The sequence below is a fragment of the Isoptericola halotolerans genome, assembly GCF_003003075.1.
Lineage (GTDB): Bacteria > Actinomycetota > Actinomycetes > Actinomycetales > Cellulomonadaceae > Isoptericola > Isoptericola halotolerans_A.
This window is the reverse complement of sequence record NZ_PVTX01000010.1, coordinates 1-57671: the sequence shown is the minus strand read 5'-3', so window position 1 is coordinate 57671 and position 57671 is coordinate 1. Positions and strand designations below refer to the sequence as shown.

The window sequence follows — 57671 nt, the reverse complement described above, 5'->3', positions numbered from 1 at the left end:
GTGCCCACGACCAGGTCTCCGACCACGACCTCACGGATCGGTTTCTGCCGGCCATCGGCCAGGAGCACCGGCGTCTCCGGACCGAGGCAGTAGCGGCAGGCATGGCTGCACCCCCGGTACGGGTTGACCGTCCAGCCGAACGGCATGCGGGACGCCGCCGGCACCTTGGACAACGCGCTCTTGGCCAGCACCTCGTGGAAGGTGATCCCGGCGAAGTCGGGTGTGCGCACGCTGCGGACCAGGCCCGCGCGCGCCAGGCCGGTCCGGTCGAGCCCGGGCAGAGCGCCGTCGTCGGCGGTGATCGATTGCGCGTCCCATCTCACGCCGCCATTCGAACACGTGTTCCATCCAGCGTCAACGGCCGGTACCTCTTGAGGTCACCACGGAAGACCATGTCGCCGGGCACGCGGAGCAGCATCTGGGGACTCACCTTCCACCGCGGCACTCCCAGGTCGCAGACGCCTGCCGAACGCAGGACGTGGTAGACGAACTCCGAGCAGACGAACCTCGTGCTGCTCTCGGAGCCTCGCCCGACCAGCCCGGCGTGGTTGTACGAGTACGCGCCGCTGTCGAGCACGAACCGCGCGACCTGCGCGCCGACCACGTCGCGCTGCTGCGCGGTCACCGGGACCTCGATCACCGCGCCGGGCAGCACCGGCATGCGCCGGTACAGCTCGTCGTCGATCCGCTCGCGCTTGAAGCAGCCGACGAAGGGATTGCCGGCGCGACGGCGCCCGAAGCTGAACATGTGCTCCAGGTCCGGGTCCAGGGCGAGCGCCGCATGCGTGAACTCGGCACCGGTGGCCCACCGGATCGCGCGGGACAGGACGGTGGTGCTGCATGACAGGACGACGTAGACGTTCACGCGAGGGACCCTATGCCGCACACCGTCGCATCATGCCTGGTCAGCACCAGAATCAGGGAGATCTCAGGGGCGGTCTCAGGGTCTCGGCGGCAGCGCTCCGGGCATCCACCGATCAGTTCCGGCCCGCAGGACGGTCCACCCTCACGAGCCGGCCCGCGGCCGGCGGCCCGGAACCCGCCTCACCCAGGAGACCACCATGCCCACCGTCCACCACGCGTTCAGCGGCTTCTCCGTCGACGACCTCGACACGGCCGAGGCCTTCTACCGCGACGCCCTCGGCCTCACCGTCCGGCGCACGCCGATGGGGCTGGAGCTCGACGTCACGGGAGGTTCCGCCGTCTTCGTCTACCCCAAGGGCGACGCCCACGAGCCCGCCTCGTTCACGATCCTCAACCTCGTCGTGCCCGACGTCGGCGCGGCGGTCGCGGAGCTCGCGGGGCGTGGTGTGGAGCCCCTGCGCTACCCGGACTTTCCGCACGACGAGGACGGCGTCGTCCGCAGCACCGACCCCGCGGACGGCCCCACGATCGCGTGGTTCACCGACCCGGCCCGCAACGTGCTGTCGCTCATCGAGGAGTGAGCCGTTCGGTCACCCGGCGGCGGGCACGACACGCGGCCACAGGTCGTCCGCCGGGGGCTGCCACGTCGCCGGGTCGGCCTCGACCTGGTCGCCGGAGCGGATGTCCTTGACCTGGTGCTGCGCACCGGGGAACCACACGAACGGGATGCCGCGGCGGTCGGCGTACTTGATCTGCTTGCCGAACTTGGCCGCCGACGGCGCCACGTCCGTCGGGATGCCGCGCTCGCGCAGCGCGGCGGCCACCGCGTCGGAGGACGCGCGCGACTCCTCGTCCGAGACCGCGACCAGGACCGCCGTCGGCACGCCGCGCGTGGCCGTCAGCAGCCCGGCGGACAGCAACCTCGAGACGAGTCGCGAGACACCGATCGACAGACCCACGCCTGGGTACGTGTTCTTGCCGTCGGAGGCCAGGGTGTCGTACCGGCCGCCCGAGCAGATCGAGCCGAGCTCCTCGTGGCCGACCAGGAGCGTCTCGTAGACCGAACCGGTGTAGTAGTCGAGGCCACGGGCGATCTTCAGGTCCGCGACGACGACGCCCGGCGCACGCGTCGACGCCGCCTCGATCAGCGCCGACAGCTCGCCCAGACCGGTCTCCAGGAGCTCGGTGCGCGCACCGTGCTGGTCCGCGAGGGCGTGCACGCGGTCGATCACCCCGACGTCCGTGCCGCTGATGGCCGCGAGGTCCAGGCACGCCCCGGCCTGCTGCGGGCTGGCACCCTGCTCCGCGACGAGGAGCTCGGCCACCCGCTCGGGCCCGATCTTGTCCAGCTTGTCGATCTGACGCAGGACGCCCTCGACGTCCTCGATGCCGAGACCGCGGTAGAAGCCCTCGGCCACCTTGCGGTTGTTGACCAGCACGCGCACCGCGGGCACCCCGACGTCGCGCAGGGCGCCGAGCGCCTCGGCCATGACCAACGGCAGCTCGACCTCGTAGTGGTACGGCAGCTCGCCCGCTCCCACCACGTCGATGTCCGCCTGGGCGAACTCGCGGAACCGGCCGTCCTGCGGGCGCTCGCCACGCCAGACCTTCTGGATCTGGAACCGCTTGAACGGGAAGGCGAGGCGACCGGCGTTCTCCAGCACGTACCGGGCGAACGGGACCGTGAGGTCGAAGTGCAGCCCGAGCTGCTTCTCGGCCGACCGCGAGCCGGTGTCCTCGGCCTGCAGCCGGTCGAGCACGTAGACCTCCTTGGAGGTCTCTCCCTTGCGCAGGAGCTGGTCCAACGGCTCCACCGCGCGCGTCTCGATACCGGCGAACCCGTGCAGCTCGAACGTGCGGCGCAGCACGTCGAGCACGTGCTGCTCCACGACGCGACCGTCGGGGAGCCATTCGGGGAAGCCGGAGAGGGGCGTGATGCGAGCCATGCGCCGATCTTCCCAGATCCGGGCGCCGGCCGCGGACACCGCCCGCCCGTCGTCTCAGCCGCCGAGGAACGGGTTGGTCGCGAGCTCCTGACGCACCGTCGTCGTCGGCCCGTGGCCCGGCACGACGCCCAGCTCCGGCTCGAGGGCCCCGACCACGTCGCGCAGCGTGGCGAGCATCGCGTCGACGTCCGCCCCGGGAAGGTCGGTGCGCCCGACGCCTCCGGCGAAGAGCACGTCACCGCTGAGCACCACGCCCGGACCCGTCGCTCCCGGGACGAGGTAGAGGGTCGACCCCTCGGTGTGCCCGGGCGCGTGCACCGCGCGCAGCCGCACGTCGCCGGCCACCAGGTCGGCGACGGGCCCTTCGAAATCCTCGACCGCGGAGGGCGCACGGTAGTCACGGGGCGTGCGGCCGAAGTCCGTCAGGGCCTGGACCAGCGCGTCGCTGACGGCCGTCGCCGGGGCGTCGAGCTGCCCGCCGAGGCCGATCGTCCCGAACGGGTCGCTCACCCGGTAGACGTCGGCCGCGTGGAGCCTGAGCGGGACGCCGTACGTGCCGCAGACGTCGGCTGCGTCCCAGGTGTGGTCCACGTGGCCGTGCGTGGCGAGCACCGCCCGCGGGACGAGGCCGTGCGTGTCCACGACCTGGGCCACCCCGGCGGCGGTACCGGCGCCCGCGTCGACCACGACGCAGTCACGCCGGCCGTCGGGGCGCTCCACGTCGGCGACCACCACACAGCAGTTGGTCCCGAAGACAGGGGCGACGACCACGTGCACGTCCATGGCGGTACCGTAGCCGCCCTGCGTACGGCCGCGCGCAGGAGCCCGGGGCTCCCCGTCGGCCCCGCGTCGGCCCCGCGTCGGCCCCGCGCAACGGTGCTCGGGCGGTTGACCAGCGCCGCGAGCCCTAGACTGTCGCACGCGCACAGTTCCGCGTGCGCGCACGGATCGAGAGGGGACGAGCCACGGTGGCGCCCAGCAAGCGCGAGCGCGAGTACGCCCGGAAGCGTCAGGCGAAGTGGGAGGAACGGCAGCGCGAGAAGCGAGAGCGCCGTCGTCGGATCGGCGTGATCGTCGCGATCCTCGCCGTCTTCGCCCTGGTCGCCGGCGGGGCGGTCGTCGCGGGGATGTCCGGTTCGCAGGCCGGCGACACCGCAGCCGACGCCCCGACGGGCACCGCGTGCCCGGCCGTCTCGACCGACGCGCGCGACGGCGGCACGCTGCCCGACCCGGCTGCCGCCGAGGGCCGCACCTGGGAGGTCTCGCTCGACCTGTGCGTCGACGGGACCACGGAGACCGTCGCGCTCGAGCTCGACGGCGAGCGCGCCCCCCAGGCGGTCGCGAGCTTCGTGTCGCTGGCCGAGCAGGGATACTTCGACGCCACCGCGTGCCACCGCCTGGTCACCCAGGGGATCCACGTGCTGCAGTGCGGCGACCCGACGGCCAGCGGCACCGGCGGGCCGGGCTACTCCTACGGTCCGGTCGAGAACGCCCCCGCCGACGACGTCTACCCGGCGGGCACGCTGGCGATGGCACGCCGCGGCGGCGACGCGGAGTCCATGGGCTCACAGTTCTTCCTCGTCTACGAGGATTCCACCATCCCGTCCGACGCCGCCGGCGGGTACACGGTGTTCGGCACCGTGACGTCCGGCCTGGACGTTGTCCAGGCAGTCGCTGACGCGGGCACGACCGACGGAGCCGCGGACGGCTCCCCGACGAGCCCCGTCATCATCGAAGGAGTTGAGACCCAGTGAGCGAGAGCACCCCCGGCTCGAACGGACCCGACCACGTCGAGGATCCTGCCGAGCAGGCGCAGGCCGAGACTCCTCCCAGCGAAGCCCCGGCGGGCGACGACGAGGCCAGCGCGGCCCCCGCTCCGCAGCCCGCACCGCCCAAGCCCGGCGCGCCCAAGCCGTCTGCGCTGCGCCGCCCCAAGCCGTCCGCCGTCCCGGCCGCGGCACCCACCACACCGGTCGCCCCCGTGGCGCCCGTCGTCCACGACGCCGCCGAGGAGGCGGCCGCCGGGAACTTCGGCCGGGTCGACGACGACGGCACCGTGTACGTGCGCGAGGCGGCGGGCGAGCGCAGCGTCGGCCAGTACCCCGGGGTCGCCGCCGACGAGGCGTTGAGCCTCTACGTGCGCCGGTACCTCGACCTCGTGGCCAAGGTCGCGCTGTTCGACACCCGCCTCGACAGCGCCGACCTGTCCGTGCGCGAGATCGACCAGACCTTGTCGAAGCTCGCCGAGGAGACGGCCGAACCAGCCGCCGTCGGCGACCTGGACGCGCTGCGGGACCGCGTGGCAGGGCTGCGGGACCGTGCCGCCGAACGCCGCAAGCAGCTCGATGCCGAACGCGCGGCGGCCAAGGACCGCGCGGTCGAGGCCAGGACCGCCATCGTCGAGGCCGCCGAGAAGATCGCGGGCACCGACCCGGCCAAGATGCAGTGGCGTCCCGCGGGCGAGGAGCTGCGCGGGCTGCTGGACCAGTGGAAGGACGCGCAGCGGCACGGTCCGCGCATCGACCGGCCCACGGAGGAGGCGCTGTGGAAGCGGTTCAGCCACGCGCGCACCGCCTTCGACCGCGAGCGCCGGCACTTCTTCGCCGAGCTCGAGCAGCGCAACACCGCCGCGAAGGCCACGAAGGAGCGCCTGGCGGCCGAGGCGGAGGCGCTGCAGCACTCGACCGACTGGGGGGCGACGGCAGGCGCCTACCGCGACCTCATGACGCAGTGGAAGGCGGCCGGACGCGCCAACCGCAAGGACGACGACGCCCTCTGGGCCAGGTTCCGCGCGGCGCAGGACACCTTCTTCGGCGCCCGGGACGAGGCGAACGCCGCCATCGACGCCGAGTACGGCGAGAACCTGAAGGTCAAGGAGCAGCTGCTGGTCGAGGCGGAGGCGCTCCTGCCGGTCACCGACCTGGCGTCCGCCAAGGCCGCCCTGCGCGACATCCAGGACCGTTGGGAGGATGCCGGGAAGGTGCCGCGCGGCGACATCCAGCGGGTGGAGGGCCGGCTGCGTGCCGTCGAGAGCGCCGTGCGGGAGGCCGACGACGCGCGCTGGAAGCGGACCAACCCCGAGACGCAGGCGCGCGCCGAGGGTGCGGCGGCCCAGCTCGAGGACGCGATCGCCGGTCTCGAGGCCGAGCTCGCCGCAGCCCGGGAGTCGGGCGACCGACGTGCCGCCGAGGAGCTCGAGACGGCGATCGCGGCACGTCGCTCCTGGCTCGAGCAGGTCGTCCAGGCGGCCGAGGACTCGCGGGGCTGACGGCTCCACACCGTGGTGGACGCCGTCGTCCACAGCGGTGCGCTCCGGCACGGCAGACGGGGGACGCGGTGCGCTACGTTCGCACCGCGTCCCCCGCCGTCGTCGTTCCTGGGAGGTCCTCGTGGCCACGCTCACCCCTCGCGCAGGCCGCCCGCTGCGCGCGCTGCTCACACCCGTCCGTGCGACGCGCGACGTCCTGCGGCCGGACGACGTCGGGGGCACCGTCGCGTGGCAGACCCTCGTGCGTGACGGGTTGCTGCGTGTCGTGCGCGGTGACGCGGCCTGTCCGGCCGACGTCTCGGTCGACCCGGCGACACGGGCAGGGTTGCTGGCGGACGAGGTCCCGACCGGTGCCGTCGTGACCGGGCGGACCGCCGCCTGGGTCCACGCCGGGTACGACGACGCCCAGAGCCTCGACCTCGTCTACCCGGCCGGACGTCACCAGCCGGACCGTCCCCTCGGCGCCCGGCTGTGGCAGGGCCCGTTGCTGCACGGCGACACGATCCACCTGGCGAGGGTGCCCGTGACGGCACCGGACCGCACGGTGGTGGAGCTGGTGCTGCACGACCCCGACCCGGTCCCGGCCGTGCTGGCGCTCGTGCGTCATGCGGGAGCCGAGCCGTCCGCGGCCCGCCGCTCGCTGGAGCGCCGCACCCGCGCCGTCGGCCGACCCCGCGCACGCGAGCACCTGGACGCGGTCGAGGCCGCCCTCGCCCGGGCAGATGCTGAGGTCGGGGCTGAGGCAGCGCTCCCCGACGGCCCGGCGTAGCGTGACCCCATGGCCTCCTCGAACGCCGTCGAGCTCGACGCCGGCGGACGCTCCGTCCGCATCTCCAGCCCGGACCGTGTCGTCTTCGCCGAGGCAGGACTGACCAAGCTGGACGTCGCCGAGTACTTCCTCAGCGTCGGTGACGGGATCCTGGGTGCGCTGCTGCACCGGCCCACCACGCTCGAGCGGTGGCCGAAGGGATACTTCGAGGGCGCCGTCATGGCGACCCGGTCGGACAGCCACGGCGACGCCTTCTACCAGAAGCGCGTCCCGAAGGGCGCACCGCCCTGGCTGGAGACCGCTCGCATCGCGTTCCCCAGCGGACGCACCGCCGACGAGGTGGCCCCGCACGAGCTGGCCGTCGTGGTGTGGGCCGCACAGATGGGAACACTCACCTTCCACCCGTGGCCCGTGCGGCGGGACGACGTCGAGGCCGTCGACCAGCTGCGCATCGACCTCGACCCGCAGACCGGAACCACCTTCGACGACGCCGCCGCCGTGGCGCCGCACCTGCGTGAGCTCCTCGACGAGCTCGGCCTCGTCGGCTACCCGAAGACGTCCGGGGGCCGTGGCATCCACGTGTTCGTGCCCCTCGCCCCCGAGTGGTCGTTCGTCCAGGCCCGTCGCGCGACCATCGCGATCGGGCGAGAGCTGGAACGGCGCCTGCCCGACCAGGTCACCACGCGGTGGTGGAAGGAGGAGCGCGGCCAGAAGATCTTCGTCGACTACAACCAGATGGCCCGCGACCGGACGATCGCCTCCGCCTACTCGATCCGCCCCAACCCCCGGGCCACCGTCTCGACGCCGCTCGAGTGGGACGAGGTCGGCGAGGTCCACCCCGACGACTTCACCGTCGCGACGGTCCCCGCGCGGCTCGCCGAGCGTGGCGACCTGTTCGCCTCGCTGCGCGCCGATCGGGACCCGACGCTCGACTGCTCGCTCGACGCCGCCCTGGCGCTCGCGCGGCGGGACGAGGAGGAGCACGGGCTCGGCGACCTGCCCTACCCGCCCGAGTACCCGAAGATGCCCGGCGAGCCCAAGCGGGTGCAGCCGAGCCGCGCCAAGGACCGGCAGCGCACGGCCGAGTGACCGCGCCGTCCGCGGCCGCAGAGACCCGCGTGCTCAGGCACCGGGGCGCCCGTACGACAGGTACACCGCTCCGTTGCTGAAGGTCCGGCTCTCCCTCAGCTCCAGCGTGGCCCGCATATCCTGCGGCAACGCCCGCCGGCCCTCGCCGACCACCCGGGGCAGGACGAAGAGGTCGATCTCGTCGACGCGACCGGCCCGGAGCGCTCCGGCAGCGGTCGTCGGACCGGAGATCTCCACGACGCCGTCGGTCTGCGCCACGATCTCGTCCAACCGGTCCAGGGTCAGCCGCCGCTCGACAGTGGTGCGCGGTGCGTCCACCGGGCCGAGCCCGTCCGAACAGACGATCTTGTCCGCCCGCGCCCACAACGCGGCGAACTCGTCCTCGACCTGCCGGCCGGGCGGCCAGTCCTCCCACACCCGCAGCATCTCGTACATGCGCCGGCCCGTCACGAAGACGCTGACGTCACGCACGCGACCGTTGATGAACTGGTGCCTGTCATCGCTGGGCGCCGTCCACCCGATCTCTCCGTCCCCGTCGTTGACGAAGCCGTCGAGCGAGCAGGAGATCATCCCGAATCTCAGTGTTCCCATGCTCTAGCGACCGCCTCGGCCCCCGAGACTCATCGCGCCGTGGTACCCGGAGCACCCGGCAGCAGACCGGCCAGGTCGTAGCCCACCGGTTCGGCGAGCTGGTCGTACGTGCAGCTGGCGGGGTCGCGGTCGGGCCGCCAGCGCTTGAACTGTGCGGTGTGGCGGAACCGGGTGCCCTCCATGTGGTCGTAGCCGACCTCCAGGACACGCTCGACCCGCAGCGGGGTGAAGGACAGGTCCTTGCCCGCGCTCCACCGCGACTGCGCGCCCGGCCGTCGCCGTCCCGCGCCGCCTTCCGAGACGGCAGGGTCCTGCCAGTCCGCCCACGGGTGCTCCGCAGCCTCCGGCGACCCCGGCTCGACGCGCAACGGCGCGAGCTCGTCGTACAGCGCGGCACGGCGAGCGGCCGAGAAGGACGCTGCCACCCCCACGAACTGCAGCGTGGGGCCGTGCCCGCCACCGTCGGGGTGGTCCCCGTACAGCCCGAGGAGCAGCGAGCCCACGAGCGGCCGCCCCGGCGTCGACGTCTTGTGCTCACGCAGCCCGGCCAGCACGACGTCCGCGGTCCGGGCGTGCTTGATCTTGAGCCAACCACGCTTGTTCGGCTCGTACGCGCCGTCGTCCCGCTTGGCGACGACACCGTCCAGCCCGGCGCCCTCGAACGTCTCCAGCCATCCTCGAGCGGTCTCGGCGTCCGTCGTCCGAGGCGTGGCATGCACCTGCGGGCCGCCCAGCCCCAGCGCGTCCAGCCGCGCGAGGCGCTCTGACAGCGGCGACGTCGACAGGTCCTCGTCGCCCACGGCGAGCAGGTCGAACACCACCATGCTCGCGGGCACCGACTCGGCGAGCAGACGCACCCGCGACTCCGCCGGATGGATGCGCTGGCTGAGCGTGTCGAAGTCCAGCCGAGCGACGCCGTCATGACCGCCGGGAGGGCGAGCCACGACGATCTCTCCGTCGACGACGCAGCGCGGCGGCAGCTCGGCGCGCACGGCCTCGACGACCTCGGGGAAGTAGCGGTCCATGGGCTTCGCCCCGCGCGAGTCGATGCGGACCTCGTCGCCGTCGCGGTAGACGATGGCGCGGAAGCCGTCCCACTTGGGTTCGTACACCCAGCGGGCGCCGTCGTCGGGCTGATCGGGAACCGTCGCGACCGAGCGAGCGAGCATGGGCCGGATCGGTGCGTCCAGGGGAAGGTCCATGAGGGCGAACCTACGCCGTGGGCGCGTCGGGTGCGCGGGGTTCAGGCGTCGGCCGGAGCCTCCGGGGCGTCCGACCCGACGTCGGCGGCCTTGGTGCCGGTGATGCGGTAGACGTCGAAGACGCCGTCGATCTTGCGCGCCGCGGCCAGGACCTGCTGCAGGTGGGCGGGCTCCGCCATCTCGAAGACGAAACGCGAGATGGCGATCCGGTCCGTCGACGTCGACACGGTGGCCGACAGGATGTTGACGTGGTGGTCCGACAGCACCCGTGTCACGTCGGACAGGAGCCGGGACCGGTCGAGCGCCTCGACCTGGATCTGGACGAGGAACATCGTGTTCGCACCGGTGGTCCACGCGACGTCGACGAGCCGCTCGGGCTGGGAGCGCAGCTGGAGGACGTTGGCGCAGTCCGCACGGTGGACGCTGACGCCGGCTCCCCGCGTCACGAAGCCGACGATCTCGTCGCCGGGCACCGGCGTGCAGCACTTGGCGAGCTTGACCCAGATGTCGTCGACGCCCTTCACGGCGACCCCGGGGTCACCGGTCGAGCGGGACCGCCGGGTCGGCTGGCCGGGCCGGGCGACCTCGGCGGTGTCCTCCGCCGTGCCGTCCTCGCCGCCGAGCGACTTCACCAGCGACTCGACGACGTGCTGCGCGGAGACGTTGTTCTCCCCGACCGCCGCGTAGAGCGCCGTGACGTCCGCGTACCGCAGCTCGTTCGCCAGTCCCACCAGGGTTTCGTGGGTCAGCAGCCGCTGGATCGGCAGGTTCTGCTTGCGCATCGCCTTGGTGATCGCGTCCTTGCCGCGCTCGACCGCTTCCTCGCGACGCTCCTTGGTGAACCACTGGCGGATCTTGTTCCGGGCACGGCCCGACTTCACGAAGGCGAGCCAGTCCTGCGACGGACCGGCCGTGTCGGCCTTCGAGGTGAGGACCTCGACCACGTCGCCGTTCTGCAGCGGCGAGTCGAGCGGGACGAGCCGCCCGTTGACCCGGGCACCCATCGTGCGGTGCCCCACCTCGGTGTGCACGGAGTACGCGAAGTCGACCGGGGTCGCACCCGCGGGAAGGGCCATGACCTCGCCCTTCGGGGTGAAGACGTACACCTCGGCGGCACCGATCTCGTACCGCAGCGAGTCGAGGAACTCGCCCGGGTCCGCCGTCTCCCGCTGCCAGTCGACGAGCTGGCGCAGCCAGGCCATGTCGTTCGCCCGCGGGTCCTTGGTCCCGCCCTTGGCGGCACGGGCGGACTCCTTGTACTTCCAGTGCGCGGCGACGCCGTACTCGGCGCGTCGGTGCATGTCGTGCGTGCGGATCTGGATCTCGACCGGCTTGCCGCCCGGCCCCACCACCGTGGTGTGCAGCGACTGGTACATGTTGAACTTCGGCATCGCGATGTAGTCCTTGAACCGGCCGGGGACCGGGTTCCATCGCGCGTGCAGGGCTCCCAGAGCCGCGTAGCAGTCGCGGACCGAGTCCACCAGGACGCGGGTGCCGACCAGGTCGTAGATCTCCGCGAAGTCGTGCCCTCGCACGATCATCTTCTGGTAGATCGAGTAGTAGTGCTTGGGGCGGCCCGTGACCGTCGCCCGGATCTTGGCACCGCGCAGGTCCGCGGAGATCTGCTCGCGCACCACCCCGAGGTACTCCTCGCGGGCCGGGGCACGCTCGGCCACCAGGTGCACGATCTCGTCGTACACCTTCGGGTAGAGGGTCTGGAAGGACAGGTCCTCCAGCTCCCACTTGATGGTGTTCATCCCGAGGCGGTGCGCCAGGGGCGCATAGATCTCGAGGGTCTCGCGAGCCTTGCGCGACGCCGACGACCCGGACACGTACTTCCAGGTGCGGGCGTTGTGCAGGCGGTCCGCGAGCTTGATCACCAGCACCCGGATGTCCTTGGCCATCGCGACGACCATCTTGCGCACGGTCTCGGCCTGCGCGGCGTCGCCGTAGGTCACCTTGTCGAGCTTGGTGACGCCGTCGACCAGCATCGCGATCTCGCTGCCGAAGTCCCGCGTGAGGTCCTCGAGCGAGTACTCGGTGTCCTCGACCGTGTCGTGCAGCAGCGCGGCCGCGAGCGTCGCACCGTCGAAGCCGAGCTCGGCGAGGATCGTCGACACCGCGACGGGGTGCGTGATGTACGGGTCGCCGGACTTGCGCTGCTGGCCCCGGTGAGCACGTTCGGCGGTCGCGTAGGCGCGTTCGAGGACGCCGAGGTCGCTCTTGGGGTGGTTGGTGCGGACCGCCTGCAGCAGCGGTTCCAGTGCCGGCGTGTTCGCGGGGGCGCCCCGCACACCGAGGCGGACCAACCGGTTGCGTACGCGGCTCCCGCCGGACGGCCGGGGCGCGTCCGTGCTGCGTCGGACCTGCGTCTCGTCGCTCACGGGCACCTCCTTCGACCAGCGTCGTGCGGGCGACGTCCGGGACGGCAAGTCTACGACCCTGCCCGGAGCAGGGTGTCGACCGTCCTTCCGGCGAGCCTGTCGCGTCCGCCCAGTCCGGCGAGCTCGAGCAGGAACGCCAGACCGGCGACCACTCCCCCGCAGCGTTCCACCAGCGCCGCCGCAGCGCGCGCCGTGCCGCCCGTCGCGAGGACGTCGTCCACCAGGAGAACACGTGCGCCGGGCCGGAGTGTTCCCGACCGGAGCTCGATGGACGCGGAGCCGTACTCGAGCTCGTAGTCGACCCGCTCGACCGGCGGTGGCAGCTTGCCGGCCTTGCGCAGCGGGAGGAACCCCACGCCCAGCCGGGTCGCGAGCGGCGCCCCGAGCAGGAAGCCGCGCGCCTCCATGCCGGCCACGACGTCGACGCCGTCGTGCGAGGCGACGACAGCGGCGAAGGCCTCGATCACGTCGGCCAGCGCCGGCCCGTCCGCGAGCAGCGGGGTGATGTCCCGGAAGACCACGGGCGGGTGCGGGTAGTCCGGCACGTCATGGATCAGCGCACGGACCTCGGCAGCCCTGGCCGGGCCCAGCCCGGCCAGGGCGACCAGCGAGATGTCGTCGGTCAACGTGGTCCCGTCACCGCTTGCGCCGCGGCTGTGCCGCGTTGCCCTGGTGGTGGCCCGGTATGAGCTGCGACCGACCGGCGGCCGCGGCCGCGAGCTCAGCCTCCTGGCCGCCGCCGGCGGCCAGCGCCCGGCGCTCCGCGAGCACGCGTTCGGTGTGCTCGCGGTACTTGGGCTCACGCTCGCGCAGCGCCACGTCGAGCGGCGTCGCCAGGAAGATCGACGACGCGGCGCCCACGGCGATGCCGACGAACAGCGAGAGCGAGAGGTCGCGCAGCGTCCCGGCGCCCAGCCAGAGCGCACCCAGGAAGAGGATGCCGGCGACGGGGAGCAGAGCGACCACCGAGGTGTTGATCGACCGGACGAGCGTCTGGTTCACCGCCAGGTTGGCACGCTCGGCGTAGGTGTTGCGCGACTGGTCGAGGACGCCGGTGGTGTTCTCGCGCACCTTGTCGAACACGACCATCTTGTCGTACAGCGAGAAGCCGAGGATGGTCAGGAAGCCGATGATCGTGGACGGCGTGACCTCCCAGCCGACCAGGGCGTAGACCCCGGCGGAGATCAGGAGGTCGGACAGCATCGCGAGGATGCCGGCGACGGACATCCGCCAGGCCCGGAAGTAGACCGCCATGAAGGCGGCCGCGAGCAGGACGAAGACGACGACGCCCCACAGCGCACGCTCGGAGACCGCCTCGCCCCACGTCGGGCCGACGAACGACTGGTCGACGTCGGCCGTGTCGACCTCGTAGGCCTGCGCGAGGGCCTCGGTGATGGCGGCCGCCTCGGCGTCCTCCACGATCTCGGTCTGGACACGTACCGCGCTGCCGCCCACGACGGCGACGCGCGGCTCGTCCTCGGGCAGGACCTCGTGCACCGCGTCGATGGCCAGGGACTGCTCGGTCGAGCTCACCTCGTTCACCGTGAACTCGGTGCCGCCGCGGAAGTCGATCCCGAGCACGAGCGGCTTGACGACGAGGATCACGATCGACGCGAGCCCGAGGACCGCGACGATCGAGAACCAGATCTTGCGCTGGGCGATGATCGGGTAGGAACGACGACCCGTGTACAGGTCGTTGCCCCACTGGGCGAAGGTCATGCTGCCGGCCATCAGCGGTTCTCCTCGTTCTCGCCGGAGCCGGCGTCGTCGGTGCGTGGCGAGCCTGGGGCGTCGTCCGGTGGCCCGTCACCGGGTCCGGCGGCGGCCCGGCGCTCGGCGGCGCGGCGCTCCGCGATCGTCAGACGACGCCCGGAGGCGTCGGTCGTGGGCGCGACACCGGCGCGGGCGCCGGCCAGGGCCGGTTCCGGTGCCGGCTCGTCGGCTGCCGGAGCACCGGCAGGCGCGGGCGTCGACACCTTCCCGGCACCGACGTATCGCGGACCGGTGGCCCGGAGCCGCTCCGGGGAGAGACCCGACCAGGCGTGGCCGTCCCGGAAGAACGGCACCTTGGTCAGCAGCTGCAGCATCGGGTGGGTGAACCAGAAGACCACGGCGATGTCGATGATCGTCGTCAGGCCCAGCGTGAAGGCGAAGCCCTGGACGCCGCCGACCGCCAGGAAGTAGAGCACGATCGCCGAGATCAGGGTGACCGACTTGGCCGCGAGGACGGTGCGCTTCGCGCGGCGCCAGCCGCGTTCGACGGCCATCGGCATCGATCGTCCGTCCCGCACCTCGTCACGGATGCGCTCGAAGTACACGATGAACGAGTCCGCCGTGAAGCCGATCGCGACGATGAGGCCGGCGACGCCGGCCAGCGACAGCCGGTAGCCCATCCCCCAGGACAGCAGCGCGATCGACAGGTACGTGATGACACCGGCCACGAGCAGCGAGCCCACGGTCACCAGGCCGAGCGTGCGGTACTGGAAGAGCGAGTACACGACGACCAGCGCCATGCCGACCAGACCGGCGAGCAGGCCGTTGCGCAGCTGCTCCGACCCCAGGGTGGCCGAGATGGTCTCCTGGCTCTGCACCTCGTAGTTGATGGGCAAGGAGCCGAAGCTCAGCTGGTTGGCCAGCGTGGCCGCCGAGTCCCGCGTGAAGTTGCCGGAGATCTGCGGACGCCCGTCGGAGATGATGACCCCGGGGTCCAGCGACGGCGCGGAGATGACCAGGCCGTCCAGGACGATGCCGAACTGGTTGCGCGGCGGCTCGAGGCCCTGGAGGCGCTCCGTCGTCTCGCGGAACTGCTCGGTCCCCTCGGCGTCCATCTCGATGAAGACGCCCCACTCGTTGGTGACGGAGCCGTTGGGGCCGGGCACCAGGCCGGAGCTGGCCGTGGTGACGTGCGTCCCGTCGACCTCCATCGGCCCCAGGATGTACTTCAGCATGCTGCCGTCGTTGGCGCACGTGACCAGCACGAGGTCGGGGTCGTCACCGCCCCCGCCCACAAGGTTGTTCGGGTCGGTGCAGTCCAGGGCGTCGAACTTCTCCTGCACCGCAGGGGTGATCTGCGCGAGGTCCGAGGGGTCCGTCGGCTCGACCTCGGCCGCCTCCTCGGCGATCCGGGCGTCGACGTCGCCGGAGTCCTCGGTGGCCTCTTCCTCGGAGCCCTCCTCCGCGGACTCGTCCGCGGGGGCCTCTTCAGCCGGCAGACCCATCTCGTAGGTCAGCACCGGACGGAACCGCATCTGCGCGGGTTGCGACACCAGGTCGATCGTGGCCTGGTCCACCTCGCCGGGGATCCCGACGACGATGTTCTCGCCACCCTGGTTCGCGATCTCGGCCTCGGCGACACCCGAGGAGTCGATCCGCTGGCGGATGACGTTGATCGACTCGTTGATCGACTCGTCCGTGATCTCCGAGCCGTCGGTCGAGACCGGCGTCAGGATGATCTGGGTGCCGCCCTGCAGGTCGAGGGCAAGGCCCGGGGCCAGGCTGGCGCCCCCGGGGTTCTCGTCGGTCTTGGGCTCGAGGTAGACCCCGGCGAGCAACGCCGCGAACGGCACCACCATGGACAGGATCGCGAAGACCACGAGCGTGCGTACGGGACGCGATCGCTGCGTGCTGGAGTTGGCCACTTGGTTCTCTTCCCGTGTGCGCGCGGCCGCCGTGGCCGACGCGTGATGGCGCCGACCGGGCGAGCCCGGCCGGCGCAGAGGTCACTTGTCCTCGGTCTCGCCGTTCTCCCGGCGCTTGTTCTCCAGGTGCTCCCGCTGCGCGGTGTCCAACCCGGAGAGGTCGTCGGGAACCTCGACGTGACCGTCTGCGGAGGCGATGCTACCCGCATCGTCCGAGGTGCCCGTGGTGTCGGTCTCCTCGGCGTCCTCCGCCTCGACGGCGGTGTCCGTGCGCTTGGCGACGGCGGCACGGAGCCACCGCGTCCGGGTGCCCGGCGTGGTCTCGATCGTGACGGTGTCGGACTCGTCGTCGATCTCGACGACGGTGCCCACCATCCCGGAACCCGTCATGACCTCCTGACCGGGTGCGAGCGCAGCACGGAACTCTGCCTGCTGCTTCTGCTGCTTGCGCGTGCGGGAGCTCATGAAGAACATGAGCGCCGCCAGCACGACGAAGAGGATGATGATCGAGAAGTCCACGTGGAGTCAGTCCTTCGGCGGTGGTCGGGTGTTCTGCTCAGTCTAGGGCCGCGGGTCGCGGCCCTCGGCCTCGTCGAACAACGTGCGCGCCGCCTGGGAGGTTCCCGGCTCCACCGCCGCAGCCCCTGCCGCCCACGTCCCGGGTGGCGCCTCGAGGCCCAGGTGGTCCCACGCCTCGGCCGTCGCGACCCGTCCGCGAGGCGTGCGGGCGACCAGCCCCTCGCGCACCAGGTACGGCTCGGCGACGGTCTCCACCGTCTCCGGCTCTTCACCGACCATCATGGCCAGCGTCGTCAGGCCGACGGGTCCACCGCCGAACCGCCGGCACAGCGCGTCGAGGACGGCGCGGTCCAGACGGTCCAGACCGATGGGGTCGACCTCGTAGACCTGGAGCGCGGAGCGGGCCGCGTGCAGGTCGAGCACGCCGTCGCCGCGCACCTGCGCCCAGTCGCGCACACGCCGGAGCAGCCGGTTGGCGATGCGGGGCGTGCCCCGGGACCGCCCGGCGATCTCGTGCGCCGCCTCGTGGCGGACCTCGACCCCGAGCAGTCCCGCCGACCGCAGGATCACGCGCTCCAGGTCGGCAGCGGCGTAGAAGTCGAGATGACCCGTGAAGCCGAACCTGTCGCGCAGGGGCGCGGGCAGCAGCCCGGACCGTGTGGTGGCACCGACCACGGTGAACGGGGGCAGGGCCAGCGGGATGGCGCTCGCGCCTGCTCCCTTGCCGACGACGACGTCGACGCGGAAGTCCTCCATCGCGACGTACAGCAGCTCCTCGGCGGGCCGGGCGAGGCGGTGGATCTCGTCGATGAAGAGCACCTCGCCCTCCTCCAGGGAGGACAGCACCGCCGCGAGGTCGCCGGCGTGCTGGATCGCCGGTCCGCTGGTGACCCGCAGCGAGGTGCCGAGCTCGGCGGCGATGATCATCGCCAGCGTCGTCTTCCCGAGCCCGGGCGGGCCGGAGAGCAGCACGTGGTCGGGTGCCGCGTCCCGGGCGATCGAGGCGTGCAGGACGAGGGAGAGCTGGTCGCGGACCACCTGCTGACCGACGAACTCCTCGAGCTTCTTGGGCCGCAGAGCCGCCTCGGCCGCACGCTCGACCTCGTCGGCGCCGGAGCCCACCAGGCGCCCGCCGAGCTCCGCCGGGTCGATGGCGCCCTCAGCCACGTGGCCCCAGACGTCGCAGCGCCGCGCGCAGGGTGGCCGGCACCTCGGTCTCGGTGACCGTCTCGGTCCCCGCCTCCGCCAGCACCTTGGCCACCGCGTCCTCCGCGACCTTGACCGACCACCCGAGGCCGGCCAGGGCGTCGACGACCTGACCGCGGCCGTCCGCGACCGCTGCCGCCGACGGACCCGCGACGCCGTCGGCCCCCGGCGCACCGAGCTTGCCGGTGAGCTCCAGGACGATGCGCTGGGCGCTCTTGGCGCCGATCCCCGGCACCCGGCGCAGTGCCGCCGTGTCCTCGCCGGCGATGGCGCGGCGCAGGGCGTCGGGCGTCAGCACGGCCAGCATGGCGAGGGCGATGCGCGGGCCGACCCCCGAGACGGACTGGGCGGTCTCGAAGACCTCGCGCTCGTCGGCCTCGGCGAACCCGTAGACGGTCATCGAGTCCTCGCGGACCACGAGCGTGGTGTGCAGCTGGGCGGGCTCCCCGGGCCGGAGCCCGGCGAGGGTCGCCGGGGTGGCGTGGACCAGATAGCCCACTCCGTTCACGTCGAGCACCGCACGGTCGAGCGTCACCTGCGTGACCGTGCCGGCCAGGGATGCGATCACCGGGCCCCCTCCTTTCCTCGAACACCCGTACGGTACCGCGCCGGCTTCTGCGCGCTGCGTTCCGCGGCCGCCCAGGCGCGTTGCGCCGGCGTGACCTCGTGGCGGTCGCCGCCCTGGAGGGCACCGGCCGGGCGCCAGAGATGGGTGATCGCCAGCGCGAGCGCGTCCGCCGCGTCGGCCGGCTGGGGCAGGCTCTGCAGCCGCAGGATGTTCGCGACCATGCGCTGGACCTGCTCCTTGCCCGCCCGGCCCGACCCGGTGACCGCGGCCTTGACCTCGCTCGGGGTGTGCAGCGCGACGGGGACGCCACGCCGCGCGGCCGCCACCATCGCCAGGCCGGCGACCTGCGCGGTACCCATCACCGTGCCGCGGTTGTTCTGCGCGAAGACGCGCTCCACCGCCACCACGTCGGGCACGTGGTCGTCCAGCCAGGTGTCCAGGCCGCGCGCGATCTCGAGCAGCCGCAGGTCCGTGCTCGTCTCCGGGGCGGTGCGCAGCACGCCCACGCCGACGAGGTCGGCCCGGCGGCCGGGGCGGGAGTCCACCACCCCGACGCCGCAACGGGTCAGACCCGGATCCACTCCCAGCACTCGCACGGCGTCACTGTCTCACGCAGCACCGACAACCCCCGGGAGCGAAACGTGCCGACGGCCTCAGTCGTCCGCGTCGAGGGCCGCCATGACCTCGTCGGAGGCGTCGAAGTTCGCGTAGACGTTCTGGACGTCGTCGCTGTCCTCGAGGGCGTCGATCAGGCGCATGATCTTGCGGGCGCCCTCCACGTCGACCTCGACCTGCATCGAGGGGTGCCAGACGGTGTCTGCGGAGTCGTACTCCATGCCCGCCTCGACGATCGCCGTCCGCACGTCGACGAGGTCGGTGGCCTCGCTCAGCACCTCGATGTGCTCCCCGAGGTCGGTCACCTCCTCGGCACCCGCGTCCAGCGCGGCGAGCATCACGTCGTCCTCGGTGACGCCGTCGGCCTTGGGGACGACGACGAGGCCCTTGCGGGAGAACAGGTACGACACCGACCCGGGGTCGGCGAGGTTGCCGCCGTTGCGGGAGAACGCGGTCCGGACCTCGGCCGCCGCCCGGTTCTTGTTGTCGGTGAGGCACTCGACGAGCACGGCGATGCCGTTGTTGCCGTAGCCCTCGTACATGATCGTCTGGTAGTCGACGGCGTCGGCGCCCTCGCCCGAGCCGCGCTTGAGCGCGCGGTCGATGTTGTCGTTCGGGACCGAGGACTTCTTCGCCTTCTGGACGGCGTCGAACAGCGTCGGGTTGCCCGCCATGTCGCCGCCGCCGGTGCGGGCCGCGACCTCGATGTTCTTGATCAGCTTCGCGAAGAGCTTGCCCCGCTTGGCGTCGATCGCCGCCTTCTTGTGCTTGGTCGTGGCCCACTTCGAGTGACCTGACATGCCTCTACCTGACTCCCTGCGTCTCCGATGGCTCTTTCACTAGCGTCGAACGGTGGCGGGGAACCTGCTCCGCTCGCCCGCGACCATGCTGACGAACAGCCCGTGCACGCGCGTGTCCCCCGTGATCTCCGGGTGGAACGCGGTGGCGAGCAGCGGCCCCTGCCGTGCCGCAACGATCCTACCGGCGGCCGCGACGGCACGGCCCTGAGTATCCACGGCCGGGATACGCGACAGCACCTCGACGTCGCGCCCGGCCTCCTCGATCCAGGGAGCGCGGATGAACGCGGTGCGCACCGCCCCGTCGGAGACGCCCACGACGTCGAGGTCGGTCTCGAACGAGTCGACCTGCCGGCCGAACGCGTTGCGCCGCACGACGACGTCCATCCCGCCGATGGTCTGCTGGTCGGCCGTGCCGTCGAGGATCCGGTCCGCGAGCAGGATCATCCCGGCGCACGAGCCGTACACCGGAAGCCCTTCCTTGATCCGTGCCTGCAGCGGGTCCCGCAGCTCGAAGATGCGCAGGAGCTTGTCGATGGTCGTCGACTCCCCGCCGGGGAGCACGAGCCCGTCGACGAGGGCCAGCTCGTCCGGTCGCCGCACGGTCACGGCGCGGGCGCCGACGGAGGCCAGGGCTGTCAGGTGCGCACCGACGTCGCCCTGGAGGGCCAGGACGCCGATGGTCGGAGTATTCACAGCCATCCATCCTACGACGGGCCGCGGGGTCGGACGCCGCGCGGTCGGCCACCGTGGGTTCACGCCGGTGGCTGACCTCGCGCGGGTGCTGTGCGCCATGTCACCGCCCCCGGGCTTGAGTCCGCCGCGACGACAGGGTTTGGACTGCTCAGGCAAGCACCCAGCACCCGATCGCGGCAGAAGAGGACGAAGACAGCGTGCGTACCAACCATGAAGACCAGAAGGTCGTGGGCCACGGGCCTCACCAGGCGTCAGTTCCACCCGGGGTCGAGTACCACCGGGTGCTGGCAGGAGAGCGCCGTCGCATCGGCCGCGGCATCCTTGCCATCGCACTTCTCGTCGGCGGCATGTTCGCCTTCATCTCCGCCCTCTACTACCTCGGCAGCTGGGTCGACGGGCTCCTCTCGTCGGGCGGGCCGGCCGACGACGGTCGGTTCCTCACCCCGGTGGCGCACACCGCCAGCCTGATCGCTACCGCACTGCTCGTGCCGTGGAGCATGGTCCTCCAACGCTGGCTCTACGGAGTGCGTGGCGCATCGCTGACCTCGGTGGCTTCTCGCTTCCGCTTCGGCCTCTTCGGGAAGGCGCTGCTGGCCATCGGCCCCGCACTGCTGATCGCCTTGGCGATCGCGGAGCACATGACGCCCTACCGGACCACCGAGTGGCTGCAGAGCGACGCGATCTGGCTGCTCGTCGTGAGCCTCGTGCTGGTGCCGCTGCAGGCCGCCGGCGAGGAGTACGGCCTGCGCGGCCTGGTCTTCCGCGTCGCGGCGAGCTGGGGGCGCGGTCGGACGACGTCGCTGATCCTGGGAATCGGCGTGTCGTCCCTGATCTTCTCCCTGATCCACACCACGGGGAATCCGATGTGGAACGCGTTCTACGTCATCTTCTCCGTGACCACGGCGTTCATCACCTGGCGCACCGGTGGGCTCGAGATCGCGATCGTGCTGCACGCCATCGTGAACACGCTGACGTTCGTCTTCTGGATCGCACTGAACGCCGACCTCGCGGAGCGGCTCGACCGTTCCGCGCCTGTGAGCCCCGGCCTGGTGATCCTGAACAGCCTCGTGTTCGTCGGCGCGGCGGTGGTGGTATGGCTGCGCACCCGGCGCTCGGGGCCGATCACGACGCCGTCGGGCCCGCTCGGATCGTCCGGCCACGGACGGTGGGGGTAGCGGCACGGACAGGCCGTACGGACAGCGTCGTCCTGGGCCGCCGAGAAGGCCTCGAGCGCCAGCGTCAACCGCAGAGGGAGACGACCGCGACCGTGTAGCTGCGCGTGTTCGAGGGCACTGAGCTCCACGTCACCTGGCCGAAGTTGCGCTGTGTGACGACCCACGCTGTACCCCCGGAAAGTGCCGAGGTGAACCGGCGGGTGGTCACCGTCAGCGTCTCGGACTGCGATCCGTTGGTGCCGTAGCGCAGCACGTACGAGGTCGCGCCCGGCACGGACGTCCAGTTGAAGCGCACCGAGAGCACACCCAGAGCGCCGCAGCTCAGCGAGGTGGCCGGGACCGTCCCCGCTCCCACCGCGCCGCTGACCACGGTGCCCTCGTCCGTCCACGAGGTGCCCGGCAAGGACGCCGCCAGGGTGGTCGTCACACCGCCGGACTGCCCCTGCGTGCCCGTCGGCGCGGTCGCCGACAGCCCGACGGCCAGGCAGAGCGTCGCGGTCCCGCCGGCGGCGATCGTCGTCGTCGACCCGTTGCCACCCGTGCAGCCCGCGCCGCTGTCGGTGCCGCCGAACGTCGCGGTGGTGGTGAACACCGCACCCAGCGTGCCGGTGCGCGACATCGCGGCGGTCACCGTCGTCGCGCGGCTGCCGGCGTTGCGGACGGTGACGACCTCGGAGTCGCCGCCGCCGGGGAACGCGCCGGTCAGGCTGAGCGCGGGCAGCGTGACCGTGCCGCCCGGGCCGGGGAGTCCGCCGCCGAGCCCGACGACCTGGACGTCCACGGAGGCGGCGGACAGCGCGGGAGGCGCCTCCGCCGCGGCCGTCGCCTGCCACCAGGCCCAGGCCGCTCCGCCGCCCGTCAGCGCGAGGGCGACGGCGACCAGTCCCGCCAGCAGGACCGCGTGGGCCGGCTGCGTCCGCTCAGCCATCGTCGGACCCCCGGTGACGCCCGGCGGCGCGCGCCGCAATCCCTGCGGCCACCGCGACCAGCGCGAGCGCGAGGACGGGGCCGGCGTCCGCGCCGGTGCGGGGCAGCAGATCCAGCGGTGTCCCGGGCCGGCTCTCGTGCGCCACGCTGTCCCCCGCGAGGACGACGTCGACGTCGAGCCGGACGCTCTCCCCCTGCGTGTCGTTGCCCGCGCCGGGCTCGAGGGCGATCTCCAGCTCGACCGGCAGCTCGTCGTCCTGGCCGACGACGACCGGTGCGGACCCGTCGGCGTTCCACGTGTTCTGGCCGGCGCGCACCCGGACGTCGAACGCCTCGGCGAGCGCGGGATGCCCTCGGACGGACGTGGTCACGGTGCCGCGGGCCGGACCGGCACCGTCGTGGCGCACCAGCAACGAGGCGCGCCGGACGTCACCCGGAACCCAGAGGCGGTCGGGATCGAGCAGCGGCGTCCTCAGCTCCTGCGCCCAGGACTCTCCGTCGACGCTGAGCCACACCTCCGCGGTGTCGTCGGGCGCACCGACGGACGGCCCGGCCGCGGCGCCGGCGCCCAGCAGGGCAGCAGCGAGGCCCGCCCCGGCCACCAGCGTCGTCGTGCGACCTCGCGTCATGCCGGTGCCTCCGTCCTGCGTGCCCGCAGCTCGCGGACGACGAGCACAGCGGCATAGGCCAGGAGGCCGACCGCCACGACCGTCCCCACCGCCTGCCGCTGCTGGCCGGAGGCCAGGCTCGACACGTGGCCGATCCACGGGACGGCGTACCAGACCGTGCCGCGGACCTGGACCTCGCGCACGGGGCGCGGGTCGGCCACGGCGTTCGCGTCCCCGCGCGTGACGAAGGTCCGGTCGCCGCCGGCCGTGGTGCCCAGCCCGACGACCCGGTGCGTCACCACCGCGGGCTCCCCCGAGCGCAGCTGGTACGTCATGACGTCGCCGGTCGACACCGTCGCGGGGTCGACCGGCCGCACGACCACGAGCGTCCCGACACCGAGGGCGGGTTCCATCGACGAGGTCATCACCGTGTACGGCGTGGCGCCGGCGAGACGGGGCACGAGGACGCCGAGCACCAGCGCGGCGCCCGCCACCACCACGACGGCGGCGGCGAGGCCGCGTCCGGCGAGACGGAGAGCGGCGCGCACTGCCGGTCAGGGAACGTCGTGCGCCTGGGTGACCTGGACGGTGATGTCCTCGAGGGCGGCCACCAGGCCCTGGGTGTCGTTGCCGGCAGTGGTGTCGAACACCGCGTCCACCGAGACGACCAGCTCGTCCGTCGCGGCGACCGGCACCGGTTCGACCAGCGGCAGCGTGAGCGCGGTGCCGCCCAGCGTCGCCTCGGCGAGCGACACGTCGAGCGCGGCGGTCAGGGCGTTCGCCTCGGCCCACGCCGGGTCGCTCACCGTGATCTCGCCGAGGGCCAGGTGGTCGCCCGTGCCCCCGACCGCCAGGGTGCACGTGGTGCTGAGCGTGTCGCCCGGCACGATGCCCTCGGTGACGGGTGTGCCGTCGTCGAGCAGCCACTCGCCGCACGTGCCGTCCGACATCGTGAGCGTCCCGGCGGTCATGTCCGTCCCGGTCGCGGTGCCGTCAGCCGTCCAGTACGCGAGCGTCTGCGCCCCGCCGAGCAGGAGCAGTGCCCCGCCGCCCGTGGCCAACGCTGCCTTCGTCAAACGCTTCATCCTCGGTGCCCCCCGGTCCGTGGGTGTACCGACGACGTCGTCGGTACGTTCAGCCTCTGTCGGTTGCCACGGTAGACGATGTCCGCGGACCACGCAGGGTCAGCCGACCTCGTCGTCGTGCTCGGTGCCCAGGTGCCGGACGACGCCGTCCCACCCGGCCCCGAGCGCCTCCACCACGTCGGGCAGGGCGGTGGGAAAGACCTCGACGCGTTGCTCGCGCAGCTCGGCGACGCTCATCCAGCGCATCTCGTCGAGCACGTCGCGCTCCTGCGCGGTCCAGCCGGCGTCGCTCGGCTCGTGGTCCGAGACGCGGGCCACGAAGAACACCTCGTCCTGGTGGCAGGTCTCGGCGAAGAAGTGGAAGATGCCCGCCCGCGTCATCACGGGGCCCTCCAGATCGTCCTCGGTGAGCTCGAGGCCGGCCTCCTCACGCGCCTCGCGCACCGCGGCGGCCGCCTCCGACTCGCCCGGCTCGATCCCCCCGCCGACGGTGAACCACCAGCTGCGGTCGGGCTGGTCGGCGTCGTGCCCCCGCACGAGCAGCGCGCGGCCCGCCTCGTCCAGGACGATGACGCGGGCCGCGCGACGGTGCCGCCGGCCGTCGTCCCCGAGGACCCAGTCGGGACCCAGCGAGGACGACGTCGACGGTTCCGCGGAGGTCACCAGCCGCGCTCGGCGAGCCTGACCGGCTCAGGCTCCTCCTCGACGTTGATGCCCACCATGGCCTCGCCGAGACCGCGGGAGACCTTGGCGATCACGTCGGGGTCGTCGTGGAACGTGGTGGCCTGCACGATCGCCTTGGCGCGCGCGGCCGGGTCGCCCGACTTGAAGATCCCGGAGCCGACGAAGACGCCCTCGGCACCGAGCTGCATCATCATCGCGGCGTCGGCCGGCGTGGCGATGCCGCCCGCGGTGAAGAGCACGACGGGGAGCTTGCCCGTGCGGGCCACCTCGGCCACGAGCTCGTACGGCGCCTGCAGCTCCTTGGCGGCGACGAACAGCTCGTCCTCCGGCAGCGACGCGAGGCGACGGACCTGCTGGCGGATCTGGCGCATGTGCGTGGTGGCGTTGGAGACGTCACCGGTGCCGGCCTCGCCCTTGGAACGGATCATCGCCGCACCCTCGGTGATGCGGCGCAGCGCCTCGCCCAGGTTGGTCGCCCCGCAGACGAAGGGCACGGTGAAGGCCCACTTGTCGATGTGGTGGGTGTAGTCGGCCGGGGTGAGCACCTCGGACTCGTCGACGTAGTCGACGCCGAGGGACTGCAGCACCTGCGCCTCGACGAAGTGGCCGATGCGGGCCTTCGCCATGACGGGGATCGACACCGAGTCCACGATGCCGGCGATCATGTCCGGGTCGCTCATCCGAGCGACGCCGCCCTGGGCGCGGATGTCGGCGGGCACCCGCTCGAGCGCCATGACCGCGACCGCTCCGGCGTCCTCGGCGACCTTGGCCTGCTCCGGGGTCACGACGTCCATGATGACGCCGCCCTGGAGCATCTCGGCCATGCCTCGCTTGACGCGGGCGGTGCCCACCTCGCCGACGCCCGTCGTGCCGGCCGGGGTTCCGGTGGTCTCGGTCAACGCAACCTCACAGAGTTCTTGCGAGCACGTCCCGGCGCCGTGCCGGGGCGTGCCGGCGTGGTCCACGCCGTACCGCCCATCCTACGGGCGCCTCAGGAGAGGTCGATGCCGTCCGGCATCTGGTCGTCGAGCTCCACGGTCTGGGGCCACGGCGCCCGCCCGGCCAGCCGCAGCCAGCGCACCCGGCGCGGCCTGCGCGCCCGCTGCGCCTGGGCGACGGCCTCGTTGTGGAAGCGTCGGGCGAGCTGCGCGCGGTACCACGCGGCTCCCAGGTCGCCGACCAGCTCCGCGCCGGGCGCGGAGGCCCTCAGGCCCGCGACGGTCTCGGGGTCGTCGAGCACCGAGCGCAGCGTCACGGACAGCTCGGACTCGGCGCCCTCCCGGTCGGCCGGAAGCCCTGTCAGAGCGAACGCCTCGGACGACGACGGCTCGTCCGGGCGGGCAGGGGCCGTCCGCTCGGCCGTCTCGGTCACCGCGAAGGACGCGTCCGCGACCAGCACCGAGCTCGCGGGATCCAGCAGCCCGGACGCCGCGAGGTCCAGGGACGTGCGCACACGGCGGTCGAGCTGCGCCTGCAGCGCGAGCCGCGAGGCCACGACCTTGTGGTGCAGCCGGTCCAGGCGCGAGGCGGAGACCCAGACGAACCACAGCGCCAGGCCGAGGACGACGACGGCGAGCAGCGCCGCCTCGGACCAGCTCATCGTTCACCTGCCAGGCCCGCACGAGGCCGCCGGCCCAGCAACCAGGTCGAGCGCCCGGCCAGGAGGTCCTGGCGCACCGTCCCCTCGCCGAGAGCTTCGGTGGCGGCGACCGACATCTCGTAGACCGCCAGCACCTGGTCCGTCACCGTGGCCCAGTCGAACCGCCGGACGAACGCCGTGGCGCGATCCCGGCGCGCGCGCGTGTCCGCCGGGTCGGCGAGGGCGGCCACCACGGCCTCCGCGAGGGCCGCGGGGTCCCCGGTCCGGAACAGCCGGCCGGCGGTGCCGTCGTCGAGCACCCGCCGGAACGCCCCGAGGTCGCTGGCCACGACGCCGGTCCCGGCGCTCATCGCCTCGACGAGCACGATCCCGAAGCTCTCGCCACCGGTCTGCGGGGCGACGTAGAGGTCCGCGGACCGCAGCAGCGCGGCCTTGTCCGCGTCGCTGACGCCACCGAGCCACTCGAAGGCCGCGCCGTGCTCACCGAGCACCGCCTCCGCCGCGGCGCGTCCGGCGTCGCCCTTGCCCGCGACGAGGAACCGTGTCCCGGGCTGGGCGGCGAGGATCGCCGGTGCGGCCTCCGCGAGCACCTGGAGACCCTTGCGCGGCTCGTCGAGGCGGCCGAGGAACGCCACGGTGGGCGCCTCCGGCGTCCCGCGCCACCGTTCCGCGCCGGGCGCGCCCGCGAAGCGGTCGACGTACACGCCGTTGGGGATGACGACCGCGTCCCCGCCCAGGTGCTCCACCAGCGTGCGCCGCGCGTCCTCCGACACCGCGATGCGGGCGGAGATCTTCTCCAGCGACTGCCGCAGCAGCGGGTGGGCCACCTGCAGCGCCCGCGAGCGCACCTGCGACGTGTGGAAGGTCGCGACGACGGGACCTTCGGCGACCCACAGGGCCAGCATCGACAGCGACGGGGTCATCGGTTCGTGCAGGTGCAGCACGTCGAACCGGCCGGCGTCGATCCAGCGACGCACGCGCGCGGCGGCACGCGGGCCGAACGCGAGGCGGGCGACCGACCCGTTGTAGCGGACCGGGACGGCCCGCCCTGCCGGCGTGACGACGTCGGGCACCTCGGTGTCGTCGTCCGCCGGCGCCAGGACGGAGACCTCGTGCCCCGCGTCACGCAACGCCTCGGCGAGGTCACGCACGTGGAACTGCACCCCGCCCGGGGCGTCGAAGGAGTAGGGGCACACGATGCCCACCCGCAGCGGTCGCATCATGCCTCCCCCGCGGCGGCCCGCGTGCGGGCGTACCGCTGCGGGTCGAGGTCGTCGACGAACACCTTCTGCAGCATGTGCCAGTCCGCCGTGTGCTCCGTGATGAACGCGCCGAGCACGTCGACCCAGCCCTGCGTGAGCTGCTGGACCTGCTCGCGCCGGTTCCCGCCGTCGGGCGGCTCGACGGGCGCGTGGAAGCGGATGACGATCCCCCACGGGGTCCCGGCACGACGACGGCGCTCGCCGTGCAGCCGTTCGTGGCGGATCCCGACGGGGACCAGCGGGACGCGGGCGGACACGGCGAGCGCGGCGGGGCCGGCGGCCACGCGGGCCCGGTGCCCGCACAGGTCGACCTCGAGCCCGTTGGCGGTCAGGTCGCGGTCGGCGAGCAGGGGCACGAGGCGGGGACCGTCCTGGGCGCCGCGCACGAGGTCGCGGAAGACGCCGTCGTCGCCGAGCGCCAGCACGTCGATGCCGATGGACCGGCGGAAGGCCACGAACTCCTCGAAGAGCGCCTTGGGGCGCAGCCGTTCGGCCACGGTGAGCACGGGTGCGACGTTCGCCGACGCCCACGCGCCGGCGAGGTCCCAGTTGCCCAGGTGCGCCAACGCCAGGGCGACCGCCCCGCCCTGGCCGGTCACCGGCTCCAGGTGCTCGTACCCCTCCACCCGGACCCGGGCGTCGAGCTGGGCGCGGGTGGCGCCCTGGAGGGTGAAGGCCTCGCGGAAGTAACGCAGGTACCGGCGCATGCCCTCACGGGACAGCCGCCGCACGGCCCGGCGGTCCAGGTCGGGCCGGACGCGGGCGTAGTTCGCCTCCATCCGGCGCACCCCCTCGCCGTGGCGCAGCCACGTGACGTCGGCGGCCAGACCGAACACGGCCCGCAGCAGCGGCTCCGGCACCCGCGGGGCGTGGCGCCAGGCGAACGTGTAGGCGGCGGCGGGGTCGACCATCACGCCCCCTCGGTGGTGTGCAGCAGCTGGCTCCGAACCGTCAGGACCCGTTGGGCGACCGTCACGAGGCTGGCGAGCGCGAGGAGCCCGAGGACGACCACCAGGACGGCCACCGGCAGGCCCACCTGCACGAACGCGGTGGGCACCAGCGCCACGACGAGCCGGTCGGAGCGCTCGGCGATGCCCACGGCCGCCGTCGCGCCGACGGACTCGGCCCGGGCACGGGCGTAGGGCACGACGGATCCCAGGACCAGGCAGGCGAGGGCGGCCACCGTCCCCGCACCGGCCCAGGGCTCCTGGGGGTGCAGCGCGAACCACAGCGTGATGCCTGCGAACACCGCGCCGTCGGAGACCCGGTCGAGGGTCGAGTCGAGGAAGGCGCCCCAGGGGCCGCTGCGCCCGCTCGCGCGCGCCATGACCCCGTCGAGCGAGTCGGTCAGGACGAAGAGCCCGATCAGGAGCGCACCGAGGGTCAGGTGCCCCGTGGGCAGCAGCGTCAGCGCCAGGACCGTGACGATCACGGTGCCCGCGATCGTCACCGCGTCCGGTGAGACCCCGCGGCGGATCAGCAGGTTCGCCAGAGGGGTGAACCAGCGCTGCATCGTGGCCCGCAGGCGGCCGAACATGGGAGCTCCTCGTCTCGTCGTGCGTGCCGGCAGACCGGCGACGCCAGGCTAGCGCCCGGCGCTGTCAGCGGGTGGGCCACGCCGCGGCGAGCCGCGCACGGGTGTCCGCGAGCAGCTCGGGCAACGCCTTGGTCCGCCCGACGACGGGCAGGAAGTTCGCGTCGCCGAGCCAGCGCGGGACCACGTGCTGGTGCAGGTGTGCGGCGATGCCGGCGCCCGCGACCTCGCCCTGGTTCATGCCCAGGTTGAACCCGGCCGGGGCGTACACCGCGCGCAGGACGCGCATCGCGGTCTGCGTCATCGCCGCGAGCTCGTGCGTCTCGGACGCCGTCAGGTCGGTGTAGTCCGAGACGTGCCGGTAGGGCAGCACCATCAGGTGGCCACCGTTGTACGGGTACAGGTTGAGCAGCGCGAAGCAGTCCGCACCGCGGGCGACGACGAGACCCTGCTCGTCGTCGCCCGCGGGGATACGGCAGAACGGACACTCGTCCGGGGTGCTGTCGGCGGGCTTGTCCTGCCCGCCGATGTAGACCATCCGGTGCGGCGTCCAGAGGCGCGCGATGTCGTCCTCCGGCGGGCCGAACCGGTCCGCCGGCTCGAGCCGAGGTTCGCCGGCGTCGCTCACGCTCACACCTGCTCGCGGTCGCGGACCGCCGCCACGATCCGCTCGACGGCGTCGGCCACGGGCACGCCGTTCTCCTGCGTGCCGTCGCGGAACCGGAACGAGACGGCGCCCGCCTCGGCGTCCTCCCCGCCCGCGATGAGCACGAACGGCACCTTCTCCTTGGCCGCGTTGCGGATCTTCTTGCCGAACCGGTCGTCGGAGGTGTCCAGCTCGGCGCGCACGCCCTGCGCGCGGAGCTGCGCGACGACGTCGCCCAGGTAGTCGTCGAAGGCGTCGGCGACGGGCACGCCGAGCACCTGGACCGGAGCGAGCCATGCCGGGAACGCGCCCGCGTAGTGCTCGAGCAGCACCGCGAAGAACCTCTCGATGGACCCGAACAACGCCCGGTGGATCATGACCGGACGCCGGCGGGTGCCGTCCGCGGCCGTGTACTGCAGGTCGAACTTCTCCGGCAGGTTGAAGTCGAGCTGGATGGTCGACATCTGCCAGGTCCGACCGATCGCGTCCCGCGCCTGGACGGAGATCTTGGGGCCGTAGAACGCGGCGCCGCCCGGGTCCGGCACGAGCTCGAGCCCCGAGGCGGTGGCGACCTCCTCGAGCGTCCGGGTGGCCTCGTCCCAGCTGTCGTCGTCGCCGACCGACTTCTCGGGGTCGCGGGTCGACAGCTCGAGGTAGAAGTCGTCCAGGCCGTAGTCGCGCAGCAGGTCGAGCACGAACGTCAGCAGGGAGGTGAGCTCGTCCCGCATCTGCTCGCGGGTGCAGTAGATGTGCGCGTCGTCCTGGGTGAAGCCGCGGGCCCGGGTGAGGCCGTGCACGACGCCGGACTTCTCGTACCGGTACACCGTCCCGAACTCGAACAGCCGCAGCGGCAGCTCGCGGTACGAGCGGCCCCGCGCGTCGAAGATCAGGTTGTGCATCGGGCAGTTCATGGGCTTGAGGTAGTAGTCCTGGCCAGGCTTGCGCACGGTGCCGTCGTCGTCGAGCTCCGCGTCGAGGTGCATCGGCGGGTACATGCCGTCGGCGTACCAGTCGAGGTGCCCGGAGGTCTCGAACAGCTTCGACTTGGTGATGTGCGGGCTGTTGACGAACGAGTACCCGGACTCGATGTGCCGCTTGCGCGAGTACTCCTCCATCTCCATGCGGACCATCGCGCCCTTGGGGTGGAACACCGCCAGCCCGGACCCGATCTCGTCGGGGAAGCTGAACAGGTCCAGCTCGCTGCCGAGGCGCCGGTGGTCGCGCCGCTCGGCCTCGGCGAGCCGCTCGAGGTGCGCCTTGAGCTCGTCCTTGCTGGGCCACGCGGTGCCGTAGATGCGCTGCAGCTGCGGGTTCTTCTCGCTGCCGCGCCAGTAGGCCGCCGCGGAGCGCATGAGCTGCACGCCGTTGCCGATGAGCTTCGTCGACGGCAGGTGCGGGCCCCGGCACAGGTCCGACCAGACGACCGTCTCGCTCTCACGCCCGGCGCCACGGACGTTGTCGTAGATCGTCAGCTCGCCGGCGCCGACCTCCACCGAGACGCCCGCGTCGTCGCCGCCGGCGCTCGCCGCGCTGCCCTTGAGCCCGATGAGCTCCAGCTTGTACGGCTCGGCGGCGAGCTCCGCACGGGCCTCGTCCTCGGTGACGACCCGCCGCCGGAACGTCTGGCCCTCCTTGATGATGCGCGCCATCGCCTTGTCGAGCTTCTTCAGGTCGTCGGGCGTGAACGGCTCGACGACGTCGAAGTCGTAGTAGAAGCCGTCGGTGATCGGGGGGCCGATGCCCAGCTTCGCGTCGGGGTTCACCTGCTGCACGGCCTGGGCCAGCACGTGCGCGGCGCTGTGGCGCAGCACGGCGAGGCCGTCGGGCGAGTCGATCGTCACGGGTTCGGCCACGGCTCCCGGCGCCAGCTCGCGCGACAGGTCGAGCAGCTCACCGTCGACGCGCATCACGACGACGTCGCGGCGGTCGGCGAAGAGCTCGGTGCCCGTCGTCGGCTCCGTCACCGTCACCGCGGTGGTCCCCTCGGCGGGTGCGGGCGATGACAGCGGCGCGGCGGCGTCGGACACGACAGTGCTCCTCAGGTTCGTTCGTGGTTCAGCGGACGCTCAGCGCCGCCGAGGGCGCCGCCATGACGGCGACGCCCCCCGATCGTACCGACCCGGACGCTCGGCCCGTCCCTCGGCAGCAGCGGCGCGCGCTCGCGGCGGGGAGCCCCGCCACCGCAGGATGGGTGGATGAGCTGTGCGCCCGACGACGACGGATACCCGGCCACCGCGCACGCGGCCGACACCCTCGAGGCGCTCGACCGTCGCGTGGTGGACTGCCGTGCGTGCCCCCGGCTGGTCGCCTGGCGCGAGCAGGTCGCGGCCGAGCGGCGCGCCGCGTTCCGGGACCAGACCTACTGGGCGCGCCCGGTGCCGGGGTTCGGCGACGGCACTGCTGCGGTCGCCGTCGTCGGGCTGGCGCCCGCAGCCCATGGCGCCAACCGCACGGGTCGCATGTTCACCGGGGACCCCAGCGGCGACTTCCTGTTCGCCGCGCTGCACCGGACCGGGTTCGCGAACCAGCCCCGGGCGACCGGGCGCGACGACGGCATGCGGCTCGACGGGCTCCGCCTCGTGGCCCCCGTACGGTGCGCACCCCCGCAGAACCGGCCGACGCCGGACGAACGTCGCCGGTGCGCCCCGTTCCTGGCCCGCGAGCTCGAGCTGCTCTCGCCGACGCTGCGGGTCGCCGTGGCTCTCGGCGCGCTCGGCTGGGACGCCCTGCTCGCGTCCCTCGGCGAGCAGGGCTGGGCGGTGCCGAGGCCCCGTCCTCCGTTCGGCCACGGCAAGGAGCTCACGCTGCGCCGATCCGAGGGGTCCGGGCCGGCGCCGACACCGACACCGCCGGCCACGGCGCTCACAGCGCTCACGGTGCTGGGCTGCTACCACGTCTCGCCCCACAACACCTACACCGGGCGACTCACCCCCGCCATGCTCGACGAGGTGCTCGAACGGGCGGCCGTCGTCGCGGGTCGGAGGGCTAGGGTGCTGCCGTGACCACCGGACCCCGTCGTGTCGAACCGCCCCTGCGCGGCGACGAGATCACCACGCTGCGCACGTTCCTGGACTACCACCGCGACACGCTGCGCTGGAAGACGGCCGGGCTCACGGCCACGCAGCTCCGCACGCCGCTGCCGCCGTCCACGATGACCCTGGGCGGGCTGCTCAAGCACCTGGCGTACGTCGAGTCGAACTGGTTCCAGGTCGTCCTGGCCGGGCGCGACGCGCTGCCGCCGTTCGACACCGTCGACTGGAGCGACGACCCGGACTGGGACTGGCACTCCGCGCACGCCGACTCCCCCGACGCGCTGCGGGCCCTCCTCGACGCGGCGGTCTCCGCCTCGGACGAGGTGCTCGAGGCAGCCCTCGCCGCGGGCGGTCTCGACGCGCTCTCCGTCCGCGAGAGCCGGCACGGCGACGGCCGGTTCTCCGTACGCTGGATCCTCACCCACATGATCGAGGAGTACGCCCGCCACAACGGCCACGCGGACCTGCTCCGCGAGGCCCTGGACGGCGAGACCGGCGAGTGAGGGTCCCGGCCGCACGGACCGGCCAGGTCACGCGCCCCGGCGCTCCTTGACGATCACCTGCTCGAAGACGAACGCCACGACCACCGCGATGAGCACGACGGGCGCCATGGCCGCGGCGTTCGGCCCGAGCAGCAGGATCACCAGCACCGCCGAGGAGACGGGGAACGGCAGGATCGACGCCGTGGCCGCCGCCATCCCGGCCGCCACCGCCGGCACGACGCCGTAGCCGGGCAGGCCGGACACCAGCACACCGGCGGCCGCACCGAGCAGCAGCGCCGGGAAGATCAGGCCTCCTCGCAGGGCGCCGAGCGAGACCCCGTAGGCGATCGACTTGAAGAGCAGCAGCGCCACCAGGGCGGCCAGCGACCACGCGTGCGCGTCGGCCACCAGCGGTTCGAGCAGCGCCTGCCCGGAGAGCGCGACCTCCTCGGGCGACCGCCCGGTCAGCAGCGAGTAGGCGACCGTGCAGAGCCCGACGACGACCGCCGCCGCGAGAGCCGTTCCTGCCGGGCGTCGCTCGGCGACGCGGGCGACCCACCGCCCGACGTGGTGCACCTGACGTACGCCGACGGCGATGACCACGGCCAACGGGACCGTCCAGAGCACGTCGCCGAGGTCCGGTCGCTGCGGCCCGTCGATCTCGGGCAAGGACAACGAGGAGATGCTCAGTCCCGTCCACGACCCCATGCCGGTGAACACCAGCGCCCCCACGCCGGAGGCGAGGAGGCACGGGAGGATCACCCGGGCCAGCTTCGGACCCGCCAGCCCCACCGCCTCCAGGACGAAGATGGCGGCGACCAACGGGCTGCCGAAGATCGCGGCCAGCGCTGCCGAGGCACCGGCGACCGTCAGGAGCGCCTGGGCCGTCGGGTCGGCGGCTCGCGCGATCGGGCGGACCAGGAGCAGCGCCACGGCGGACCCGAGGGCGAGCAGCGGGGCCTCCGGACCGAGGACCACCCCGAGCGGCAGCCCGCCGAGGGCGGCCAGCAGGATTCCCGGGACGTGCGATGCCGGCACCGCGCCGAGCCCCAGCCCGTCGACGGGCACATGACCGCCGCGGCCCGGCAGCCAGCGGATCGCCACCCCGACGAGCACCCCCGCCAGGAGCAGCCAGGGCAACGCCCACCACCACGGCGGGGTGTCGAGACCGACGGCTTCGGGCAACGACTCCCAGACCGCGTGCTCGAGCGCGTGCAGCAGCGCCAGGAAGCCGAACGCGACCAGGGAGACCGGGATGCCGATCGCCGCGGCGAGCAGCAGCAGGCCGACGTAGCCGCGCGTGCGGACGGCGTCCTCGGGCCCCTCGGTGCGGTCCGGCTGCGTCTCCTCGCCGGCGTGCGCGGACACGGCCGGCTCAGCCGAGGATCTTGGCCTTGGCCGCCGCGAACTCCGCGTCGGTCAGCAGCCCTGCGGACCGCATCTCCCCCAGCTGCTGGAGCTGCGAGAGCGTGTCGCCGCCCGGCGCCGGGGCGGCAGGGATCTGCTGCGCCTGCTGGGCCGCGAGCGCCTGCTGCTGCGCCAGCATCTGTTCCATCTGCTGCTGCTGGGCGTACTGGGCCTGCTGGGCGTCGTAGGCCTGTGCGCTGGCTCGCTGGTCGGCCCGGGCGTTGGCGCGGTTGTTCATCGCCCGGCTGGTGGCAGAAGCCGTCCCCGTGATGACGGCGGTGCGAGCCATCGTCCCGATCAGTCCGGGGCGTCCGATCCTTCTGGGCATCTGTCAGTCCTCCTCGGCGATGACGGCGGCCAGCTCTTCGATGGCGGCGGGCGGGACCGTCGTCATGTCGATCAGGGATCCGCCGGCCTCCCGCAGCGCCGACGTGAGCCCCGTGGCCCAGGTGTGCTCGAAGACGAGCATGCCGACCGCCGCGCCGGGCGTCAGGTCGTCCGCGATCGCCTCGACGTCGTCCTCGGCGAGCAGCCCGCTCGGCTCCCCGACGAGCTCCGCGAGCTCGCTCGCGGCGTCCGCGGCCTCGAGCCACTCGACGGAACCGTCCTCGTTCTTGCGGATCGCGAGCATGTCCAGGACGTTGATCGTGCCGGCCTCGGAGAGCCGGACGAGCTCGGCGACGATCTCACCCTTGAACTCGCTGTGCGGGAACTCCACCAGGAGGAGCTCAACCGGTGCGGTGACTTTCATGTCCTGCCTCTCGCTCGGCGGGTCGGGTGGCGGCGAACGTGCTGGTCACCCGCGACGATCATCGATCCCCGACGTCGGGACCGCAACAGGAGACGACCCCGGCGGCACGCCCTCGCGGGGGTCGTGTGAGGTGACTGTGAAGGCGGCCGCGTCGAGCGGCGCACCGGCGTCGGCCGCTCGCAGAATGGGCGCGTGCGTACGAACGAAACCCCGATCTTCGATTCCCTGGCCCGCGAGTTCGAGACGCAGCGGCCCCTGATCCACGTCGCCTCCGCGCTGGGCGCCGACCCGTGGGGCGACCCGCTCTCACGCACCCATGCCACCGAGGTCTCGTGGTCCGAACGGCGGGGATCGCTCCCCCGCCGGGCACGTGCGGAGGGCTCGCCCGCCTGAGGCGTCGGGCGACACGGACGACGCCGCTAAGAGATTTCTTCGCGGAGCTGCATCCACGAGCGCCCCCTGGTGCGAATCCCTGGTGACCGACACATGCAGTCCTCGTCCCTCACGGACGAGGCGCGACACCAGGAGGACTCATGCGCACCACCCGACTCACGGCGACGTTCGGCGTCACCGCGCTCGTCGCTGCCGGAACCGCCTTCGCCCTGCCCGCGACCGCCGCGGAGGGCGACGCGATGCTCTCCGTCCTGCACGGCGTGCCGGACACCACCGTGGACGTCTACGTCAACGGAGAGCTCACGCTCGACGACTTCGAGCCGGGTGACCTTGCCGGGCCGCTGGAGCTCGCGCCGGACACCTACACGGTGGCCATCACGGCCGCCGACGCTGAGGACGACTCCGACCCGGTCATCGGTCCCATCGACCTCCCGCTCGAGGGCGGCATGAACTACACGGCCGCCGCGCACCTCGACGCGGAGGGCTCGCCGACGGCGACGCTGTTCACCAACGACACCTCGGAGATCGCCGCGGGCGAGGGTCGGCTGACCGTCCGTCACGTGGCCGCCGCGCCCGCCGTCGACGTCCTCGCCGGCGACGAGCCGGTGATCGAGGGCCTGGAGAACCCGGACGAGTCCGTCCTCGACCTGCCGGCCGGGACGGTGTCCGCCGCGGTCGCCGCCGCCGGGACCACCGACCCGGTGATCGGGCCGGCCGACGTCGACGTCGCCGAGGGCACCAACACGATCGTCTACGCGTGGGGCTCGCTCGACGACGACTCGCTGGACCTGGCCGTCCAGACGGTCGACGGGATGCACTCCAGCCCCGCCGGCGTGGACGCGGGTGTCACGGGTGCTGCCGCCACCGAGCCCCACGGCTGGTTCAGCCCCCTGGTGGCGGGCACGCTGATGGCGCTGATCGCCGGCCTCGCCATCGCCGTCGGCGCGAAGAACGCGGTCCGAGTGGGCCGCGAGCGCCGGTGACGACCGGACGTCGCGGTGCGGCGGGCCGGGCCTCGCGCCCGGTCCGCCGCACGGCGACGGCCGCACTGGTCGCCGCCGCGGCCGTCGCCGCCGGTGCCGCCCTGACGGCTGCCGGCGACGACGGCAGCACCGTCGGAGCGCAGATCCCCCGGACGACGCCGGTGGCCCAGCCCTCCGCAGAACCTGCCCGTGACCGCGACACGTCGGCGACCCCGGGACCCACGGCCTCGGCACAGGCACTCCCGGACGTGCCCGTCGTCGACGCAGGGCCAGACGCGGGCGCCCCGGCCCCCGTGCCGGACCGGCTCCAGGTCCGGGGCCTGTTGGACGTCCCGGTCCGACCGGTCGGCGTGGACCCCGACGGTTCCATGGAGCTGCCCCGTTCGGGGGACGTGGCGGGGTGGTACCGGTTCGGCCCCGCGCCGGCGGACGGCGCCGGGACCGTGGTGCTCGCCTCGCACGTCGACACGATCGACGGCGTCGGCGCCTTCGCCGGACTGACGTCCGTGGAGGTCGGTGACGTCGTCGTGGTGACCGACGAGGCCGGCGAGCGCCACGAGTACACCGTGAGCACGATCGAACGCTTCTCGAAGGAGGTGGTGCCGCTGGAGTCGATCTTCGACCGTGCCGGTGAGCGCCGGCTCGCTCTCGTCACCTGTGGCGGGCGGTGGGACGCCGAGGCCGGGCACTACGAGGACAATCTGGTGGTCACCGCTGCGGCGTGATGACGCCGGGCGCCCCACAGGCTAGGTTGTCCGCATCGGGCATCGCCGACCGGTGGCCCACGCACGACCACGGAGGATCTGTGACGACTGGGGCCGAGGGTCCTGCACCCCCGACCACTGACGAGGACGTGGCCGCCGCTTTCGCGGCAGGCACAGAGGCCGGTCTCGCCGCCGCCTACCGGCGATGGTCGCCGCTCGTCCACACCGTCGCCCTGCGATCGCTCGGTGAGCCGTCGGACGCGGAGGACGTCACGCAGCAGGTGTTCGTGGCGGCCTGGCGCTCGCGGGACAGCTACGACGAGACGCGGGCCAAGCTGTCCACGTGGCTGCTCGGCATCACGCGGCACAAGGTCGCCGACGTCCATGCGTCCCGCGAGCGGATCCGCAAGCAGCAGCAAGCCGCCGAGGCGTTCGCTCCGAACCATGAGGGAGAGGAGGATCCGGTGGGTCCCGCGGTCGTGGACCGTGCGGTCGTCGCCGACGAGCTCGCCAGGCTCGGCGACCCGGCCGCGACGATCCTGCGGCTGGCCTTCTACCGGGACCTGACGCACACGCAGATCGCCGAGGAGCTCTCGCTACCCCTCGGTACGGTCAAGAGTCACATCCGGCGCAGCCTGACCAGGCTGCGGACACGATGGGAGGTGGAAGGTGCAACACGTTGACCCGGAGGTTCTCGCTCTGCTCGCGCTCGGCGAGCACGGCGCCGCGTCCGACGACGAGCACAGCCACCTCGCCGCGTGCGCTGTCTGCCGTGCCGAGGAGGCCTCGCTCGCACAGGTCGTCGAGGTGGCCCGGGCGGACGACAGGGGCCTGGTGGCACCCCCGCCCGAGGTCTGGGAGAGGGTGCGCGCGGAGGTCGGCCGGGCAGAGCCCGAGCCGGCACCCGTCGTCGACCTCGCCTCCCGCCGTCGTCGTCCGTCGGTGCTCTGGGGTGCCGTCGCAGCCAGCGTCGCGCTCGTGGCCGGGGCCGGGGTCGGCGTGCTCTGGGAGAGGTCGCAGGTGCCTGAGCCGCCCACGGAGATCGCGCCCGTCGCGGTCGCCGAGGCGGAGCTGGAGCCGCTGCCGGACTGGCCGGCGTCCGCAGGTCGTGCGGTCGTCACCGAGAGCACCGGTGGCGAGCTCGAGATCGTCGTGGACGTGGGCGGCGCCGAGGCCGGCGACGGCTACCGCGAGGTCTGGCTGATCGCCGACGACCTGAGCGGGATGGTCAGCCTCGGCGTGCTCGAGGGCACGTCCGGGACCTTCCCGGTGCCGGCCGGCCTGGACCTCGCCACCTACTCCCTCGTCGACGTCTCCGAGGAGCCGTTCGACGGCGACCCCACCCACTCCGGCGACTCCATCGTCCGAGGTGGGCTCACGGAAGCCTGAGCAGGACCCGCGGAATCTCAGGCCGTCCCACGACGTTGAGAAGAAAAGCACAAAGTCCGTGCCCGGCGCGGACCCTCGCGGTTCCCGGGCACCCATCCGAGGGGGCCTCATGCCACGCATCAGGATGCCCAAGCGCATCGAGTTCGAGAACGACGCCGGTCAGATCGTCCGCTACGTGCGGCGCGGTGACGGCGGGTACGTCTCGCCGCAGGCGTCCGTCGCACCGGACGTCGTCGTCGGCCGGGGGACGTACGTCGAGAGCGGCGCACGGGTCGACGCCGGCGTGCGCCTCGGCGAGGTGACGTGGGTCGACCACGACGCGGTCGTCGGGCAGGGTGCCCGGATCGGCAGCAGCGTGCACCTCAGTCCCGGCTCGTTCGTCGGGGCCGGCGCACGGGTCGCCGACCACGTCCACCTCGGCCGCGGCGCGCGCGTCGAGCCCTCGGCGACCGTCGAGGCCGAGGCCTCGGTGCCGGACGGGGAGATCGTCCGGCACCGCTACGCCCAGGCCGCCTGACCGCGCCGGGACCACCCCCGCTCACTCCGAGCGGCGGCGCCACCGGACCAGTGCGTAGCCCGCTCCCAGCAGCAGCAGGGCCAGCAGCGACGCGCCGGCGAGGTCGGCGCCGGTCCGGGGCAGGAAGCCCGGCCCCGGCGTCGGCGGCACCGGGGCCGCGTCGTACGTGTTGACGACGTCCACGCCCACGTTCGACGTGCCGGCCACGGGGACCTCGAACGCCTCGGACGTCGGCACCCCGGCGGCCGGGTCCGTGGTCGTCGATCCGTCGGGCGCCTCGATCGTCACCGACCGCGCGTCGCCCGCCTCGGTCTCCGCGAGGGTGCAGGTGGCCCCCTGCGGCAGGTCCGCGTAGACGGCCGTCCAGTCCCCGGCGGCGCTCAGCTCACGGTCCGCTCCCCCGGGGACGCCGATCGCGACCTGCTCGCCGTCCACGTCGCGGGTGCAGGCCAGCGTCACCGTGAGCACGTCCTCGACGTGCTCGTCGGCTCCGTCGCCGGCCAGCGTCTTGTCGACCACCACCTGCCCGACGTCGAAGGTGTTGCGGACCTCGAAGGCGGCGGACCCGTCAGCGTCGACCACGACGGGGCCGTCGGCGCCGTCCGCGGCCGTCACCGTCGAGGACGTGGCACCGCCCGTCACCGACTCGGTCACGTCGCACTCCGCACCGAGGGGCAGGCCCGCGAACACGGCCGGCTCCTCCGGCGTGAGAGCGCGTGTCGGCCCGTCCGGGATCTCGATCTCGTCACCGAGGAACGTGCAGGTCGCGGTCGCCTCGAACGGACCGTCGCCCCACAGCCCGGCGCCCGCGCCGTCGGTGACCTTGGTCACCACGAGCTCACCGGCGTCGTAGGTGTTCGTGACCGTGGCGACGGTCGGTTCCACCAGCAACGACGTCTCGTCGACCGTCACCGTCTCGGGATCGATCGCCACCGACGTCGCGCCCGCCGTCATGCTCTCCGTGAAGGTGCACTCGGTGCCGTCGGGCAGGCCGAAGTACACCGCTGGGAACCCCGGGCCGAACATCCGCGAGGGACCGCCCGGGATCGGCACCGGTGCCCCCTCGAAGGAGCACTCGGCCGTGACCTGGTAGGGCATCTCGTCGAACGGGATCGCCGCGAAGTCGAAGTCCGCGAGCTCCTCGAGCGTGGTGGGCAGCTCCGGCAGGTCCGGCATCGGCGGGGCGAACTGCGCCGCGTCACCGTCGACCACCTTCTCGACCAGCACCGGGCTCACCAGGAAGGTGTTCGTCACCGTGATGCCGACCGGCTCATCGCCGCCGGTCACCACGAGCTCGCCGGGCTCGCCATCGTCCACCGTCGTGGAGATCTCCACCCCGGTGGCGCCGAAGTCCTCGGTCTCCGTGACGACGCACTCGGCGCCGACGGGCAGCCCGTCGTAGACGACCGGCGCGCCCGGCTGCAGCTCGCGTGCCGCCCCGCCCGGGATGTCGATCGACGCCCCGTTGAACGTGCAGGCCAGCGAGACCTCGAAGGGTCCGGGCCCGTAGAGCGCGCCGATCCCGGCGAGCTCCTTGTCGACCTGGACCGACCCCAGGTCGAACGTGTTGGTCACTGTGACGCCGACCGGGTCGTCGGCGAGGCTGCCGACCGTCACGGACTCCGGCGCGATCGACGTCTCGGTGGCACCGCCGTCGTCGGTCTCCGTGACCGAGCACTCGGCACCCACCGGCAGGTCGGCGAACGTGACCGACGAGCCGGGCGTGAGGGTCCGCGTGGCGCCGCCCGGGATCTCGATCTCGGCACCGTTGAACGTGCACGCCAGCTCGACCTCGAACGGTCCGGCGCCCCAGGCCTCGGCACCGTCGCCGTCGGTCACCTTGTCGACCACGACCTCACCGAGGTCGAAGGTGTTCGTGACCGTGATCCCGACCGTGGTGTCGCCGGCCGCCGGGACGATCGCCTGTCCCGCCTCGCCGCCCTCGACGGCGGAGGAGATCGTCACGTCGGTGGCGCTGCCGTCGTCGGTCTCGGTGACCGTGCAGACCGCACCGACGGGCAGACCCTCGTAGACGACCGGGGTGCCCGGGGTGATCGTCCGGTCGGCGCCGCCCGGCACCTCGATCTCCTCACCGAGGAACGTGCAGGTCGTCGCGACCTCGAACGGCCCGGTGCCGTAGAGCTCGGCACCGTCGCCGTCGACCACCTTGTCGACGGCGATCTGCCCGACGTCGTAGGTGTTCGTCACGGTGGCGGGGATCGGCGTCAGCGGATCCTCGGTGTCGGTGATCACGACCGTCTCCGGGTCGAACGCCACCGAGGTGGCGCCGCCGGTGTCGGTCTCGGTGATCGTGCACTCGGCACCGGTGGGCAGGCCGAAGTACAGCGCCGGGAACCCGGGACCGAAGCGCCGTGCGTCCCCACCGGGGATCGGCACGTCCTGCCCCTCGAACGTGCACGCGAGGGAGGCCTCGTACGGGAACTCGTCGAACGGCACCGTCGCGAGGTAGGCCTCCAGCTCGACGAGGTACTCGGCCAGCTCCTCCGGTGTCGGGTCAGCGGGAGGGGTGGGAGCGTCCGGGATATCCGGCATCGGCGGTGCGAACTCCGCGCCCTCGCCGTCGACGACCTTCGTGACCGCGAGCGGCGCGGTGTCGAAGGTGTTCGTGACGACGACCTCCACGGCGGTGGGCTCGCCGCCCTCGGCGGGCGGGACGACGACGTCGACGGCGCTGCCGTCCACCGGCGTCCCGCCGTCGACGGTCATGGTCGTCGACGAGGCGCCGAAGTCGTCCGTCTCCGTCACGGTGCACTCCGAGCCGACAGGCAGGCCTTCGTACAGCACGGGGTCACCGGGGACGAGCACCCGCGTCGCGCCGCCCGGCACGTCGACCGGGTCGCCCTCGAACGTGCAGGCGATCTCGACCTCGAACGGTCCGGGCCCGTAGAGGGCCCCGAGACCGGCGAGGTCCTTGTCGACCTGCACCGTGCCGAGGTCGAACGTGTTGGTCGCGGTCACCTCGGTGGTCTCCCCCGCCACCACGGTGACCGGGTTCGGCGTGAGGTCGGACGACGTCGCGCCACCGTCGTCGGTCTCGGTGATCTCGCAGACGGCGCCGGCCGGCAGGTTCTCGATCGTGGCCTCGAGCGGGTCGTCCCCGCCCAGGGTGATCGAGTCGTCGTAGACGGTGCGCGGGTCGGCTCCCCCGTCCCCGTCGTCGTCGTAGGTGCACAGCACGGTGAACTCGAACGGTCCGCCCCCGAAGCCCTCCGCGCCGCTGCCGTCGACGACCTTGAGCAGGTCGATCGCACCGACGTCGTAGGTGTTGGTCAGCGTGACCTCGTTGGTGCCCTCGCCCAGGACGTCGGGCAGGAGCGTCAGGTCGGCCGTGGGGCCGTCGGTGACGACGGGGTCGACCGTCGGGTGGCCGACGGTGACGGTCACCGACGACGCGTTGCCCGTCCCGGTCTCGGTGACGGTGCACTCGGAGTTGACCGGGAGGCCCGTGAACGTCACGGTCTCGCCGTCCTCGATGGTGACCACCATGGGGTCGGCAGGCCCGTAGCCGTCGGCGTACACCGCCTCACCGAGGAAGGTGCACTCGACCGTCGCCTCGAACGGACCGAACGGCACGGGGGTACCGTCCTGGTCGACCGCGTCGGTGACGACCTCCTTGGAGATCTCGATGCTCGACAGGCTGTACACGTTGGTCGCCGTGATGGATGCGGGTTCGCTCCCGGTGTCCGCCGTCTCGGTGTCGATGGTCACGGTCGCCGGAGTCACGATCAGCTCGGACTGACCGTCGCCGCCGTCCTCGGTCAGCGTGCACTCAGCGCCGTACGGCAAGTCCGGGACCACCGTCGGCGTTCCGGGCGTCACGGTGATGGTGATCGGTTCGAGCTCCTCCTCGACCCAGGACCCCACGGCCGACGTGCACTGCACGGTCAGCTCGAACGAGTCCGGCGCGTACTCCGCGCCCTCGCCGGCCACGATCTTGTTCACCTCGAGCGGGCCGGTCGCCGTGGCGACGCCGACCTTGGTGCCCTCGGTCGGCAGCAGGTTGGTCTGGGTGCCGTTCGGCGTGAGGGCCACCCCGGAAGCGGCCGCCGAGTTCCAGGCGATCGACCGGTCGCCGGCCTCCGGCGCCTCCGGCGGCGTGGTGGACGTGGCCTCGAGCGCGATGAACTGACCCGGCTGGAAGAACTCGTCCTCGGGAAAGGTGATGACGTTCTTGATCGCTGTGATGTCCTGCAGGACGCTGTTGGCCAGGTCCGTGGTCAGCGGTGCCCAGCCGGTCTCCGGGTCCTGCGGGCAGATCGGCTCGTCGAGCGGGTCGTTGATGTCGTCCATGCAGTAGTCGTCGACGGTCGTGTAGAAGTACTCGACGGTGCTCCCGGCCGGGGCGTTCACGACCCGTGGGAGCGGGTCGTCGGTGAAGTACGGGCCCCAGGCCGAGTCGCGCGGCGAGTCGGCGAAGGAACCTGTGTCCCCGATCGCCGGGAACCGGTCGTAGATGACGACCTTGTCCAGGGGCAGGTTGCCCACGTTGTCCACCCGGACGCGCCACGTCTGGCTCTCGCCCGGCGGGATGATCGGCGTGCACGGGTAGGCGTAGAAGCCGAACGAGTTCGGCTCGCAGTCCTCGGGCTCGACGTCGCCGGGCTGGTCCGGGTCGACGATCAGGCCCAGCGGGTACTCGTCGTTCGTCGCCTTGACCAGCTTGGACTGGCTGAGTGCTGCCGACGGGATGGTCGTGACGTCGGCGTCCGCCTCGCAGGCGCCCGTCTCGTCGTCGAGGCGTGTGACGCACTCGTCCCACGGGCGGTCCCCCGTGACGCCGGCGGTGTTCTCCAGCACGGTCCCGGCGTCCAACGTGACGCGGAACTGCACCTGGACGGTGATCGTGTACGTCTGGCCGACCTCGAGCACAGTGCCCTCGGGGAACGTGAACCCCAGCGAAGCGATGTCGCCGGACTGGTCCACCGTCACCTCGCCGGGATCGGTCGGCATGGGTGTGCCGTTGGCGGGGTCAGGTGCGGCGCCGTCCAGCGTGTAGGAGAACGGCTGCTCGACGTCGGCGAGCCGGAGCTGGGGTCCGTCGTCGTCCGCCGGCATCGGGTCGTCGATGATCACCGGATCGATGATCGGCCGGTCACCCGTGTTCGTCACCGTGATGTTCATGGGCACGACGGCGTCCGGCGGCTCGGTCCCGCCGGTGACGACGCCGTCGAAGTCCTTGACGATCTCCACGGCGTTGGTGGCGTGCTCGTAGAGCATCGACGCCTCGGCGTCGTCGTCCGCGCTGACGGGCACCGTCTCCCCCGTGTCCGGGTCGATCACGAGGTCGGCACCGGTGGTGCTCCCCTGGACCGTGTTGCTGGCCACGCCCGGCGCCTCCTCGCCCGGCGCCGGAGGATTGGCCTCGAGATCCGGCAGCACCTCGCCGCCGGAGCGCAGGTCGTCCCGGCGCAGGATCTGGATCGGCACCGGCTGGGTCGGGGTGGCGGGGTTCTCCCAGACGGACCCGTCGGTGCGGGTGAAGGTGAACCGCAGGCCCTGCACGTCCTCCGGTGCCACGCCCGCGGGCAGGTCGAAGGTTCCGGAGACGTCGTCGTCGACGACCCAGTCGCCCCCGGCACGCGTCACCGGGTCCGGCGAGCCCGGGTTGCCGGAGAACACCCCGCCGACGAACGCGTCGACCTGGACCTGCTGGATCGGGGTGACCAGCGCTGCGCTCGGGTCGAAACCGACGAAGTCGTACTGGTTCCAGAACTGGGGGTCGTCGTCGACGAGCACCATCTCGACGCTGCGCGACGGCCCGAGCGGCTGCCCGGTGAGCGTCATGACCACCGGTTCCTCGGACTGGTTCGCGCCGTGGAACGGCTCGACCACGGTGTCCGGGTCGAACGACTTGCCGACCTCGAGATCGATGGACGCCGTCTGCAGCGTCATGTCCGCGTCGTCGTAGGCCTGCCGGACGTCGTCGTCGGTGCCGCCCGGGTCGTTGATCGTCGCGACCGCACCGTCCGGCACGGGGTTCTGCGTGACGATCGTCCCCTGCTCGTCGAGCAGCGTCTCACCGGAGTACCGGTCCGTCTCCCGGAGCCGCAACGTGAGGTCCATCGACCCCGTGGCACCCGGCTCGACGAGCCCGTCGTAGGAGACCTCGATGCCGACCACGTCGACGAGGTCGGTCGCGCCGAGCTCCTCGGCGCCGGCCTCGTCGAACTGCGCGGTGGTCCCGTCGTCGTACGTCAGCGTCACGGTGGTGGACGTCGCCCCGTCCGGCGGAACGAGATCGATGCCGGTCAGGTCGAACACGTCGAAGGGCGCCGTGCCCTCGGCCGTCTGCACCGCGCCGGAGTCGGGCGCTCCGGGCTCGACCAGGCGGAGCTGGTCCACCTTGGCGTTCGAGGCGTTGGTGCCCGTGATCGTCACGGTGGTCGACGGGTAGAACTGGGTCGGGGTGCCGGGCGGCGGCACGGAGATCGGCCCGCCGGTCCAGTCCTTGGCGACGGTCACGTTGAGGGGCTGGTCGATGATGAGCACGTCGTCGTCGTCGGTGTCCGTGTACTCGTCACCGTCGAACGTCGCCGTGCCGCGGGCGGTGTCGTTCACCAGGCCCGGGTCGGTCGTGTTGTAGATCGTGCCGTTCGTGGAGCCGAGCGCCGGCGAACCGTCGGAGCGCTTGTCGTCCCGCACGTCGAAGGTCAGGTCCAGATGGCGGCCGTCGGCCTGCGTGGACCGGGCGACGCCGTCGCCCGCGGCCGGCGCGGTCGGGTCGGCGGGCGTGGCGCTGCGCGAGGGCGACTCGGTGTAGACCACGCGCGCCGAGACGGTCGACTCCTGCTCGGCGGCCGTGAGGGCCACGGCCGGCATACCGCCGTCGCACGGAGTGCTGACCGTGCAGGTGGAGTTGGTGGCCTGCACCCAGGCCGTCCCGTCGTACAGCTCGACGCCGACGATGGCGTCGTACTGGATCAGCGGGTCGACCGACCCGTCGATCGCTTCGATCCGTACGAGGTCGAAGGCGTCGTAGAAGGAGTCGGCGATCGCCGTCGTCTCCGGGTCGGCGATGTCGGAGATGACCATCGGGTCCACACCGGAGAACCCGTTGGTCGACCAGGTGATCTGCGCGGTCACCTGGTCGTCGGAGCGGGCCAGCACGCTCACCGGCTGCTCACCGAGGAAGTCCTTAGCGATGAAGTCCAGGTTGCCCGGTCCCGGGTCCACCGGGAACGGGTCGACGGTGTCGCAACCCACGGCCGGATCCGTGGGTGCCACCGTGCCGGACGACCCGCTGGAGGAGCCGCAGTTCTCGATCGGGTCGTCACGGTCCGCCGGGCCGGTGTACTCCGCGACGAAGTTGGGCTGGAAGCTGGTGCCGGGCGGGAAGCCGTCGCCCGTGGAGTCGTAGACGAACTGCACGCCCTGGGCGTCGGCCGGCAGGTCGCAGCTCACCGTGTCGGGTCCCGTGTAGGGACCGCAGTCGGGTGCCGGGACCCACTCCGAGCCGTTCCAGTAGTTGATGGTCAGCGTGGAGTCGGCCGGCACGTCCGTGGACCGGACGGCCGTCGGGACGAAGTTGTCGGAGAAGTCGTCCGGGTTCGCGGGATCGATCGGGTCCTGGACGACGATCTGATCGGCGTTCGTGGTCGAACCCTCCGGGCCGAAGGGCAGGAGCTGCGTCGGGAGCTGGACGATGACCGCCTGGCCGGGGACGGCAGGGAAGGTCGACGGCGAGATGAGCTTGTCCGTCTCGGTCGCCAGCCGGTCGGTCAGCGTGACCAGGTCGGCCGACGCCGTGTCCTCGGCGTTCGGGATGTCCGCGGCGATCTCGTTGGGGTGCGTGACGTCCTCGACGTCCTGGTCGGGGTCGGTGTCCACGGTGAACGGGATGGTGGCCTGCCCACCGGTGACGATGTCTCCGGTGTAGGTGACGGAGAACCCGACGACCTCGCACCCGTCGGGCGGGTCGGGCAGAGTGTCGGGGGCCGTCGCGTCGATCGCGTCGGTCGTGGTGCCGTCCGCACACGTGAACGTCACGGACGCGGCGTCGGCGTCAGCAGGCCAGGCCACCCCGGCGCCGGCACCGTCCGTGCCCCACCCGGTGAAGGTGATCGGGTCGTCGCCCTCGAACGGGCTGGGGGTACCCGGCGCCGGCTCGGTGATGGTCATGGTGTCGACCGGGGTGCCGGTGTTGGTCCCGCCGATCGTGACGGTCGTCGGGTCACCGGCGCTCACCGTCGCCGGGTCGAAGCTCTTGGACGCCTCCACGCTGTTGTTCGGCGGTGTGATCACGTAGTCGTCCGCGGCCGTCGTCGGATCCGACTCGCCCTCAGGGTGGGTCACGTAGGACGACGTGTCGTTGGTGACCGTGGTCGTGTCGGTGAGCTCGGTGACCGCTTCGCTCTGCTGGACGGCGATCGGGACGGTCGCGGTCGCGTCCTGTGCGATCTCACCGGAGAAGACGACGGTGAAGCCCTCGACGACGCAGCCGGCGGGCGGGTCGGGCAGCGTGTCCGTGGTGGTGGTGCTCTCCGTCGGGCTCGTCCCGTCGGCACAGGTGAACGTCACGTCCGCGGACGTCGCCCCGGCAGGCCACGAGACGTCGCCCCAACCGGTGAACTCCAGGTACGTGAAGGGGTTCGGTTCGGCGGCGGGGTCCACCGGGTCCTGGATGACCAGGGTCTCGACCGTGTCGTTCGAGGCGTTGGAGCCGCCGATCGTCATCGTCGCGGCCGTCCCGGGCGCGGCGAGCGCACCCTCGGGTTCGATCTCCTTGGTGGTGACCGAGTCGAGGACCAGCGGGACGACGATGTCGATGTCGTCGGTGGCCTGCGCCTCGTCCGCGTTGTCCGAGACGACCGATGCGGTGTTCGTGAGGCTCGTCGTCCCGTAGGGGATGTCCGCGTCGACCTCCGCCGTGACGAGGATCTGCACCTGCCCGCCGTTGGGCACGCTGTCCGCGGTGTAGGTGACCGTGTTGTTCTCGGTGTCGGGGTCGAGGGCGGGGTTCGTCGCTCCGCCCCCGCTCTGGATGGAGGCGCTGACCAGGTTCACGCCGTCTGGCAGTGGATCCGTCAGGGTCGTCGGGACGCACGGGTCGGCGTTCGGGTCGGAGCACGAGACCGACACGACCCACTGCACCTGTTCGCCCGGCTCGTACGGCCCGGTCGACAGCTCCTGCTTCTGGATACCCCATGTCGCCGCCGCCGCCGTCGTCGCCGGCACCGCCACCATGGGCAGCGCCAGCGCGAACACGCCCAGTACCGACCACCCCCGGCGGCCCCTCGTGCGTCGCCGTCCCGCCCTCGTCCGCGTCGTCGTGCTGCGACCGTCACCCATCAAGGCCTCCACCCTGGAGCGAGCCGCAGGCCCGCCATGTGCGCACTGTCACAGCGACACTCCCAAAGTTTCACGACATCCGCGCGACCAGGTCGGGCATTCCGGACGTGGCCCCCAAAGCGGTTCGCGCACCATGCTCCGTCGCTCACCGGTGCGGAACGGCTCGCCCCCTTGCCGGGCAGGCGCGCACACGGCAGTCTGGTGTGACGCACCTCACGACGACGTGGGGTGGCGCGCCGAGGAGGTGCCCGATGACGTCCACCGAGCTTGCCGATCTCCGCCGTGCGATCGAGCAGCTGCGCCACACCGTCGTGGAGCTGCACCACGCCTTCGGTGACGTGCCCGCGGTGCGCCGGCTACGGAACGACCTGGAACGGCTCGAGATCGATGCCGGCGAGCTGCTCTCGGCGCCGCCGAGCCGGGCCGACTCCCTCGCCGAGCACGTCGTCGTCCCCGACACCCCGCTGGACGAGTCGATGTGGAGCGGTGCCGACGACGAAGGGGTCGGCGGCTACCACGGCGACCGGCCGTGACGGCGACCGCACGAGGGGTCGACGCGCCCGGGCGCGCCGGGATCGATGCGCGGACGCTGCGCACCGACCGGTGGTGGCTCCCCCCGGCGGCCACCACCGTCGGTCTGCTCGCCTTCGTCGTGTACGGCGGCGTGCGGGCGTTCCAGCAGCAGTACTTCTTCGCCGACGAGCGATACCTCACACCGTTCTACTCGCCGTGCGTGTCGCTGGGGTGCGCCGCGGAGCCCGGGGCGGCGCACTTCGGGATGTTCCTGCCGGACCACCCGCTCATCCCCTACGCCGCGCTGAGCCTGCCGTTCCTGCTGCTGTTCCGCCTGACCTGCTACTACTACCGCAAGGCGTACTACCGGTCGTTCTGGCTCTCCCCCGCCGCGTGCGCGGTCCCCGAACCCCACGCGCAGTACACGGGCGAGACCCGCTTCCCGCTCATCATGCAGAACGCCCACCGGTACTTCTTCTACCTCGCGGCCGTGATCGCGCTCATCAACACCTACGACGCGCTCCTCGCGTTCCGGCACCCCACGGACGGGTTCGTCGTCGGCGTCGGCAACCTCGTGCTGCTCGTGAACGTGGCGCTCCTGTGGGGCTACACGCTCTCGTGCCACTCGTGCCGGCACGTCATGGGTGGCCGGCTGACGCACTTCTCGAAGCACCCCGTGCGGTACCGCCTCTGGACCTGGGTGTCCCGCCTCAACACGCGGCACATGTTCTTCGCCTGGATCACGCTCGGCACGCTGGTGGCCACCGACCTGTACGTGATGCTCGTGGCGCGCGGGACGATCACCGACCTGCGGATCGTCGGGTAGGAAGCACCCGGAGAGGAGACGTTCGTTGACCGAGACCGAGCGCCACGACTACGACGTCCTCGTCATCGGTGCCGGCGGCGCCGGCCTGCGCGCCGCGATCGAGGCGCGCGAACGCGGGATGCGTACCGCCGTCGTCTGCAAGTCCCTCTTCGGCAAGGCGCACACCGTGATGGCGGAGGGTGGGTGCGCCGCCGCGATGGGCAACGTCAACGCGAACGACTCGTGGCAGGTCCACTACCGCGACACGATGCGCGGCGGGAAGTTCCTCAACAGCTGGCGGATGGCGGAGCTGCACGCCAAGGAGGCACCCGACCGCGTCTGGGAGCTCGAGACCTACGGCGCCCTGTTCGACCGCACGGCGGACGGACGGATCCACCAGCGCAACTTCGGCGGCCACACCTACCCCCGGCTCGCGCACGTCGGCGACAGGACCGGCCTCGAGCTCATCCGCAGCCTCCAGCAGCGCATCGTCGCACTGCAGCAGGAGGACCACGCCGCCACCGGCGACTACGAGGCGCGTCTGCGCGTCTTCGCCGAGTGCACGGTCACCGAGCTCCTGACCGACGACGACGGCGCGATCGCCGGGGCGTTCGGCTACTGGCGGGAGTCGGGACGGTTCGTCGAGATCGCGGCGCCCGCCGTCGTCCTCGCCACCGGCGGGATCGGTAAGTCGTTCCAGGTGACGTCGAACTCGTGGGAGTACACCGGCGACGGGCACGCGCTGGCGCTGCGTGCCGGGGCACGCCTCGTCGACATGGAGTTCGTCCAGTTCCACCCGACGGGCATGGTCTGGCCGCCCAGCGTCAAGGGCATCCTCGTGACCGAGGGGGTGCGGGGCGACGGCGGCGTGCTGAAGAACTCCGACGGCGAGCGGTTCATGTTCCGCTACGTCCCCGACGTGTTCACCGGACAGTACGCCGAGACCGAGGAGGAGGCCGACCGCTGGTACGACGACCAGGAGAACAACCGCCGCACCCCGGACCTCCTGCCCCGCGACGAGGTCGCCCGCGCGATCAACACGGAGGTCAAGGAGGGGCGCGGCTCCCCGCACGGCGGCGTCTACCTCGACATCGCCAGCCGCATGCCGGCCGAGGAGATCAAGCGCCGCCTGCCCTCGATGTACCACCAGTTCAAGGAGCTGGCCGACGTCGACATCACGGCCGAACCCATGGAGGTGGGGCCGACCTGCCACTACGTGATGGGCGGCATCGAGGTGGACCCGGACACCGGCCGGTCCAGCGTCCCCGGGCTGTTCGCGGCCGGCGAGTGCGCCAGCGGGATGCACGGATCCAACCGGCTCGGCGGCAACTCGTTGTCCGACCTGCTGGTCTTCGGGCGCCGCGCCGGCCTCGGCGCGGCCCAGCACGTCGCGGGCCTCGAGCGCCGTCCGGTCGTGCGCGAGGAGGCCGTCCGGCGAGCCGCAGCGACGGCGGTCGCGCCGTTCGAGCCCTCGTCCGGCGGCACGAGCGAGAACCCGTACACGCTGCAGACGGACCTGCAGCAGATGATGAACGACCTCGTCGGCATCATCCGCACGCACGCCGAGATGATGGAGGCGCTGGACCGCCTCGACGCGCTGCGCGATCGCGTGCGCGACGTCGTCGTCGAGGGGCACCGCCAGTACAACCCGGGTTGGCACCTCGCCCTGGACCTGCGCAACATGCTCCTGGTCGGCGAGGCCGTGGCGACGTCGGCGCTGCTGCGCACCGAGAGCCGTGGCGGCCACACCCGCGACGACTACCCCGACCTCGACGCCACGTGGCGCCGCCGCGTGCTGGTGACCCACCTCCGCGACGACGACGACGGCGGAGCGAGCGATCCCGTGGTCCCCCGCGTCGTCGTCGAACCCGCCGAGCGCGCGCCGATGCGCGACGACCTGCTGGCGCTCTTCGAGCTCGCGGAGCTGGAGAAGTACTACACGCCGGACGAGCTGGCGGCGCACCCCGGGCGCGACAGGGGCGCGGCATGAGCGCGAGGAGCACAGCATGACGTACACGGGCCGGTTCCGGGTCTGGCGCGGCGACGCCGACGGCGGCTCGCTCCACGACCACGAGGTCGAGGTCAACGAGGGCGAGGTGGTCCTCGACATCCTGCACCGCCTGCAGGCGACGCAGACGCCGGACCTCGCCGTGCGCTGGAACTGTAAGGCGGGCAAGTGCGGGTCGTGCTCCGCGGAGATCGACGGGCGGCCTCGGCTGCTCTGCATGACGCGGATGTCCGTGTTCGCGCCGGACCACGTCGTGACGGTGACTCCCCTGCGGACCTTCCCCGTGGTCCGCGACCTCGTGACGGACGTGTCGTTCAACTACGCCAAGGCACGCGAGGTCACGGCGTTCACCCCACCGGCCGGGCTGGCGCCCGGCGAGTACCGCATGCAGCAGGTCGACGTCGAGCGCTCCCAGGAGTTCCGCAAGTGCATCGAGTGCTTCCTGTGCCAGGACACGTGCCACGTGGTCCGTGACCACGAGGAGAACAAGGAATCGTTCGCCGGGCCCCGGTACCTGCTGCGCGTCGCCGAGCTGGAGATGCACCCGCTCGACGTCGCGGACCGGGTGGACGCCGCCCAGGACGAGCACGGACTCGGCCGGTGCAACATCACCAAGTGCTGCACCGAGGTGTGCCCCGAGGGCATCAAGATCACCGACAACGCCCTGATCCCGATGAAGGAGCGCGTCGCGGACCGCCGGTACGACCCCCTCGCGTGGCTGGGGCGGACGATCTCGCGCCGTCGCTGAGGACTGCCCGATGCACGCGAAGAGGCCCTCGACCGGCGTCTCCGCCGGTCAAGGGCCTCTGCTCGGTGTGGGCGATACGGGGTTCGACCCGTGACGTCTTCGGTGTGATGGCACGTTGTCGCCCGGTCGACCCGTGGTCAGGAGTGCCGAGCGAGGAACCGGCGCATCAGGGGCGCCACCTGGTCGAGCGCGCTCTCGAGCAGGAAGTGTCCGCCGTCGAGCAGGTGGATCTCCGGGTCGTGGGCGTGTTGGCGGAACGCTTCGGCGCCCGCGGGGCCGAAGATCTCGTCGTTCTTGCCCCAGACGGCGAGCACCGGCACACGGGAGTCCCGCAGGTACTCGTGGAGGTCCGGGTAGAGCCGGACGTTGGTGACGTAGTCCCGGAAGAGCGCGAGCTGGGCCTGGTCGTTGCCGGGCCGTGCGACGAGTGCGGCGTCGTGCCGCCAGGTGTCCGGGCTCACGACGGCCGGATCGGGAACGCCGTGGGTGTACTGCCACCGGATCGCATCCTCGCCGAGCGCCGGGCGCAGCGCGGCCTCGGTCTCTGCGTGGGGATCGGCGGCGTACGCCCACACGCTCGCCCAGAACTCGTCGACGAAGCCCTCTTCGTAGGCGTTGCCGTTCTGGCTGACGATGGCCCAGACCCGGTCGGGATCCTCGAGCGCAAGGCGCCACCCGATCGGTGCCCCGTAGTCCTGGACGTAGATCGCGTACCGGTCGACGCCGAGCGCCTCGAGGAGCTTCGAGGTGTGCGCGGCCAGAGCGTCGAAGGTGTACCGGAACTCGTCCGCCGCCGGAGCGTCGGAGAGACCGAACCCGATGTGGTCCGGCGCGATCACGTGGAAGTCGTCGGCCAGCTCGGGGATGAGGTGGCGGAACATGAACGAGCTGGTGGGGTAGCCGTGCAGCAGCACGACGGTGGGAGCGTCGGGGTCGCCTGCCTCACGGTAGAAGACGTTCAGACCCTCGACCTCCACGAAGCGGTGGTAGGTGTTCACCACGCTGCCCTCCTGTCTAAAATGGTTTCGGTGGTTAGGTCAGTAGATCACGGAGCACCTAACCTGTCAACGAACATATGGGAGTTAGACACGATGGCTACCGACGACCACGGCGGCGCACTGCTCGCGCTGCTGAACTCCACGCCCGTCGAGGGTGGCGCCCCGACGGACCTCCTGTCCGACCCGGCCCACGCAGCAGACCTCGCGCGCCGCTTCGGCGGAGAGGGAACGACGAGCGAGGTGCGCGAGCTGGTCCGCGCCCGGGACGGTCTGCAGGTCGCCGCCCGCACCGGCACGGTCGGGGCCGAGCTGGACCAGATCCTTCGAGACGTCGAACAGGAGCCGTTGCCCCTCACCCCTCGCGGCTTGCGCTGGCAGCTCGCCGGCCCTGCTGCGAAGCTGCCGGCGGCGCGCGCGGTCATCGCCTGGGCCGAGGTCGCCGCCGAGCAGCCCGGCAGGCTCCGCCCGTGCGAGAACCCCGACTGCCGGAAGTTCCTCATCGACCGCTCCAAGGGCAACACCGCACGGTGGTGCTCCATGGCCACCTGCGGCAACCGCATGAAGGCGCGGCGTCACTACTCGCGGCAGCAGAGCCCGTCCGAGACCGGGCGCGCGTGACCGGGACTCCCCGCCCGCCCACGCCTCCTCGCTCGGCGAGAGCCGGAGGTTGAGGGCGCCCTCGCCCCGTCGCCGTCCCGCTCAGTCACTCATCGGCGGGCACGTCGACGACCGCCTTCCCGTGCAACGAGCCGGAGTGCAGCCGCTCGATCACCTCCGCAACTCGGGTCCATGGCCCGCGCCACGCGATCGACGGGCGAAGACGCCCCTCGACCAGGCGTGCACTGAGCCATGCGAGGTCGGGCGCGAGGGGCGAGCCGTCGAGCTGATGGAACGTGACGATGCTGCGGTTGTGTCGAGACGGATCGGCGATGAGCGTGCCCACCGGGAACACCTCCGGCTGCGACGTGACATGGCCGAGCGCGACGAGCACGCCATCGCGTCCGAGCCGGTCGAACGCCTGCACCAGCAGGTCGCCGCCGACGCAGTCGATCACGCCGTGCACCTCGCCGCGATGCTGCCCCGGGGAGGCCACCACGTCCGAGGCGCCGAGGCACCGCAGCTCAGCCCCGTACCGGTCGGGTGAGGTGGTGACGGCAACCACGGTGGCACCGCCGAGATACGCGAGCTGCACGGCGTACCGCCCGACTCCTCCCGTCGCTCCCGTCACCATGACCGTGCGCCCGAGGATCGGGCCGATCCGCCGCAGCGCACGCAGGGCGCTGTTGGCGGCGACGGGAAGGGTGCTCATCTCGCCGAGATCAGCAGCCTCAGGAACCACGCCCAGCATGGCGGTGTCCACCGCGCGATACTCAGCCCAGCCTCCTGCCTCACCCAGGCTGATGACCGGAGTTCCGACACCGGGGCCGGAACCGTCCGCGGCGGCCTGGGCGACGTATCCGGCCGCCTCCCAGCCCGGCACTGCCCCGTCGGGCAACGACTGCGCGGTAGCGATGTCTCCGTAGTTGATCGTGAACGCCGCAACACGCACGACTGCCTCCGACGCACGCGGTTGCGGTGGCGGGGCCTCTGCGAGACGGATCCCCACGGGGTGTGCAGAGTCGACGACGATCGCGCGCATGCTGTCTCCTTAAGTGTCTCTGGGTGCCACATGATACTGAGGGGCAGTCCTGTACCGTCTGTCGCATGCTGAGGTACGAGGTGGCCGACGACGTCGCGGCAGGACTGCGGGAGCGCAAGAAGCGCGCCACCCGACGCGCTCTCGTCGTCGCGGCGCTGGAGTCGTTCACGCGGGAGGAGCCCGACCACGTCACGATCGACGACCTGTGTGCCCAGGCGGACGTGTCCAAACGCACGTTCTTCCGGTACTTCTCGAGCAAGCAAGACGCCGCGATGACGCCCCTGAAGGACATGTGGCGTGCGTTCGCGCGACGACTGGCCGAGGAGCCCATGCCGGGGGACGCAGACACCCCGCTTCTGCTGTCGCTGAGCGATGTCCTCGCCGCGGCCATCAGGGAACAGGAGCGGGCCGACGGCGAGTGGACACGGTTCACGCGGGCAGCGCTGCTGCTCGACCGGACCCATTCCTCCTTCGCCGCACACAACCTGCAGTTCTGCGACCACACCGTCGCGGAGGTGTTGGCGATCCTGAGTCCTGCGCCCGGCGCGACCGCCGACGAGGAGCGGCTGGTGCTGCTGCTGGACATGCTGGTGGTCGCGTCACGCAGTGCACAGCGTGCCTGGCTGCCCCGCACCGGGCCGACAGCTGACGCGGACGGCCTCATCGACCTGGTGCGGCAGCGGGTATCCATTCTTCCTGACAGCCTTCGGCTGACGACGAGTTCGGTGAGACCAGGCAGCGCCCGACGGGCTCCAGTCCGGAGGGATGCGCCGCCGTGACTCGCGCGACCGGTCATCGCCTGAGCGACGGGACGACGGCTCACCACGGACCGTCCACAGGACCTCGTCGAGTCGAGCCGTTCGCGCCCGGGCCCACGAGCCGCATCCACTCTTCGCGGCTCCTACCGGGTCAGCACTCCCTGCACCGCATCGACCACGGTATGGAAGACCGGGTCGGGGGCTACCTCGGCCGTGTGGCGAACAGCCCCCCTCCACGCCGTCAGCAGGTCCTCCCCCGCTGTGGTCCTCCCCATCAGCTCGTCAGCGAAGGCACGAATCGCGCGCCCCGTCGCAGTGTCGTCACGTCCCGCTGCCGCACCCGCCGCCCAGACACCCCGCACGACAAGATTCTGGTCCGCCTCGGCGTCGACGTCGCACGTCTCGCTGAATGCCTTCAGCCCAACCTTCCACGACGTGCTCTCGCCCTCGACGGCGTACGGGTACCAAGCGCGGGCAGCGGCGCGCAGCGCTAACGCCGCGCCAGCCCCGATCTCGTCGGCGACGCGAGCCGCGTCGGCGGCAGCCCTTGCGCCGGCTCGCAGCGAGACGAACGTCGCGTCGTCCGGTGCATCGGCGCACTCTCCCGCCGCTGCGATCGCTTCGTACGCAGCGCGCACACAGCCCGCCTCGAGCAGCAGGGGCTCCGGCATGTCTGCAGCCCGTGCCATGTCCGCTCCGAAGGCATCGCGACCGAGGGCGTCCGGGTCGATTCCGCGTGCGAGCTGGTGGGCGAGCGCCCGCGCGCTACCTGGCTCAGTACTCATGTCGCCTCCTACCGTTGGTGCCGCGACGTGCCCACGGTGCCGAGTCACCACCGCCACCCTGTGGACTGGAGTGGCGCTCGAAGGCGCCCGTCTCCGCGCCTCCAGGAAAGGCCCTGTTCTCACCACACAGTCAAGGTCCCGCCATCTGCAAGCGCTGGTCTCGGAGCCATAGCCGCACGGTCGCCTCGGAACCGACGAATCCCACTGCGCCGGCCATCCGGCCAGGCGGGCGGACACCGGCCCGCTCCGAGGCGGCCTCCCACACGAAGAAGCCGTCGACCTTCCCGCCTGCGGTCTGCTCGACACCGGTGGCCGACGGATCCGCGGCGGCCGTCCCCAGCACGGCCATGAAGCTGTACGGAACACCAAGCGTCAGGACGGCCGAGTGACAACTTCGGAACGCCCCCGACCGCTGCTGACAGCATCAACTGCCTCACCGGACCGATCGCGAGCTCCGCACCAGCCGAACGCGACTACAGGAACGTCGTCGAACGAGCAGCGTTCGCGCACTTCAGGCCCTGATTCCACCCTAGGGCGCCGAGGGATGCCGGCCCTCGCCCCTCGCGACCTGTCACCCTGGAAGCCCGTCGAACCCGACGGTGGACTCCCCTCAACCGGCCGCCGGCCGAGGCGCAAACCAGCAACGCTCTGCCCTGCAAAGCGAAAGGCCCCCTGGCCAGAAGGCAGGTTCTAACGGTCCCCGCAACACCCTGATTTTCTGGGGGTTGCGGGGACCGTGTCGTTTCGGGACGGGCGTGGGGCGCTCAAGGAGAGGTT

General features: G+C 72.2%; 55 protein-coding genes (1 of these 55 running past the window's edge). 20 read left to right on the top strand and 35 right to left on the bottom strand.

The window, feature by feature from the left end:
* Together BCL65_RS14330 and BCL65_RS14325 are read right to left on the bottom strand one after the other, a co-directional pair.
* Window positions 1-323: the 5' portion of an Rv2578c family radical SAM protein gene (locus tag BCL65_RS14330; protein ID WP_106269182.1), read on the bottom strand. The gene continues 1321 nt to the left of window position 1, outside the view; the window shows 323 of its 1644 coding nt (coding positions 1-323); the start codon lies at window positions 321-323; its stop codon lies off the left edge, out of view.
* Window positions 320-865 (bottom strand): hypothetical protein, encoded by a 546-nt coding sequence (locus BCL65_RS14325; protein WP_106269181.1) that lies wholly within the window; start codon window positions 863-865, stop codon window positions 320-322. The genes BCL65_RS14330 and BCL65_RS14325 overlap by 4 nt, the downstream gene beginning before the upstream one ends.
* Window positions 866-1061: 196 nt before the next feature.
* Here BCL65_RS14325 and BCL65_RS14320 point away from each other — a divergent pair, with 196 nt between their 5' ends.
* Window positions 1062-1445, top strand: coding sequence for a VOC family protein (locus BCL65_RS14320; protein WP_106269180.1), 384 nt, complete (start codon window positions 1062-1064; stop codon window positions 1443-1445).
* Window positions 1446-1454: 9 nt separating this feature from the next.
* Here BCL65_RS14320 and hisS read toward each other — a convergent pair whose 3' ends face one another.
* A complete protein-coding gene (gene hisS / locus BCL65_RS14315; protein ID WP_106269292.1) occupies window positions 1455-2810 on the bottom strand; it encodes a histidine--tRNA ligase in 1356 nt (451 codons plus the stop codon).
* Between the two features lie 54 nt (window positions 2811-2864).
* Window positions 2865-3593 carry an MBL fold metallo-hydrolase gene (locus BCL65_RS14310; protein ID WP_106269179.1) on the bottom strand — a complete coding sequence of 243 codons (729 nt, stop codon included), beginning with the start codon at window positions 3591-3593 and terminating at the stop codon, window positions 2865-2867.
* 185 nt (window positions 3594-3778) lie between these two features.
* Here BCL65_RS14310 and BCL65_RS14305 point away from each other — a divergent pair, with 185 nt between their 5' ends.
* The 4 genes from BCL65_RS14305 to ligD all read left to right on the top strand — a co-directional run bounded on the left by BCL65_RS14305 (window position 3779) and on the right by ligD (window position 7936).
* Window positions 3779-4564 (top strand): peptidylprolyl isomerase, encoded by a 786-nt coding sequence (locus BCL65_RS14305; protein ID WP_106269178.1) that lies wholly within the window; start codon window positions 3779-3781, stop codon window positions 4562-4564.
* Window positions 4561-6078, top strand: a complete 1518-nt coding sequence (locus BCL65_RS14300) for a DUF349 domain-containing protein (protein ID WP_106269177.1) — start codon at window positions 4561-4563, stop codon at window positions 6076-6078. The genes BCL65_RS14305 and BCL65_RS14300 overlap by 4 nt, the downstream gene beginning before the upstream one ends.
* A 121-nt stretch (window positions 6079-6199) precedes the next feature.
* Window positions 6200-6847, top strand: coding sequence for a hypothetical protein (locus BCL65_RS14295; protein ID WP_106269176.1), 648 nt, complete (start codon window positions 6200-6202; stop codon window positions 6845-6847).
* 9 nt (window positions 6848-6856) lie between these two features.
* On the top strand, window positions 6857-7936 hold the full coding sequence (gene ligD, locus BCL65_RS14290; protein ID WP_106269174.1) for a non-homologous end-joining DNA ligase: 1080 nt from the start codon (window positions 6857-6859) through the stop codon (window positions 7934-7936).
* Window positions 7937-7969: 33 nt separating this feature from the next.
* Here ligD and BCL65_RS14285 read toward each other — a convergent pair whose 3' ends face one another.
* The 12 genes from BCL65_RS14285 to pdxT all read right to left on the bottom strand — a co-directional run bounded on the left by BCL65_RS14285 (window position 7970) and on the right by pdxT (window position 20158).
* Complete coding sequence (locus BCL65_RS14285) at window positions 7970-8527, bottom strand: dihydrofolate reductase family protein (RefSeq protein ID WP_106269172.1); 558 nt, start codon at window positions 8525-8527, stop codon at window positions 7970-7972.
* Between the two features lie 29 nt (window positions 8528-8556).
* Window positions 8557-9729 (bottom strand): ATP-dependent DNA ligase, encoded by a 1173-nt coding sequence (locus tag BCL65_RS14280; protein WP_106269170.1) that lies wholly within the window; start codon window positions 9727-9729, stop codon window positions 8557-8559.
* 41 nt (window positions 9730-9770) lie between these two features.
* A complete protein-coding gene (locus BCL65_RS14275) occupies window positions 9771-12113 on the bottom strand; it encodes a RelA/SpoT family protein (RefSeq protein ID WP_106269168.1) in 2343 nt (780 codons plus the stop codon).
* A 50-nt stretch (window positions 12114-12163) separates the two neighbouring features.
* Window positions 12164-12739 carry an adenine phosphoribosyltransferase gene (locus tag BCL65_RS14270; protein WP_106269166.1) on the bottom strand — a complete coding sequence of 192 codons (576 nt, stop codon included), beginning with the start codon at window positions 12737-12739 and terminating at the stop codon, window positions 12164-12166.
* A 10-nt stretch (window positions 12740-12749) separates the two neighbouring features.
* Window positions 12750-13844: a protein translocase subunit SecF gene (secF, locus tag BCL65_RS14265; RefSeq protein ID WP_106269164.1), complete on the bottom strand. Its 1095-nt coding sequence runs from the start codon at window positions 13842-13844 to the stop codon at window positions 12750-12752.
* Window positions 13844-15751, bottom strand: a complete 1908-nt coding sequence (secD, locus tag BCL65_RS14260; RefSeq protein WP_243401076.1) for a protein translocase subunit SecD — start codon at window positions 15749-15751, stop codon at window positions 13844-13846. Before secD ends, secF begins: the two co-directional genes overlap by 1 nt.
* A gap of 81 nt (window positions 15752-15832) precedes the next feature.
* Window positions 15833-16270 carry a preprotein translocase subunit YajC gene (gene yajC, locus BCL65_RS14255; protein WP_243401077.1) on the bottom strand — a complete coding sequence of 146 codons (438 nt, stop codon included), beginning with the start codon at window positions 16268-16270 and terminating at the stop codon, window positions 15833-15835.
* A gap of 42 nt (window positions 16271-16312) precedes the next feature.
* The gene (ruvB, locus tag BCL65_RS14250; RefSeq protein ID WP_243401078.1) at window positions 16313-17437 is read right to left on the bottom strand and encodes a Holliday junction branch migration DNA helicase RuvB; all 1125 of its coding nucleotides are present in this window, start codon (window positions 17435-17437) and stop codon (window positions 16313-16315) included.
* Complete coding sequence (gene ruvA, locus BCL65_RS14245) at window positions 17430-18044, bottom strand: Holliday junction branch migration protein RuvA (RefSeq protein ID WP_106269162.1); 615 nt, start codon at window positions 18042-18044, stop codon at window positions 17430-17432. Before ruvA ends, ruvB begins: the two co-directional genes overlap by 8 nt.
* On the bottom strand, window positions 18041-18640 hold the full coding sequence (gene ruvC, locus BCL65_RS14240; protein WP_106269160.1) for a crossover junction endodeoxyribonuclease RuvC: 600 nt from the start codon (window positions 18638-18640) through the stop codon (window positions 18041-18043). The genes ruvA and ruvC overlap by 4 nt, the downstream gene beginning before the upstream one ends.
* A gap of 57 nt (window positions 18641-18697) precedes the next feature.
* Window positions 18698-19459 carry a YebC/PmpR family DNA-binding transcriptional regulator gene (locus tag BCL65_RS14235; RefSeq protein WP_106269158.1) on the bottom strand — a complete coding sequence of 254 codons (762 nt, stop codon included), beginning with the start codon at window positions 19457-19459 and terminating at the stop codon, window positions 18698-18700.
* Between the two features lie 39 nt (window positions 19460-19498).
* Window positions 19499-20158: a pyridoxal 5'-phosphate synthase glutaminase subunit PdxT gene (gene pdxT, locus BCL65_RS14230; RefSeq protein ID WP_106269156.1), complete on the bottom strand. Its 660-nt coding sequence runs from the start codon at window positions 20156-20158 to the stop codon at window positions 19499-19501.
* 275 nt (window positions 20159-20433) lie between these two features.
* On the opposite strand from pdxT, the gene BCL65_RS14225 reads away from it, so the two are divergent.
* The gene (locus BCL65_RS14225) at window positions 20434-21327 is read left to right on the top strand and encodes a CPBP family intramembrane glutamic endopeptidase (RefSeq protein ID WP_207767735.1); all 894 of its coding nucleotides are present in this window, start codon (window positions 20434-20436) and stop codon (window positions 21325-21327) included.
* A 64-nt stretch (window positions 21328-21391) separates the two neighbouring features.
* Here BCL65_RS14225 and BCL65_RS14220 read toward each other — a convergent pair whose 3' ends face one another.
* The 12 genes from BCL65_RS14220 to thrS form a co-directional block, all read right to left on the bottom strand.
* The gene (locus tag BCL65_RS14220) at window positions 21392-22255 is read right to left on the bottom strand and encodes a hypothetical protein (RefSeq protein ID WP_125206550.1); all 864 of its coding nucleotides are present in this window, start codon (window positions 22253-22255) and stop codon (window positions 21392-21394) included.
* Entirely contained in the window at window positions 22248-22883 is a 636-nt protein-coding gene (locus tag BCL65_RS14215) for a hypothetical protein (RefSeq protein WP_106269150.1), read from the bottom strand. Before BCL65_RS14215 ends, BCL65_RS14220 begins: the two co-directional genes overlap by 8 nt.
* Window positions 22880-23410: a signal peptidase I gene (locus BCL65_RS14210; protein ID WP_106269148.1), complete on the bottom strand. Its 531-nt coding sequence runs from the start codon at window positions 23408-23410 to the stop codon at window positions 22880-22882. The genes BCL65_RS14215 and BCL65_RS14210 overlap by 4 nt, the downstream gene beginning before the upstream one ends.
* Window positions 23411-23416: 6 nt before the next feature.
* On the bottom strand, window positions 23417-23947 hold the full coding sequence (locus tag BCL65_RS14205) for an alternate-type signal peptide domain-containing protein (protein WP_106269146.1): 531 nt from the start codon (window positions 23945-23947) through the stop codon (window positions 23417-23419).
* 99 nt (window positions 23948-24046) lie between these two features.
* Window positions 24047-24610, bottom strand: coding sequence for an NUDIX hydrolase (locus BCL65_RS14200; protein WP_106269145.1), 564 nt, complete (start codon window positions 24608-24610; stop codon window positions 24047-24049).
* Window positions 24607-25530, bottom strand: coding sequence for a pyridoxal 5'-phosphate synthase lyase subunit PdxS (gene pdxS / locus BCL65_RS14195; RefSeq protein ID WP_106269143.1), 924 nt, complete (start codon window positions 25528-25530; stop codon window positions 24607-24609). The genes BCL65_RS14200 and pdxS overlap by 4 nt, the downstream gene beginning before the upstream one ends.
* 92 nt (window positions 25531-25622) lie before the next feature.
* The gene (locus tag BCL65_RS14190; RefSeq protein WP_106269141.1) at window positions 25623-26231 is read right to left on the bottom strand and encodes a hypothetical protein; all 609 of its coding nucleotides are present in this window, start codon (window positions 26229-26231) and stop codon (window positions 25623-25625) included.
* On the bottom strand, window positions 26228-27442 hold the full coding sequence (locus tag BCL65_RS14185) for a glycosyltransferase family 4 protein (protein WP_165800037.1): 1215 nt from the start codon (window positions 27440-27442) through the stop codon (window positions 26228-26230). Before BCL65_RS14185 ends, BCL65_RS14190 begins: the two co-directional genes overlap by 4 nt.
* 8 nt (window positions 27443-27450) lie before the next feature.
* Entirely contained in the window at window positions 27451-28407 is a 957-nt protein-coding gene (locus BCL65_RS14180) for a phosphatidylinositol mannoside acyltransferase (RefSeq protein ID WP_374956684.1), read from the bottom strand.
* Window positions 28404-29030, bottom strand: coding sequence for a phosphatidylinositol phosphate synthase (gene pgsA, locus BCL65_RS14175; RefSeq protein WP_106269137.1), 627 nt, complete (start codon window positions 29028-29030; stop codon window positions 28404-28406). The genes BCL65_RS14180 and pgsA overlap by 4 nt, the downstream gene beginning before the upstream one ends.
* Window positions 29031-29094: 64 nt before the next feature.
* Window positions 29095-29655: an HIT family protein gene (locus tag BCL65_RS14170; RefSeq protein WP_243401079.1), complete on the bottom strand. Its 561-nt coding sequence runs from the start codon at window positions 29653-29655 to the stop codon at window positions 29095-29097.
* Window positions 29656-29657: 2 nt separating this feature from the next.
* Window positions 29658-31679 carry a threonine--tRNA ligase gene (gene thrS, locus BCL65_RS14165; protein ID WP_243401084.1) on the bottom strand — a complete coding sequence of 674 codons (2022 nt, stop codon included), beginning with the start codon at window positions 31677-31679 and terminating at the stop codon, window positions 29658-29660.
* A 189-nt stretch (window positions 31680-31868) separates the two neighbouring features.
* Between thrS and BCL65_RS14160 the strand changes: the two genes are divergently transcribed.
* Both BCL65_RS14160 and BCL65_RS14155 read left to right on the top strand, forming a co-directional pair.
* The gene (locus BCL65_RS14160; protein WP_106269133.1) at window positions 31869-32675 is read left to right on the top strand and encodes a uracil-DNA glycosylase; all 807 of its coding nucleotides are present in this window, start codon (window positions 31869-31871) and stop codon (window positions 32673-32675) included.
* The gene (locus BCL65_RS14155; protein ID WP_106269131.1) at window positions 32672-33208 is read left to right on the top strand and encodes a DinB family protein; all 537 of its coding nucleotides are present in this window, start codon (window positions 32672-32674) and stop codon (window positions 33206-33208) included. The genes BCL65_RS14160 and BCL65_RS14155 overlap by 4 nt, the downstream gene beginning before the upstream one ends.
* Before the next feature lie 27 nt (window positions 33209-33235).
* Here the strand turns inward: BCL65_RS14155 and BCL65_RS14150 are convergent, their stop codons facing one another.
* The 3 genes from BCL65_RS14150 to BCL65_RS14140 are packed head-to-tail and all read right to left on the bottom strand — an operon-like array spanning window position 33236 to window position 35345.
* The gene (locus tag BCL65_RS14150) at window positions 33236-34555 is read right to left on the bottom strand and encodes a chloride channel protein (protein ID WP_106269129.1); all 1320 of its coding nucleotides are present in this window, start codon (window positions 34553-34555) and stop codon (window positions 33236-33238) included.
* Window positions 34556-34562: 7 nt separating this feature from the next.
* Window positions 34563-34922, bottom strand: coding sequence for an SHOCT domain-containing protein (locus tag BCL65_RS14145; RefSeq protein WP_106269127.1), 360 nt, complete (start codon window positions 34920-34922; stop codon window positions 34563-34565).
* Window positions 34923-34925: 3 nt separating this feature from the next.
* The gene (locus tag BCL65_RS14140; protein WP_125206551.1) at window positions 34926-35345 is read right to left on the bottom strand and encodes a DUF6325 family protein; all 420 of its coding nucleotides are present in this window, start codon (window positions 35343-35345) and stop codon (window positions 34926-34928) included.
* Between the two features lie 192 nt (window positions 35346-35537).
* On the opposite strand from BCL65_RS14140, the gene BCL65_RS14135 reads away from it, so the two are divergent.
* The 6 genes from BCL65_RS14135 (at window position 35538) to BCL65_RS14110 (ending at window position 39331) form a co-directional block, all read left to right on the top strand.
* Window positions 35538-35738 (top strand): hypothetical protein, encoded by a 201-nt coding sequence (locus tag BCL65_RS14135; RefSeq protein ID WP_106269123.1) that lies wholly within the window; start codon window positions 35538-35540, stop codon window positions 35736-35738.
* A gap of 140 nt (window positions 35739-35878) precedes the next feature.
* Complete coding sequence (locus BCL65_RS14130; RefSeq protein ID WP_106269121.1) at window positions 35879-36721, top strand: DUF4397 domain-containing protein; 843 nt, start codon at window positions 35879-35881, stop codon at window positions 36719-36721.
* Window positions 36718-37446: a class F sortase gene (locus BCL65_RS14125; RefSeq protein WP_106269119.1), complete on the top strand. Its 729-nt coding sequence runs from the start codon at window positions 36718-36720 to the stop codon at window positions 37444-37446. Before BCL65_RS14130 ends, BCL65_RS14125 begins: the two co-directional genes overlap by 4 nt.
* A gap of 80 nt (window positions 37447-37526) precedes the next feature.
* Window positions 37527-38108, top strand: coding sequence for an RNA polymerase sigma factor (locus BCL65_RS14120; RefSeq protein ID WP_243401080.1), 582 nt, complete (start codon window positions 37527-37529; stop codon window positions 38106-38108).
* The gene (locus tag BCL65_RS14115; RefSeq protein ID WP_106269115.1) at window positions 38095-38814 is read left to right on the top strand and encodes an anti-sigma factor; all 720 of its coding nucleotides are present in this window, start codon (window positions 38095-38097) and stop codon (window positions 38812-38814) included. Before BCL65_RS14120 ends, BCL65_RS14115 begins: the two co-directional genes overlap by 14 nt.
* Window positions 38815-38923: 109 nt before the next feature.
* The gene (locus BCL65_RS14110; protein ID WP_106269113.1) at window positions 38924-39331 is read left to right on the top strand and encodes a transferase; all 408 of its coding nucleotides are present in this window, start codon (window positions 38924-38926) and stop codon (window positions 39329-39331) included.
* Window positions 39332-39352: 21 nt separating this feature from the next.
* Here BCL65_RS14110 and BCL65_RS18460 read toward each other — a convergent pair whose 3' ends face one another.
* On the bottom strand, window positions 39353-48556 hold the full coding sequence (locus BCL65_RS18460) for a DUF5979 domain-containing protein (RefSeq protein ID WP_106269111.1): 9204 nt from the start codon (window positions 48554-48556) through the stop codon (window positions 39353-39355).
* Between the two features lie 335 nt (window positions 48557-48891).
* Between BCL65_RS18460 and BCL65_RS14100 the strand changes: the two genes are divergently transcribed.
* From BCL65_RS14100 to BCL65_RS14085, 4 genes are read left to right on the top strand one after another with little or no spacing between them, the layout of a single operon-like run.
* Window positions 48892-49173 carry a hypothetical protein gene (locus tag BCL65_RS14100; protein WP_106269109.1) on the top strand — a complete coding sequence of 94 codons (282 nt, stop codon included), beginning with the start codon at window positions 48892-48894 and terminating at the stop codon, window positions 49171-49173.
* Window positions 49170-49979 (top strand): hypothetical protein, encoded by an 810-nt coding sequence (locus BCL65_RS14095; protein ID WP_106269107.1) that lies wholly within the window; start codon window positions 49170-49172, stop codon window positions 49977-49979. The genes BCL65_RS14100 and BCL65_RS14095 overlap by 4 nt, the downstream gene beginning before the upstream one ends.
* Before the next feature lie 25 nt (window positions 49980-50004).
* On the top strand, window positions 50005-51948 hold the full coding sequence (locus BCL65_RS14090; protein WP_106269105.1) for a fumarate reductase/succinate dehydrogenase flavoprotein subunit: 1944 nt from the start codon (window positions 50005-50007) through the stop codon (window positions 51946-51948).
* 16 nt (window positions 51949-51964) lie between these two features.
* Entirely contained in the window at window positions 51965-52714 is a 750-nt protein-coding gene (locus BCL65_RS14085) for a succinate dehydrogenase/fumarate reductase iron-sulfur subunit (RefSeq protein ID WP_106269104.1), read from the top strand.
* 137 nt (window positions 52715-52851) lie between these two features.
* On the opposite strand, the gene BCL65_RS14080 is transcribed toward BCL65_RS14085, so the two are convergent.
* Window positions 52852-53715: an alpha/beta fold hydrolase gene (locus tag BCL65_RS14080; RefSeq protein ID WP_106269102.1), complete on the bottom strand. Its 864-nt coding sequence runs from the start codon at window positions 53713-53715 to the stop codon at window positions 52852-52854.
* Window positions 53716-53805: 90 nt separating this feature from the next.
* Here BCL65_RS14080 and BCL65_RS14075 point away from each other — a divergent pair, with 90 nt between their 5' ends.
* A complete protein-coding gene (locus BCL65_RS14075; protein ID WP_106269100.1) occupies window positions 53806-54330 on the top strand; it encodes a CGNR zinc finger domain-containing protein in 525 nt (174 codons plus the stop codon).
* Window positions 54331-54415: 85 nt separating this feature from the next.
* On the opposite strand, the gene BCL65_RS14070 is transcribed toward BCL65_RS14075, so the two are convergent.
* Window positions 54416-55351 carry a zinc-binding dehydrogenase gene (locus BCL65_RS14070; protein WP_106269098.1) on the bottom strand — a complete coding sequence of 312 codons (936 nt, stop codon included), beginning with the start codon at window positions 55349-55351 and terminating at the stop codon, window positions 54416-54418.
* An 80-nt stretch (window positions 55352-55431) separates the two neighbouring features.
* Between BCL65_RS14070 and BCL65_RS14065 the strand changes: the two genes are divergently transcribed.
* A complete protein-coding gene (locus BCL65_RS14065) occupies window positions 55432-56130 on the top strand; it encodes a TetR/AcrR family transcriptional regulator (RefSeq protein ID WP_207767736.1) in 699 nt (232 codons plus the stop codon).
* A gap of 122 nt (window positions 56131-56252) precedes the next feature.
* Here the strand turns inward: BCL65_RS14065 and BCL65_RS14060 are convergent, their stop codons facing one another.
* Window positions 56253-56894 carry a hypothetical protein gene (locus BCL65_RS14060; protein WP_106269094.1) on the bottom strand — a complete coding sequence of 214 codons (642 nt, stop codon included), beginning with the start codon at window positions 56892-56894 and terminating at the stop codon, window positions 56253-56255.
* Window positions 56895-57671 lie beyond the last annotated feature (777 nt).

Bases quoted from the DNA above. Each gene is read 5' to 3' on its own strand.
- secF (WP_106269164.1), bottom strand. From the start codon at position 13,844: ATGGCCGGCAGCATGACCTTCGCCCAGTGGGGCAACGACCTGTACACG.
- BCL65_RS14285 (WP_106269172.1), bottom strand. From the start codon at position 8,527: ATGGGAACACTGAGATTCGGGATGATCTCCTGCTCGCTCGACGGCTTC.
- BCL65_RS14075 (WP_106269100.1), top strand. From the start codon at position 53,806: ATGGCTACCGACGACCACGGCGGCGCACTGCTCGCGCTGCTGAACTCC.
- BCL65_RS14070 (WP_106269098.1), bottom strand. From the start codon at position 55,351: ATGCGCGCGATCGTCGTCGACTCTGCACACCCCGTGGGGATCCGTCTC.
- ligD (WP_106269174.1), top strand. From the start codon at position 6,857: ATGGCCTCCTCGAACGCCGTCGAGCTCGACGCCGGCGGACGCTCCGTC.
- BCL65_RS14235 (WP_106269158.1), bottom strand. From the start codon at position 19,459: ATGTCAGGTCACTCGAAGTGGGCCACGACCAAGCACAAGAAGGCGGCG.
- BCL65_RS14140 (WP_125206551.1), bottom strand. From the start codon at position 35,345: ATGAAAGTCACCGCACCGGTTGAGCTCCTCCTGGTGGAGTTCCCGCAC.
- BCL65_RS14205 (WP_106269146.1), bottom strand. From the start codon at position 23,947: ATGAAGCGTTTGACGAAGGCAGCGTTGGCCACGGGCGGCGGGGCACTG.
- BCL65_RS14215 (WP_106269150.1), bottom strand. From the start codon at position 22,883: ATGACGCGAGGTCGCACGACGACGCTGGTGGCCGGGGCGGGCCTCGCT.
- hisS (WP_106269292.1), bottom strand. From the start codon at position 2,810: ATGGCTCGCATCACGCCCCTCTCCGGCTTCCCCGAATGGCTCCCCGAC.
- BCL65_RS14280 (WP_106269170.1), bottom strand. From the start codon at position 9,729: ATGGACCTTCCCCTGGACGCACCGATCCGGCCCATGCTCGCTCGCTCG.
- BCL65_RS14100 (WP_106269109.1), top strand. From the start codon at position 48,892: ATGACGTCCACCGAGCTTGCCGATCTCCGCCGTGCGATCGAGCAGCTG.
- BCL65_RS14320 (WP_106269180.1), top strand. From the start codon at position 1,062: ATGCCCACCGTCCACCACGCGTTCAGCGGCTTCTCCGTCGACGACCTC.
- pdxT (WP_106269156.1), bottom strand. From the start codon at position 20,158: ATGGCTGTGAATACTCCGACCATCGGCGTCCTGGCCCTCCAGGGCGAC.
- pgsA (WP_106269137.1), bottom strand. From the start codon at position 29,030: ATGTTCGGCCGCCTGCGGGCCACGATGCAGCGCTGGTTCACCCCTCTG.
- BCL65_RS14160 (WP_106269133.1), top strand. From the start codon at position 31,869: ATGAGCTGTGCGCCCGACGACGACGGATACCCGGCCACCGCGCACGCG.
- BCL65_RS14190 (WP_106269141.1), bottom strand. From the start codon at position 26,231: ATGAGCTGGTCCGAGGCGGCGCTGCTCGCCGTCGTCGTCCTCGGCCTG.
- BCL65_RS14220 (WP_125206550.1), bottom strand. From the start codon at position 22,255: ATGGCTGAGCGGACGCAGCCGGCCCACGCGGTCCTGCTGGCGGGACTG.
- BCL65_RS14310 (WP_106269179.1), bottom strand. From the start codon at position 3,593: ATGGACGTGCACGTGGTCGTCGCCCCTGTCTTCGGGACCAACTGCTGT.
- BCL65_RS14060 (WP_106269094.1), bottom strand. From the start codon at position 56,894: ATGAGTACTGAGCCAGGTAGCGCGCGGGCGCTCGCCCACCAGCTCGCA.
- BCL65_RS14085 (WP_106269104.1), top strand. From the start codon at position 51,965: ATGACGTACACGGGCCGGTTCCGGGTCTGGCGCGGCGACGCCGACGGC.
- BCL65_RS14130 (WP_106269121.1), top strand. From the start codon at position 35,879: ATGCGCACCACCCGACTCACGGCGACGTTCGGCGTCACCGCGCTCGTC.
- BCL65_RS14145 (WP_106269127.1), bottom strand. From the start codon at position 34,922: ATGCCCAGAAGGATCGGACGCCCCGGACTGATCGGGACGATGGCTCGC.
- BCL65_RS14110 (WP_106269113.1), top strand. From the start codon at position 38,924: ATGCCACGCATCAGGATGCCCAAGCGCATCGAGTTCGAGAACGACGCC.